Origin of the sequence: Kutzneria buriramensis (genome assembly GCF_003387475.1) — a bacterium.
GTDB lineage: Bacteria > Actinomycetota > Actinomycetes > Mycobacteriales > Pseudonocardiaceae > Kutzneria > Kutzneria buriramensis.
This window is the reverse complement of the sequence record NZ_QUNO01000002.1, coordinates 57672-112310: the sequence shown is the minus strand read 5'-3', so window position 1 is coordinate 112310 and position 54639 is coordinate 57672. Positions and strand designations below refer to the sequence as shown.

The following is a 54639-nucleotide window of genomic DNA, read 5'->3' as shown; positions in this document are numbered from 1 at the left end:
GGTGGTCGAACGCCAGCGTCGTGACGCCCCGCTCGTGCAGCAGCCGCGCGTACGTGCCGACCACCTGCTCCTTGACGCCCGTGAACGGGCCCGTCAGCACCACCGCCGGCGCATCCGTTGCCACGGAGAGGTTTCCGACCAGCTTCAGGCCGTCGGCGTCGAAGGTCACGCGTTCCATGCCGCGGACTCTAGGTCGCCGAATCCGGTTCGGCCAGAACGCACTCCGGGGTAACCTTCGGCCATGTTCGTGCCCGAGGTGCTGTCCGAGAGCTGCAGCACCCGCCAGGCGTTGGAACGGCTCGCCTCCAAGTGGCGGGTCCTGCTGGTCTACGCGCTGATGGCCGGGCCCCAGCGGCATTCCGAGCTGCGGCGGCGGGTCGAGGGCATCAGCGCCAAGGTCCTCACCGAGACCCTGCGCGACATGGAGTCCGACGGCCTGGTCGAGCGGCGGGTGCTCAAGTCCACGCCGCCGCAGCACGTCGAGTACGCCCTGACCGAGCTCGGCAAGACCCTCGAGGCGCCCCTGGCCGCGATCTGCGCCTGGGCCGCCCGTTCTCACTGACGGGATGCGATCCTTGGACCTGCGCCACATCGCCGAGCAGTGCGTCACGCTCGTCGCCGACCAGTTCGACCGCCGGCTGGACTGGACCCTCGACAGCCTCGAGGTCCTCGACGAGGTGTGCGCTTCGCTTTCGGCGGAGCAGCTGGCCGAGGACCGGCTGGAGCTGTGGTGGAAGCTCGTCGGCGCCTACACCGGCGAGGTCCTCATCGGAGCCTACGGCGGCGAGTGGGGCTCCCACCCCGACACCACCGCGCCCGTCGTGCTGGTACAGGGCTGCACCGCCCAGCCGTTCACCATCGCCCACCGCGTCCTGACCGGCGAGCCGTTCAAGAGCCTCGCCTCGTTCGGACGGGTCTTCCCGGCGATCATCGCCCAGTCGGGGCGGCCATGACCCTCGACACGCTGAGCCTGTCCGTCGCGCCCTGGCCCGAAGGCCCGTGGTTTCAACTGCTGCTCCACGTGAACGACGTGGACCTGATCGCCGCCGCCAAGGTGCGCGGAATGAAGCCGCACGAGATGCTGCTGCCGGTCAACCGGCTGGCCGCGACCCCCGAGCCGCACACCGTGCACATCGCGCGCTGCCCCGCCTGCGGTGACGCCGACTGCTGCGACACCGACGTCACCATCACCCGTGACGGCGATGTCGTGCACTGGGACTGGGCCCGCGCCAAGCTCATGGACCGCCGGGTTTCCTTCCCCTCCGCCGACTACGACGCCGAGATCGCCCGCGTCGCCGCCGACGACTCGTGGGAGACGCCCGCGCTGCGGGCCGCCCGGCAGGTCCGGATCGACAGCCACCCCTACCTCGAGCCGCTCGGGCTGGAGTTCGAAAACATCGTCGAGCGGACGAAGGCAGGCATATTCGATTTCACCCTGACCAATGGGGTTTACCAGGTGGTGATGGAAGTCCCCTGGCAGGACCGGAGCCCGTCGGAGCTGGCCGCCGCCGTCCGCGAGATGCTGGCTCTGCCGTCCCAACAGTGGGACGCCACCTGGTCTCCCACCCGCTGGGAGCTACGGGACACTCCGCCGTTGTTCGCCGGTTCCGGCTGGCGGCGCAATCCGATCTTCGACTAGGCGTCCTCGCGGGCGCTGATCACGGCCACTGCGGCGACGACCACCAGCGCCAGCGATGCCCAGGTGATCGACGCGGTGCCCAGGTCGTCGATCAACAGGGCGCCGACGAGGCCGCCGAGCGCGATGGAGCCGGAGATCGCCGTGATGGTGATCGACTGGGCGACGTGGGCCGCCTCGCCGGCGGCCTTGATGACGCCGGCGATGAACAGGCTCGGGGAGCTGCCGAAGGCGAAACCCCAGGCGGCGACGGCGATGTAGACCAGCACCGGCAGGCCGGCGAGCAGGGCGAGGAGCAGCACGCTGAGGCCGAACAGCACGGTGCTGCCGACGGTGAGGCGGCGCAGGTGGCGGTCGATGTGCGTGCCGACGACGAGGACACTGAGGATCGACGTCACGCCGAAGGCGAACAGCACCCAGCCGGTCTGGCTGGACATGTTGGCGTACTTGAGGAAATCGGTGACGTACGTGTAGAGGATGTTGTGCGCCACCGTGTACGCGATGAGCGCGAGGAGAATCGTGCGCAGGCCGGGGATGGCGAGGACCTTGGGAATGGTGAACCGCTCGTGCGGTTCGTGGCCGGGCACGTCGGGCAGGGTTGCCGCTGCCCAGACGATGTTGACGACGGCCAGAACCATGGAGACGGAGAAGGCCACCTGCCAGCCGCCGAATCGGCTGAGCCAGACGCCCACGGGGACGCCGATCGCGAGCGAGATGGGGGTGCCGGCCAGGGCGAGGGTGATCGCGCGGCCCTGCATGTGTCGGGGAGAGATCGCCGCGGCGTAACCGCCGATGGTGGGCCAGATCATCGCGGTGCCCATGCCCGCGACCAGGCGGATGGCCATCGTCAGCCAGTAGTCGGCGGACAGCGCGGTGAGCGCGTTCGTGACAGCGACGACGGCGAGCGCCAGCAACACGACGGTCTTGCGGTTCCACCGCGCTGTCAGGCGGGAAAGCGGAATCGCGGCTACGGCGGTGGCCAGGGCATAGATCGTGACGATCTGGCCGGTGAGGGCGACGTCGGTGGCCAGGGTGTGGCTGATTTCCGGGAGGAGGCCGGCGGGCAGGCACTCGGTGAGAATGCCGATGAAGCCGGAGAGGAAAAGGGCGAAGACGGCGGCGCGCGGTAGGCGGGTGGTTGCAGCTGTGACAGTCATCGGGGCGCTCCAGGAGCGGTTCTCGTCGGTTTCTCAACGACAAGATGCGCCGGGAGTGGGGGGTTACCCAGACCTCCGCTTTGCGTACGTTCGGTGTAGGTACCACCGGCAGGGACAGGATCCCGGGAATAGCTCAGTCGTCGACGAGTTCACCCTCGAGCAGGCTCATCACGATGAGGTCGTACCACTTGCCGTCCCGGCGGAAACGCTCGCGCTCGCGGCCCTCCTCGACGAAGCCGAGCTTCTTGTACACGTGTCGGGCGGCCTCGTTCTCGGGGACGACCCACAGCGAGATGCCGTGCAGGCGCATCTGGTCGAAGCCGTAGCGGCAGATGACCCGAATAGCGTCCGTGCCGTAGCCGCCGTTGCGGTACTCGGCCTCGCCGATGTACACGTCGAGCTCGGCGCGGCCGTTCTCGGGCTCGGCGTCGGTGAGGGCGATCGCCCCGATGGGAGTGCGATCGGTGAGGGTCTCGATGCACAGGATGAGCTTGTCGTACGTGTTGCGCGGCCGGTCCTCGCCGAGCCGCTTGGTCAGCTGGGCCAGCGACTCGGGATACTCGTTGATCATCCACTGGATCGCGCCGGGATCGGAGTTCCAGCGGTGCAGCGCCTCGGCGTCGGACGGCTCCAGCGCCCGCAGGCGGACAAGCTTCCCGGTCAGCATGAACCGACCGTAACAGCGTCGCGCAACCGGATTAGCCGTGGTAAGCGGCGAGGAAGCGCTGGGCGTGCGGCTCGGCGAACTGGGGGTTGAACGGCCCGCGGATGCTCTCCAGGCAGTCCTCGATGTCGGAACGCGGATCGAGCAGCCCGGCCCGGCCGACGTCGATCAGGTGCACCGAGCCGTCCGCGATGATGACGTTGGGCAGGCAGTAGTCGCCGTGCCCGACAACGGGTCCGGCGCCGAACGGGCAGCCGGCGGGGTCGAGGGAATGCAGGCGCCGCAGGGTCTCCCCCATGATCGTGGCGACTCGGTCCAAAGAGGACGGCGGCCACGGGTCGGAGGCCGGACGCCCGGGCACGGCGGCGGTGTGCAGCCAACCCCGGCCGGCGTCGATCACCGCGGGCACGGCGACGTCACGGGATCGCAGCCACAGCAGGCGTTCCCGCTCGTCGTCGACGAGATCGGCGGCGGCGCCGTCCACGGCGGACTTGAGATAGCCGGAGCCGTCAAGGAAACGCAGCACCCGCGCGCCGGAATGCCCGTGCGTGACGACCTCGTGCGGCTTCACCGCGCGGCGCGGACGACCAGGGTGGCCAGCTGCCGACCGGCCTCCTCGTCGAGCGGCGCGTGGTCGAGCAGCAGCCGGTACCACAGCACGCCGAACACGATGTCCAGCAGCATCTCCGGATCGACGTCGGCGGCGATCTCGCCACGGTCGGCGGCCCGCGCGAGCACGGTCCGCAGCGCGTCGCGCCGCCCGAACAGGAAGCGATCCCGGAACTGGACGGCGAACACCGGATCGAGCAGCGCCTCGGCCATCAGGCCGACCAGCACGGGACGCTGGCCGCGCTGCCGGAACGTGTCCACGAGAAAACCGGCGAGATCGGCGGCCAGCGAACCCTCGTCCGGCACGGCGATCAGGCTGGCGGCCTCGTCGAGCATGGCGTCCAGCACCACATCGGCCTTGGACGGCCACCACCGGTAGATCGTCTGCTTGCCGGCCCCGGCCCGCGCGGCGATGCCCTCCACCGACAGCTGCGCGTAGCCCCGCTCGGTCAGCTCGTCGATCGCGGCGGCCAGGATCGCCCGCCGGGTCGCCTCGCTGCGCGGCCTGCCCGGCCGCCGGTCCCCAGTCACGCCGACCAGTTTACAAGACGCCGCGTCTCGCTTTAGTATCGAGACGGTTCGTATCGAATTGAGGGGGTGCGCGACATGCGCGTTGTGGTGTTGGGCGGGACCAACGGCATCGGGCTCGCGGTGGCCGAGCGGCTGACCGCGGACGGGGCCGAGGTGACCGTCACCGGCCGCGACCCGGAGCGGCTGGCGGCGGTGAAGGACCGGGTGGCGGCCGCCGAGCAGGTGGACGGCACGTCGGAGGCCGAGGTCGCGGCGTTCTTCGAGCGGGTCGGCGAGTTCGAGCACCTGGTGCTCAGCTTCAGCCCGGGCGCGGTCGGCCTCGGCCCGATCCGGTCCGTGTCGTCGGAGGACCTGCGGGCGGCGTTCGAAGGCAAGCTCTTCGCGTACCTGTACGCCATCAAGTCCGCATTGGTCGCGGAGTCGGTGACGATGCTGTCGGCGGCCAGCGCCCGCGCCGCGGCCCCGGGCCTGAGCACGCTCGCGGCGGTCAACGGCGCGATCGAGCGGATCGTGTCGCCGCTGGCCACGGAGCTCGCCCCGGTGCGGGTGAACGCAGTGGCCCCGGGTGCGATCGACACCGACTGGTGGTCTTTCCTCCCCGCCGACCAGCGGCAACAGCAGTTCGCGGCGATGGCCGACGGCATGCCGATCCCGCGCGCCGGCCGCGCCGAGGAGGTCGCGGACGCGGTCGCGTACCTGATCGGCGCGTCCTACGTGACGGGCACCGTGCTACCGGTCGACGGCGGCCTGACCGTCGCCTGACAGCCGGAAACCGGCGAGCTCCTCCAGGAGCGCCGGGGCCAGCAGCTCGCCGTCAACGGGGCCGAACCGCTCCAGCGCCGCCCGGTGCAACGAGGCGACGGCCGAGGTCAGCGGCTGGGGCGTCCCCGCCAGGTCGGCGCTGCGCACGACCGATTCCAACTCCTCGACACACCGGTCCAGGCCGAAGTCCCGCAGGTAGTCCCCGGCCAGCAGCGCCGGCAGATGGCGCTCGACGAACGCGCTGTCGCCGGCGCTGCCGAGCAGGACGTCCCGCATCCGGTCCGGGGCCAGGCCGTGCCGCTTGGCCAGCAGCAACGCCTCCGTCGCCAGCACGGCGTGCCCGAACCACTGGAGGTTGATCAACAGCTTGGCCAGGTAACCGGCGCCGTGATCGCCGACGTGATGGATGGTCGACGCGAACGACCGCAGCAGGGGCGTGGCATCGGCCAACGCCTCGGCGGACCCGCCTACGTACAGGGTGATCTCGCCACTCTCCATCGCCGGCACGCCGCCACCCATCGGCGCATCGAGGTAATTCGCGCCACGCCGAGCCGTTTCCGGCGAACCGCTCGTGAGGTCTATCCACAGGCGACAGTCCATAGGGGAATACGCTGCCAGCTCGGCGTTGCCGGGCAACACCGTGAACACGACGTCGCAGCCGGCGACGGACGACGCCCAGCGGGCACCGGCGGCCTCTGCGGCCGAACGCCGTGCGGCGACGATGTCCGTCGCCATCACGTCATGGCCGGCCGCGACCAGCCGGCCGATCAGCGGCGTGCCCATTCGCCCGACCCCGACCACGCCGACTGTCATCGACGATCTCCTTTGGCTGGAACGTGTTCCGATAGTCCTGCGGGCTGACGCCGACGATGCGCCGGAACGACGGCCGCAGCGACACGCCGGCGGTGAAGCCGACCCGCCGGGCGATGACGTCGACCGGCAGATCGGTCTGCTCCAACATCCGCTGCGCGTGCAGGATCCGCTGGTGCAGGAGCCATTGCAGCGGCGAGATGCCGACGACGGCCCGGAACTGGCGATCGAACGTCCGCCGGCTCAGGTGCGCGTGGGCGGCCAGCGTGTCCACCTCCAGCGGCTCGTCCAGGTGCTCCAGCGCGAACACCATCGCCGCGCCGAGCCGGTCGCCGTCGGGCAGCTCCAGGATCGGGTGGTCGATGTACTGCGCCTGGCCGCCGCTGCGCTGGGGCGCGACGATCATCCGGCGGGCGATGGCGGTCGCCGCCGACGCGCCCCAGAGCCGCCGTACGACATGCAGACACGCGTCGATGCCGGCCGCGGTGCCGGCGCTGGTGATCACGTCGCCGTCGTCCTCGTACAGCACACCGGGATCCACCGTCACAAGCGGGTAGTTCGCCGCCAGCGCCGGCGCGTGGAACCAGTGCGTGGCGGCCCTCCGCCCGTCCAGCAGCCCGGCGGCGGCGAGCACGAAGGCCCCCATGCACTGCCCGACGACCAGCGCGCCGTCCTCGTGCGCGGCCCGGAGCGCTCGCAGCGCCGGCTCCGGCGGCCGCTCGGCCGTGTTCCGCCACGACGGCGCGACCACGATCCCGGCCCGGTCCAACGCGTCCAGCCCGTGCGGCGGCACGACCTGGACGCCGCCGGTGGTGGTCAGCGGCCCGGGCTCGCCGGCGACCGGCAGCAGCGTGAACGCCGGCGCGCCGGTGGACGTGCGGTCGACGCCGAACACGCTGATCGGCACCGACGTCTCGAACATCGGGGCCCGGTCGAACATCAGCACCGCGACGGTGGCCTTGTCCCGGCTCATTCCGTCAGTATCACCACCTCGCCGGGCGCGGGCATCACCAGCCGGTCGGCCAGCCCGTGCTTGGCGAACGCCGCCGGGACGTCGTCCCGCGTCTCGGTGAAGTGCCCCCAGCCGTCGACGTGGATCGGCACCACGATCGACGCGTCGAGAATCTCCGCCGCGCGGGCCATCTGGTCGGCCCCGAGCGTCAGATACGCGTCCATCAGCGTGCTGCGGCCGCGGCCGCCGAACAGCACCGCGATGTCGATCGGGCCGAGGTTGTCGGCGATCTCCTGGACGATGCCCAGCGACGCGTTGTCCCCGCTGACGTAGACCCGCGGCCCGTCCGGGGCGGACAGCACGAACCCGCGCACCTCGCCGGTCAGGTGCTCGCTGCCCATCGGCCCGTGCCGCGCCGGCACGCCGGTGATTCGCACGTCGCCCACGGTGACGCTCTGCCACAGCGGCAGTTCACGCGCGGTGCCGCCGAGCCGCTCGGCCGAGCCCGCGGTGCCGAGTACCAGCGGCGCCCGGCCGACGAACTCCCGGCCGAGGTCGTCCAGGTTGTCCGGGTGTTGGTCGTGCGACAGCAGGACGGCGTCGACCCGCCCGACGTCCTCTGGCATGACCGCCGGCCCGATGTGCTTGACCAGGACCCGGTTGCCGATCGGGTGGTCGCCGGGCGGGTCGAAGGTCGGGTCGGTGAGCAGCCGGACGCCGCCCAGGTCGAGCAGCGCGGTCGGGCCGCCGACGAATTGCACCGTTGTTCTCATGGCCCGATCGTGGGCGATCGGATCCAGCCGCCGTGAGTGGCCTGTCGGCTGACCACCGATCGATTCCAGCCACTAGTTGTGAGTTCAACTATCTGGTCGTACACTCGGCGACGTGCGCGAAATCGGCCTTCGTGACACCAACGGCATCCTGAACCAGCCGTGGGTGCGGCCGAGGCGGTCCAGCGCGGGCCTGGGCTGGGACCAGATCTTCGTCTCCACGCAGCAGGAGCGCGCGTACCGGGCCTCGTTCGACGCGGCGCCGACCAGCCTGGTGATCCTGCACCTGGACGGGCCGGTGAAGGTGTGCCGGGGCAGCGATCGGCCGCATACGGTGCCGGTGGGAGGCCTGTTCGTGCACCCGGCCGGGCGTGCTCTGACGGTTGAACTGGGCGGTTCACTCAACACCGTGCACGCTTACCTCGCCGACAGCGCGTTCGGCGAGGAAGGTGTCCGGTTGGCCGAGGAAGTCGGCGCGGTGGATCCGCTGGTGGAGCAGCTGATGCTCGCGCTGGACGGGGCCGTGCGCGAGTGGGAGCCGTCGGCTCGCACGTACGTCGACCACCTGACCGCCCTGCTCGCCAGCCACCTGGCACGCCGGCGGCAGCCGCCATCGGCCGCGGGGTTGACCTCCCGGCAGCTGGCCGCGGTGCGGGACCTGATCGAGAACCGGCTGTCGGAACCGTTGCCACTGACCGATCTCGCCGGCGCGGCGGCGCTGAGCGTGAGCCAGTTCGTACGCCAGTTCAAGGCGAGCACCGGCGAGACGCCCCACCGCTATCTGGTCGGCCTGCGACTGCGCCATGCCCAACGGCTGTTGCGCACCAGCACAGTGCCGATCGCGGACATCGCCGTCCGATGTGGATTCAGTCATCAGGAGCACCTCACCCGGGTGATGCGGTCGCGGTTGGGCACGACTCCGGGCGCCGTCCGGCTGAATGCCTCGAACGTGCAGCGACGCGCGCATTCCGTGCAGGAGAAGGCGTTGTGAGGCGGCCGATACTCGGCGCATGACCCACGACACAGACGTCCTGGTCGTCGGCAGCGGCCCCGCCGGCGGCTCGGCCGCGCTGCTGCTGGCCACCTACGGCGTGCGGACGACCCTCGTGACCAAGTACGGCTGGGTGGCGAACACGCCGCGCGCCCACATCACCAACCAGCGCACCATGGAGGTGCTGCGGGACCTCGGCGTGCAGGCCGAGGCCGAGGCGCAGGGCACGCCGCAGCACCTGATGGGCGACACGGTGCTGTGCACGTCGCTGGCCGGCGAGGAGATCGGCCGCATCCGGACGTGGGGCACCGGCGACGCGTCCGCGACCGAATACGCCGCCGCCAGCCCGTGCGGCATGATCGACCTACCGCAGAACTACCTGGAGCCGATCCTGATCGGGCGGGCGGCCGAGCGCGGCGCGAAGATCCGCTTCGACACCGAATTCCTGTCCCTGGAACAGGATGCGGACGGCGTGACGGCCACCGTGCTGGACCGGCAGCGCGGCGAGACGTACCGGATCCGGGCCCGCTACCTGATCGGCGCCGACGGCGGCCGCAGCCTCGTCGCGGAGCAGGTCGGACTGCCGGTCGCCGGCCGCACCGGCAAGGCGGGCAGCATGAACATCGTCGTCGACGCCGACCTGAGCCGGTACGTGGCGCACCGGCCGAGCATCCTGTACTGGGTGATGCGCCCGGGTGCGCAGCTCGGCGGCATCGGCATGGGGCTCGTGCGGTGCGTCCGGCCGTGGCACCAGTGGCTGATCACCTGGGGATACGACATCGAGCAGGCGCCGCCGGAGATCGACGACGCCACCGCCGCCGCGATCGTGCGGGACCTGGTGGGCGACCCGGAGCTCGCGGTGGACGTCAGGTCGACGTCACTGTGGACGGTCAACCACAGCTACGCCACCGAGTACTCGGCCGGGCGGGTCTTCTGCGCCGGCGACGCCGTGCACCGGCACCCGCCGTCGAACGGGCTGGGCTCCAACACGTCTGTTCAGGACTCGTACAACCTGGCCTGGAAGCTGGCGATGGTGCTGCGCGGCGAGGCCGATCCGGCGCTGCTGGACAGCTACAGCGCCGAGCGCGTGCCCGTCGGCCGGCAGATCGTGGACCGGGCCAACCTGAGCCGCGACCAGTTCCTGCCGATCTTCGAGACGCTGGGCATCGCCGGCGGCGGCGACGAGGAGGCGATCACGCTGGGCATGAAGGCGCTGGACGCGCCGGACGCGGACGGGGCGGCGCGGCGGGCGCGGATGACCGAGGCGATCGAGCTGAAGAACTACGAGTTCAACGCGCACGGCGTGGAGATGAACCAGCGCTACGTGTCCGCGGCGGTGATCCCGGACGGCTCGCCGGCGGAGGTGTTCCTCGCCGACAAGGAGCTCTACCATCGGCCGACGACCCGGCCCGGGGCGCGGCTGCCGCACGTGTGGCTGGTCGGCGCGGACGGCCACCGACTGTCCACACTGGACCTGGTCGGCAAGGGTCGGTTCACGCTGCTGACGGGGATCTCCGGCGAACCGTGGGTGCGGGCCGCCGCCGCGCTGCCGGTCGAGGTGGTCAGGATCGGGGTGGCCGGGCTGCGCGACGCGTACGGGGATTGGCTGCGGGCAAGGGAGATCGAGGAGGAAGGTGCCCTGCTGGTGCGTCCGGACGGCTACGTCGCCTGGCGCGCCGCGCGGCTGCCGGACGACCCGGCGGCCGCGCTGACGCGGGCGTACGAGTCGATCGTCAGGCCTGTTCCGGTCCCACGCTGAGCGCCACCTCGAACTCCAGCACGCCGGAGCTGGTGGAGACGGGCGGGCGGCCGCCGCCGTGGTCGCCGCGCGGCTGCGTCTGCCACGCCTGGAACGCCTCGTCGGACTCCCAGCGGCTGTAGACGAAGTAGCGGCTCTCGCCGGCCACCGGGCGCAGCAGCTCGAAGCCGAGGAAACCGGGCACCCCGGCCATCCGGGCGGCACCGGCGGCGAACCGCTTCTCGAGCTCCTCGCCGGCGGCCTCGGGCACCTCGAGCGCGTTGATCTTCACGACTGCCATGGAGCCAGCCTACGCCCCGGCCCGGCTGTGGCGTGGCGCACGATCCCCCTGGCGTTATTGGGGAACTGGCCCGTTTGCTTGGCCAACTCGGCACGAACGTCCGCTGAACCGACCAGGTCGGATGGCTAGCATCGAAGGCGCCTGCCCGCCGCCGTGGGAAGAGGATGTTCGTGCACGTCGTCACCGGAGCGACCGGCCTCGTCGGGTCCGCGCTCGTGCTGGAGCTGCTGCGCCGCTCCGACGCGCCCGTGACCTGCCTGGTCCGGCCGGGCCGGACCGACGCCTCGACCCGCCTCGTGGCCGCGCTCGGCGCCGCCGCGCGGGCCTACGGCCACGGCGACGCGCTCGACTTCGACATACGGAATCGGTGCCTCGCGGTCGCCGCGGACGTCGATCTGCCCCGTTGCGGCGTCGATCCGGCCGACTTTCCCACCGGCGCCGCCGAGTTCTGGCACTGCGCGGCCGATCTGCGCTACGAGGAGCGGCACCGGGAAGGTTTGCAGCGCACCAATGTGCTCGGCACGCGGCACGCCGTCGACCTGGCGACCGCGCTGGGTTGCCGGTCGTTCAACCACTTCAGCACCGCCTACGTCGCCGGCCGTCGCAATGGGACGATCCGTGAGCAGGCGGGGACGGATCCCCTGCACAACAACCGCTACGAGGAAAGCAAGATCGCCGCCGAGTGGCTGGTGCTGGCCGCCGAGGGGTTGCGGACGCGGATCCTGCGGCCCGGCATCGTCATCGGGCACAGCGTCACGCATGCCGTGGTCGGCGGGCACTCCGGCATGTACGGCGTGCAGCGGCAGTTGGTGCAGTTGGAGCGGATGGTGTCCATGCTCGGCGACCCCGCGCTGCGCACCCGGCCGCTGCGGCTGCGGGCCGACCGGGCGACGCCCGTCGACCTGGCGCCCGTCGACCTCGTCGCCGCCGACGCGGTGTCGCTGAGCCGGTCCGGGCACGTCGGCGTGTTCCACCTGACCCATCCGACCGGCATCCGCGTCGGCGACGGCCTGGACCTCATGTTCGACGTCGTCGGCCTGCCGCGACCGCACTACACCTACTCCGACGCCGGCTTCGCCCCTGCCGACCGGGAGTTCGACCGCAAGATCGACTTCTTCCGGTCGTACCTGACCGGCGCCAAGGCGTTCGACCGCACCCGCCTGCTGGCCGCCGTCCCCTCCCCCGCCCTCGGCGCCTGGTCGCTGCACCCGGACGCCCTCCGCGACTTCCAGGTCTGGTACCAGACCCACGCCACCTCGCCCCGCACCGTCCCCTCCCTCAGCGGCTGAGCCTCCGGTCGAACGGGCAGTTGATCGTGGTCCGGACGGCAGGACCCGGCCGGATCCCTTTGTACGACGATAACCTGACGAACATGGACGAGTTTGTGGACACCGCCGCCGTCTTGCGCCCGGTGGCCGGATGCTACGACGATCCGGTCGATCCGTGGGGCGCGCCCGTCGAGTTCGACGCGGCCTGATGCGGTTGCGGATCTCCGCCTGCGGCGGGGTGTTCGCCGTCGATGGCCAGGTCGTCTGGGACGACTACCTGGACCAGCGGCAGTACGTGCTGGGCACCGACAGCGACGAGGTGCTGCGCTGGTTCATCCGCTGGCGGGACCGCGACTCGGTGCCGGAGCGGCTGCGGCACCGGGTGGACGTGTTGCTGGCCAACGACGTCCTGATCGCCGAGGGCTCGCAGCGCGACGCCCAGGAGCAGGCGGTGCTGCACGCGTGGGGCCGGTGGGGGCCGGTCGCGCGGGCGTACCACTACTCGACGCGGACCACCCGCGTCACGCGCTTCCTCAGCTCGGACGAGCAGGCCCGCGACTTCGCCGACCGGCTGGCGCTGCACGAGCCGCCGGAACCGGCCAGCACATTCCGTGACACCAAACGGGTCGCGCTGCCGACGGCGGAGGAAGCCCAGTGGCAGCACCGGGATCTGCTGGACGTGCTCTACCTGCGCCGCAGCCACCGGGCCTTCGGCGCCGGCCCGGTGCCACTGACCTCGCTCGGCGCGCTGCTCCAGGTCAGCGCCGGCACGGTCCGGGTGGAGGAGCGCAGCGGCACAGTGTTCAAGACCGCGCCGTCGGGCGGCGGCCGGCATCCCACCGAGCTGTACCCGGTCGTGCGGGACGTGGCGGGCCTGCCGCCCGGGATCTACCACTACGACAGCCGCACGCACGAGCTCGCCCTGCTCGGGGGGCTCGTCGGCGACGCCGAGCTGGTCGCGGCCTGCGGCGACCAGCAGTGGGTCACCGGCGCGGGGCTGGTCGTGTTCTACACCAGCGTGTTCGGGCGGAACATGTGGAAGCACGACTCGCCGCGGACCTATAGGGTGCTGCAACTCGACGCCGGCCACATGAACCAGAACCTGTCGCTGCTGGCCACCGCGCTGGGGCTGCGGACCACGTTCACCGCCGCGATCCGGGACGAGCTGGTGGAGGAGCTGATCGGCTGCGACCCGGCGACGGAGCTGGCCATCGGCTGCGCGGTGATCGGCACCTGAGCTCATGCAGGGAAGGACGCCTTACCCGCGGTCAACGAGGGTAAGGCGTCCTTCCCTGCACAAGTCAGAGTTCGGCGAGGGCGGCGAATTCGCGGATCAGCGGGCTGCGGCGGCCGGCGCCCCAGGCGAGGCAGACCTGGCACGGCGGAATGTCCCGGACCGGCACGTGCGCGATGTCCGGCCGGGTGTAGAAGGTGGCGGTCGACAGCGGCAGGATGCTGATCCCCCGCCCGGTGGCCACGTTCTCCAGCTTCTCCTCGACGGCGTGGAACGGCCCGACCGGGGACCGGGTGCCGTCGCGCAGCTCGGTGGCGATGTCCCGCCACTCCGGCACGGCGTCGGGATGCTGGAGCAGGTGCTCGTCGGCGAGGTCGGCGATGGCGATGCTTTCCTTGCCGGCCAGGCGGTGTTCGACCGGCAGCACGGCGACGCGAGGCTCGCTCAGCAATGGCCGCACGGTCAGTCCCGACTGGTCCACCGGCAGCCGGATGTACGAGACGTCGACGCGGCCGTCGTGCACGACCTCGATCTGGTCGTCCCAGCTCGTGCGCACGACGTTGACCGCCAGGTCGGGATGCCGCTCGGACAGCGCCCGCACGGCGGCCGTCACGATCAGGCCCGGCATGAAGCCGACGGTGAACGAGTGCTGCCCGCGGGCGGCGCGACCGACCCGTAGCCGCAGGGCGTCGGCCCCGGCCAGCAGCGGCCGGGCATCGGCCAAAAGCTGCTCGCCGGCCGCGGTCAACTCGGTGCGGCGGCGGTCGCGCACGAAGAGCTGGACCTTGAGCTCCTGTTCCAGCGCGCGGATCTGCCGGGACAGCACGGGTTGGGCGATGTGCAGCCGCTCCGCCGCCCGGCCGAAGTGCAACTCCTCGGCGACGGCGACGAATTTCCGGACGCGTTCCAGGTTGAGCGCCGGCCTGCCCAGGTCCGTCACGGCATTCACCTTACAAGTCGGGCGCCCGACACGGGCCGTGTCGGGCGCCCGACGGCTACTGCTGGTAGTCCTCTTCCACCCAGTGGTGCGTCGACGCGTCGATGACCACCGTGTAGTGCGTGTACACCTTGGGCTTCTGCCCCGGCGGTGTGTCGATCTCGGCGGGATTCGGCGCCGCGTTCACGGTGACGACCCACACCTGCGTCGACGGCGCGAGCGCCGCGTTGACGTGCGCGCCGTTGTAGGTGGCCTTCTCGTAGCTCGACAGCGGCTCAAGGTTCGACGACGTGATCGCCGACGTGGCCTTGGCCTTCGGATCGGCCTTGCCCAGGGCCGCCGCCACCGCTTGATCCCGCGTCATCTGCGCGGGCTGAGCCGCCTGCGGCTTGACCCCCCTGTGCTGCGGGAGATTGGGGTCCGGGCAGCTCGCCCGATGCGCGTCGAGGCAGGCGGCCAGCTGCTTGTCCGCCATCGGGCCGGCCGGCGGCATCGGCGTGGTCGGCCCGCCGGCGATCATCGCGCCCGCGGTGCCGCCGACGCCCAGCGCGGCCACGGCGAGGCCGGCCACGATTCCGATCCGCTTGGATCGCTTGTTCACGAGTTTCCCCCTTTGCTCGCGGACCGGCTCATCAGTGCCCCACCCACCATACCCAGTCGCTGTCCACCCAGTAACCGGTAAATCCCGAATCGACGACCTGACTCGGGATCGAGGCCCCGCCCCGGGAGACGTACCATTTCCCGGCGCCGTCCCGGAAATCGGCGGTCATCTGGAACCAGTCCGCGTGGGCGGCGCCGAGGTCGTTGGCCGCCACCTCGCCGCCGATCTGCTGTTCGTATCCGGTCCAGCTCCCCGTCACCGCGCTGACACCGACCTGGTTGCCGTCGTAGTAGACATCCCATTGATTGGGGGCGGCCCCACGCTGAATCTCGTACGCGTTGTCGTACCCGTCGGGAGTGTCGTTGTCGATGAAATGCCTGGAGAAAGTGCCGCCGGGCGCCTGGTCGGCCCAGAACACCTCGTAGGCCTGGCAGCCGCAGGGGTCGCCCGGGTCGATCCCGTTGCGCAGCCCCTCCTCCACCCACGAGGCGCCGCCCTCGGCGGTGACCAGCCACATCTCGGAGTTGATGTGGCCGCCGTTCTCGTATTCGGATCCGCCGAGATACATGTTGTTGCTGTGCCAGTGGCCGTAGATGCCGGTGAAGTCCGTGCGGTCGAGCGTGCCGATCGAATAGCAGTGCGGCGAGTTGCACGAGGTCGCCGGGGCGGCGTGGGCCACCGGCGCGGCGAGCAGTCCGGCCATCGCCAGCACGGCGGCGGCGGCAATGCGGACCCGTACCGGCCTCAACGCCAGAAAATATCGGCCTGACAATATTTTCACGCGATTCCCCCTCCGGTTGACGCGAACCGGCCGGGGAGCGCGGGATTCAAGTACGTGAAACATGGGCAAGCCCCCCCGACCAAGCCCGTTCGATTTCGAGCCTAGCCACCGGCGAATGCGGACGCAAGGCCGCAGCGGTCATACTCCGATTGGTCGAGCACACGTTGAGGCATTCGCAAATGGCGCTCGAAAGGGCCGATCAGCCCAGCTCAGCAAGGGCATCGGTGTGCTTCGGCAGCCACCCCAGCTCGCGGCGCGCCTTCGCGGCGGTCAGCCGCTGGTCGAGGGCGAACGCCTCGGCGATCGGCCCCATCCGCTCGGCCGCCTCGGCCTCGGTGACCTCCCGCACCGGCACGTCGAGGGACTTCGCCAGCACCCGGCTGACGTCGCCGGTCGTCGGGTTCTGGTCGTCCACGCCGACGTAGACGCTGCGCGGCTTGGCATCCAGCGCCCGCACGTACAGCTCGGCGAGGTCCTCGACGTGCACCAGCGCCCAGTGCGTGCTGCCGTCGCCGATCTGCAAGAGCTCGCCGTCCTTGCGGGCCGGCTCCACGTAGAACGCCTCGATCAGGCCGCCGTGGTTGCCGTACACCAGTCCCGGCATGACGATCACCGGCCGGCCGCCGTGGTCGAGCACCTGGCGCTCGTTGTCCAGCCGCCACGAGGTCAGCGCCGGCGGCGCCATCGGATGGGTCTCGTCGGCGACGCCGTCGGTGTCCCCGAACACCCAGGTGCCGCCGGTGTGGATGTACGGCCCGCGGTCGGCCAGACCGTCCTGCATCGCCCGCGCCGCCGCGAGGTCGACCTCGGCGGTGTTCACGCCGGCCATGCCGAGGTGGATCACCGCGTCGGCCAGGGTTGCCTGTTCCCGCAGCACATCCGTGTTCGTCAGCTCGCCCCGGACGGCGATCGCGCCGGCGGCCTCGACCAACGCCGCCGACTCGTCGGTGCGGGCCAGCGCGGCGACCTGGTGGCCGTGCCGCGTCAGCGCCTGGATGGTCGGCCGGCCCACATAGCCGGAGCCGCCGGTGAGAAAGACCTTCATCTCGGATCCCTTCGTTGCCTGACCCGAGCTTCGCCCTGGTCAGGCCCCGAAGTCCAAGACCCTTTCCCACTCCTGTGATGCCCTACGGGTATCAGGCGCCGTACTTGCTGACGCAGATCGCCGGCCCGGTCGAGGTGAACCCGTCGCGGAAGGCCTCCACCCGCGTGAAGCCCGACGGCACCGCCGCGCCGTTCACGTCCGCGGCGATCAGGCTGCTGCCGTTGAGCATCTCGGCCACGGCCTCGTCGAGGTCACCGGGCGAGAGCTGCAGAGCGCCCTGGTGGGCGGGCGTGATCGTGCCGGCCCACATGCCGGTCAGGCACGCCGTGAGCTGGCCGGTCGACGCACGGTCGACGGCGTGGCCGGTCGCGTGTTCGACGGCGAGTGCGAACCGCGACGCGATCTCGGCGAAAGCGGCGAAGTCACCGATGCCTCCCTTGGTGCCCTGCTGCGGCGGCGTGCCGATCCGCGCCAGGTTGGTGGTGTCGAGGGTGATCTGGTTGGTGCTGGGGCAATAGGCGGCCGGCGACGTCGGTTTGGCGTCCGGGCATGCCCGCTGGCCGGCGACGATGGTCGGCGGCTGCGCGCCGGTCTGGTCGAACGCCGACCGCAGCGTGGTCTGCAGGTCCCGCAACGCGCTCTGGTCGGTGACGCGGAGATTTCCCTTGCCCAGCCCGCGATCCACGTCGTCCGGGCTGAACTGCTGCTCGGTGATCCGCCCCTGCACCTCGTGCGCGTCGATCTGCGCGCAGCGCTTGGCGCCGTCGGCGAAGCCGAGCTGGAACGCGGTCACCCGGTCGAAGGCGTCACCGTGCGCGCTGCTGGCCTGCGCGCTGCTGCCCGCCGAGTCCCGCACGAAGAACAGCGTGGCCATGATCTGGTTCAGGCCGGGGCCGGTGGAAACCTGGAAGTGCGGCGAGGATCCCTCGGCCACGGACCGGATGAACGTGCCGGCGAAGCAGTCCGCCTGCTGTTCCTTGACGATCGTCGGCGTGGCCTGGGTGACGCTGCCGAGCCGGAACTGCACGGCGTGGCCGAGTTCGTGGGCCAGCACGGCGACGATCGCCATGGGACCGAAGGAATCGTCGAGCTGCGGCAGAAGTTGGCCGCGGTCCCAGGCGATGTCGTCGTCGGCGGCACAGTAGAACGCGTTCACCAGGCCGGCGGTGCTCGAGTTGCAGACCTTGCGCGCGGGCCCGTTCGAGTCGTACGAGACGAGCTGCTTGACCGGCGCGAAGTCCTTGCCGAAGTCGGCGGGAAGTTCCTTCTGCCAGAACGACTGCACGTCCGCGACGGCGTTCTCGGCGATCTTGTCGACGGCGCTGCCGTCGGTGCCGACGACCGGCAGGCCGGCGTCGGTGGCGCCGGGCCGCGGGCCGCTGTCGCCGGTCGTGACGGCCAGGCCCGCGACCTGGCCTGGATCGGAGCGCTCGACCGCGCCCGTGCCGGCGACGACCTGGGCGCACCCGGAGGTCAGCGCCGCGATGGCGGCCAGCGCCGCGAGCTTGGGGATCCAGCCGGACATGTCGGTCCCTTGTGGATAGTCGCCGGTCCGGCCGTTCCGGAAGCCGTGCGCGGGAAACACGGACGACCGGCGGCGCCGGTTCACGGCGAGCACCAGAAGTTGCCCGTTTTGCCAATCGGGCAGGTCAGATGGCGTAGTGCCACCCGGTCAGCGCGTAGGCCCCGATCCAGCCGCTGACCAGCGCACATGCTCCGAGCACGGTCAGCACGGTGGTGTTGCGGCGCTTGGCCAGACCGACGGCGACCGGGATCAGCAGCGTGAAGGCCGGCACGAGAAGCCGCATCTTCGAATAGGTCACGCCGCTGGAGCCGGCGGTCATCACCACCAGCCCGATCCCGTACGCGATGAGCGGCCACGGCTGCTTGCGCAGCACCCCGAGCACGCACAGCACGAGCGCACCGAGGATGACCAGCACGTTCGTCGTCTCCATCACGGAGGCGTCGCCGGTCAGCACGTACCTGAAGAAGTCCAGCGTGTTCGCGCCGAAGTCGAAGGCCGTGCCCCAGCCGGCCTTCTGCACCTCGAACCAGCCGGTGAGGCTGCCGGTGCGGTCGGCGACCCAGGCGAGGAACGCGACCAGCCCGAGTGGACAGACGGCCGCCGCCAGCCACGCCTTCGCCGACTGGCCGTAGATGATCACCGCGACCACCACGATGATGATCAGCACGCCGGCGCTGGGCCGCACCAGACCCGCCGCCGCGCAACACGAAGCCGCCAGCCACCAGCGGCGCTCCATCACGCCGACCAGCGCCCACGCGGCGAGCGCGCTGAACAGGGCCTCCGAGTACACCATGGACAACGTGACCGCCATCGGCGTCGCCGCGAACAGCGCGACGGTGATCAACCCCACCCTCCGGTCCTTGGGCAGCCGCACGATCCCGTACGCCGCGAACAGCCCGGCGATCAGGCTCGCGGCCACACCGACCAGCGGTAACGCGGTGTTCGTGAGCCGGCCCAGCATGGCGATCACCAGCGGGTAGCCGGGAAAGAACGCCAGCGTGGTGTTCGGCGTGAAGTGTCCGGCCGCGTCCACCATGCCGAAGTCGCTGGTGGCGTAACCGTCACGGGCGATCGAGAGGTACCAGTCACCGTCCCAGGCCTTGAGCACGTCCACCAGCGACTTGTCGTGCACGGCGGCCAGCACGCCCAGGATCGCCAGGCCCACCACGCGCACTGCGAGGTAGACGCCCGCGGGCGCGAGGACATGCCTGGTCAGCCGCTCGACCGGCGGGGTCGTCGGGGCGGCGTCGAGAAGTTCGGTGGTCAATTGTCGTCCGATGGGCAGGCGGACGCCGCCGGTCGGCGCCCCGTTCGGGGATAGGTATGCCGCGAGCCGCCCGGCGGGTTGCACGCGGTTTTTCGGTGGCATACTCGGTTCCGGTGTCCAGGAACGACGACTTCAGCGAGTACTTCGCGGCGCGGGCGAACGCCCTGCGCGCGACGGCGTACCTGCTGTGCGGCGACTGGCACCGGGCCGAGGACATCACCCAGGTCGCGATGACCAAGCTCTATCTGGCCTGGCCCCGGCTGCGGGAGGTCGGCCTCGACGCGTACGCGCGCAAGGTGGTGGTGCGGACGTTCCTCGCGGAGAACCGGCGGTTGTGGCGCAAGCGCGAGCACCTCACCCACGAGCCGCCGGAGCTGCCGGCCGAGTTCGGCGACGCCGAGCAGCGGCTGCTGGTGCAGGCGGCGCTGGCGTCGGTGCCGCCGCGGCAGCGCGCCGTGCTGGTGCTGCGCTACTGGAACGATCTGTCGGTGGAGGAGACCGCCGAGGCCCTGGGTTGCTCCGTCGGCACCGTGAAGAGCCAGGCCGCGCGGGGCGTGGCGGCGCTGCGGCGGCGCCTCGGGCCGCATTTCGACGTGCTCGAACCGGACGGGAGGTGAGCCGTGGATCCCGACGACGAGCGGGTGCGGGCGCTGCTGGCCAAGGCCGGTGAGCAGCCCGGGCCGCCGCTCGGCCTCACCTCCGACGCCATCGTGCGCCGCGGCCGCCGGATCCGGCTGATCCGCTGGGGCAGCGCGGTGGCCGGCGTGGCGGTGGTCATCGCCGGCGTGACCGTGTCGCTGCTGCTGGTGACGGCCAAGCCGGTGCCGCCGGCGTCGCCGCCGCACCTTCCTTCGGCCACGCCCGTCACGACCACCACCGTCGACGTCACCACCACGACCTGGACAACAGCGGAGACGACGTCTAGCCCCTGACCCGCTCCCCTGCGCACCAGACGGCCTTGATCTTGCGGGTGACGGTGATGTCCGTGGTGGGATCGCCGTCGACCAGCAGGAGGTCGGCGCGCCGGCCCGGCTCGACGACGCCGCGATCCGCCAGCCCGAACGCCTCGGCCGGCCGCACCGTCGCCGCCCGCAGCGCCTCCACCGGCGTCAGGCCGGCGCGGACCAGCAGCTCCAACTCGTGGTGCAGGCTCTCGCCGTGCCGGACCTCGGCCGGCACGCCGGGGACGTTGTGCGCGTCGGTGCCGGCGAGGACCTCGATGCCGGCGTCGTGCAGGGCGGCGACGGTGGCCAGCAGGTGGTCCTGAAGCCCGATCATCGACTCGAAGATGGACACCGTCGGCACGTCGATCTGGCCGGCCGCCCGCATCGCGGCGATCACCTCCGGCTGGATGACGCCGTCCCTCGGGATGTGCGTGACGAAATCCGTGCCGGTGCCGACCGCCAACTCGTACGCGCCCAGCGTCGCGGCGTGCAGGACGGTCTTGAGGCCGTGCTCGTGGGCGGCATCGACCAGCGCCTGGATGTTCTCGCGGCTCGGGCCGCCGTCGCCGTCCGCCTCGGCGACGCCCTTGATGTAGTCGACGCCCTCGGCGACCCGCTGCCCGACCAGCCTCCGCGCCTCGTCCGGGGTCTGCACGATCGCCTCGGCCGGCAGCTGCAACACCTTGGCGTGCATGCCGTCGGGGCCGATCGCCGGCAGGCCGGCGGTGCGGAAGTCGGCGGTGCCGGTGCTGCCGCGCATGGACTTGATCAGCTCGGGCGGCCAGAAGCCCATGTCCAGACCGGTCGTGACGCCCCATTTGGCCAGCTCGTCGAGGGTTTCCGGGCCGGCGAGGTGCAGGTGGGCGTCGATCAGGCCCGGCAGCAGCGTCGCGCCGCCGCCGTCGAGCTCCGTCGCGCCCGTCGCGTCGTCGCCGATTGTCGGGCCGTCGATGACGACGGTGCGGGGCTCGGTGAGCCCTTGGCCGTCGAACACCCGGACGTTGCTGAGGGCCGTGCGCATGCCACCTCCGATGTCGTTGCTAGGGCGGCGGGACCTGCGCGGTCACCACCTGGTGCCCGGCGTCGTCCACGACGGAGATGGACGTCAGGTCCGCCGGGGCGACCATCACCGCCCCGTAGATCGGGAAGGCCGGCTGCGCGCTCTGCACCCATCCGCCGAACTCGTAGGAGTGTCCCGTCCGGTCGTACGCGAACAGCCGGCAGCGCTTGCCGTTCGACACCGTCGCCGACACGACCTCGATGCCCAGCCAGCCGTTCGCCGGCGTGATGACGAGGTGCAGCTCCGCGCCGGTCGCCCGGTTCACGCCGGTGACCTCCCGGGTGCCCGGCGCCGGCGGGCCGTCGTCGGTGTCGTTGTCCGCCTGCAACAGTCCCGTCGGCTGCGGCGCCGGCTGCGGGGTGGAGGTGACGCGTCCGATCACCACGCCGATGACCACCAGGACCGCGATCCCGGCAGCCGCGACGACGGTTCGCACCCACATGATGAGCCCCACCCTAACCTTGGGGCCATGTTCGCGAAACTGGCTGAGGACCTCGCCGAGTTGCCGGCGCTGCTGGCGGAGACGCAGGCGTACGCGGCGCGGATCCTCGCCGGTCTGGACCACCGTCCGGCGGCGGTCGTCGACGGTGCTGCCGGGCACGCGCCCCTGCCCGAGTCCGGCGACGGACTGCGCGCGGCCATGGCGGCCTTCGCCGACCGCTGGGAGCCCGGCTTCTCCGGCAGCGCGGGACCCCGCTACCTGGGCTTTGTCACCGGTGGCACCACTCCGGCGGCGCTGGCCGGCGACTGGCTCACCGCCGCCCTCGACCAGAACGCTCACGGCGCGGTCGGGTCGTCCGCGGCCGCGCTGGAACGTGAGGCTGTCTCATGGCTGGGGGCGCTGTTCGGACTGGACATGCCCGGCGCGTTCGTCACCGGCGCGACCATGTCGAACCTGGTCGGGCTGGCCATCGGCCGCGAATGGCTCGGCTCGCTGCGCGGCGTCTCCGTATCGGCCGAGGGGCTGTCCGAGCCGGTTCGGGTGCTGTCCGGCACCGCCCATTCCAGCACCGGCAAGTCGCTTTCGGTGCTGGGAATCGGCCGCGACCGGCTCGTTTCCGTGCCGACCCTGCCCGACCGCGAGGCGGTCGACGTCGAGGCGCTGGAACGGGAACTCGCCGCCGGGCCGGCGATCGTCGTGGCCAACGCCGGGACCGTGAACACGGTCGATTTCGACGACATCAGGGCCATCGCCGCGCTGAAATCCCGCCACCAGTTCTGGCTGCACGTCGACGCCGCGTTCGGCGGATTCGCCGCCGCGACGCCGACGTTCGCGAGCCTGCTCGACGGCTGGTCGGAAGCCGATTCGGTGTGCGTGGACCTGCACAAGTGGCTGAACGTGCCGTACGACTCGGCCGTGCAGTTCACCCGCCGCCAGGACCTCCAGGTCCGCGTGTTCGAGAACGTCTCCCCCTATCTCGGCGCTCCCGGCGCCGTGCCCGATTTCATGCATCTGACGCCGGAGACCTCGCGCCGCCTGCGCGCGCTGCCGGCCTGGTTCGCGCTCGCCGCGTACGGTCGCGACGGCTATCGCGAAATCGTCGAGCGCAATATCGCCTGCGCACAGGAAATGGGCGCCCGGCTGGAAAGCAGCCCGCGCTGGAAACTGCTGGCACCAGTGCGGTTGAACGTCGTGTGTTTCACCCTGGCCGACGATCCGTCGCGGGTGGGCGCGGTTCTCGACGAACTGGCCCGCACCGGCGAGGCCTTCCTGACGCCGACGGTCTACCGCGGCGTGCCGGCGATCCGGGCCGCCTTCAGCAACTGGCGCACGACCTCGGCCGACGTCGACCGCATCTGCGCCGCGCTGGACCGGTGAGTCATGTGGGGCTGGTGGGCCGGGTCGCCGTCAACGCGAGCTGGCGTTTGAGCATGCGGCCGCCGTCCGCGGTGAGCCGCAGGTAGTAGTCCGAGGAGCAGGCGGTGCCGTCCTCGTCGAGCGCCCACAGGCCGGAGCCGGCCGGCACCCAGGAGCCGTCGGGGGCGGTCTTGGCGATCTGGTTGCCCTCGCCGAACTCGTCGAACATCGAGATGTAGATGCCCTGCGCGCCGACCCGGACCATGTTGTAGAACTGCCGCCACATGAAGTCGCCGTGCGCCCGCTGCCGCGCGGAGACGTCGCCGGGCAGCACGCACGGCTGGTAGTCGATGCCGTGGCTGTTGCAGTCGGCCTGGTCGCCGACGTTGATGGTGGTGTAGACGTCGTCGGAGCCGGCGGCATTGCCGATGGCGCCGACCATCCACGGCGAGATCATGTTGAAGGCGTGGTAGGTGTCGGCGAAGCCGGTCCGCGTGCCGGCGCCGCCGACGCGCCATTCCCTTGGCACGCCGCCGATCACGTAGCAGCCCTGCCCCTTGAACCAGTTGATCACGTCCATGCAGGTGCCGGCGTCCCACGGGTGGTTGCCGTCGCTGAAGCCGAAACCCCAGATACAGACGACCGGTTTGCCGTTCTGCTTGGCGTAGGCCGACGAGGCGGTGTGCGCCTTCATCTTGTTGGTCCAGTCGGCCTTGATCTCCGACTGCATGCTCGTCCAACCGGTGACGTCGTACATGATGTAGAACTTCACGCCGTGGCTCTCCGCCGCGGACCGCACCTTGGCCGCCATGGCGTCCCGCGTGGGCCCCTCGGGGCTGTTGGGGTTGAACCGTTGCAGGGCGGCGGTGTCGCAGCCGTACTGGTGCATCCACGCGAAGTGGGTGTCCACGGTCTGCTGGTCGTACGAGGAGAACAGGTTGGCGGGCTGACCGTTGTTCAGGTTGTTGTAGGCGGTGCGGTAGCCGTGGCTGAACTCCCGCATGTCCGGCCACGCCTTGATGACGTTGTTGGACGGCGACGGCGGCTGGCCCGCGTTCTGGCTCCAGTGCCACCAACTGTTGATCGGCGCGCCGTCGCCGACGCACGCGAACCAGCCCTGGTAGCCCACGGTTATCTTGCCCACGACATCGCCGGCCGGGCTGGCCAGCGGGCTCGCGGACGCGGTGCGTGAGACCGCCGGGGTCGCGGCGGCGGCGGCCGCCGCGGCGAGAAAGCTCCGTCGGGACAATCCCATGTCCGAACTCCTTGTCAGCGTTGACAAGAAGGCCTTGTGGCGGCAAGGACCTCGCCAGTGCCGCAGAGGCTAGGCCGTTCGAGACGAGGGCGTCAAGCAGTTCATTGTGGACGGTCGAGGACCAGTTCGCGGGCGTGCGCGTACCGCTCACGCACCGACGGCACCGGATCCGCCTGGTAGCAGCGGGAAGTGAGCGCACTCCACTGTGGAGGGTCGGTTTCCCCGCGCAACGCCCATGCAGCCTGCCTGGCGGCGCCGTCGGCGACGAATTCGCTCGGCTCGGGAACCACTACGGGGCAACCGAAAACCGTGGGCGCGATCCGACGGACCGCCTCGGATCTGGCGCCGCCGCCGACGATCAGCACCCGCGAGGCCGGGATCCCCAGCTCCACCAGGGCGTCCACGGCGTCGGCGAGGCTGCACAGCAGCCCCTCGACCGCGGCGCGGGCCAGATGCGCCGGGGTGGCGGTGTCGAGCCGGAGCCCGTGCAGCGTGCCCGAGGCGTCCGGACGGTTGGGAGTGCGCTCGCCGTCCAGGTACGGCACGAGCACCAGGCCGTCGGCGCCGGCCGGGGCGGCCAGCGCAAGCTCGGAGAGCTCGTCGACGCCGACCCGCAGCATCCGCGCCGTGGCGTCCAGGACGCGGGCGGCGTTGAGCGTGCACACCAGCGGCAGGAACCTGCCTTGTGCGTCGGCGAATCCGTTCACGACCTCGCTGCCGGCCGGCTTGACGCTCGACGCGAACGCCGTGCCGGAGGTGCCGATCGAGACCACCACGTCGCCGGGTTCCGCCTGCACGCCCAGCGCCGCGGCGGCGTTGTCACCGGCCCCGGCGGCGACCAGCGCGCCGGACCGGGTGCGTCCGGCGGCCTCGGCCGGGCCAAGCACGCGCGGCAGCTTGGCCCCCTGACCGAGGGCCGTGGCGAGCAGATCCTCCCGGTACTCGCCGGTCGACGGCGACCAGTAGCCGGTTCCGCTGGCGTCGCTGCGGTCCGTGCAGAGCTCGCCGTCGGTCAGCCGCCGCGTCAACCAGTCGTGCGGCAGGCAGACGGCCGCGGTGCGGGCCGCGTTGGCCGGCTCGTGCTCGGCGAGCCAGCGCAACTTGGTGATCGTGAACGACGCGACCGGCACGCTGCCGACCGCGTCCACCCACGCCCCGGGGCCGCCGAGCTCCGACACCAGGTCGGCCGCGGCGGCCGCCGACCTGGTGTCGTTCCACAGCAATGCCGGCCGGACGACATCGCCATCATCGTCGAGGCACACCATGCCGTGTTGCTGGGCGCCGACGGCCAGCGCGGCGACGTCGTCGAGACCGCCGGCGTCCGCGACGGCCCGGTCCAGCGCCTGCTGCCACGCCGCGGGGTCGACCTCGGTGCCGACCGGATGTACCGCGCGGCCCTCGCGGACCAGCGCGCCGCTGTCGGCGTCCCGCACGACGACCTTGCAGGACTGGGTGGACGAGTCGATCCCGGCGACGAGCGCCATGTCAGCGCGCCCCCAGCGCGTGCTCGACGGCGAGCTGCTCGAGTTCGACGAAGCCGTAGCCGCGGGTGCCGACGGCGTCCGGGTCGAAGTCGGCGTCGGCGGCCAGCAGCTCGCGGTAGGTCTCGCCGGGGGCCAGCGTCGGCTCGGCCAGCTCGGTGACCTTGGCGTTGCGCAGCGCCTCCTGCACGTCCGGATCGGCCCGGAAGGCGGCCGCGCGTTCCTTGAGCAGCAGGTAGGTCCGCATGTTCGCGGCCGCGCTGGCCCACACGCCGTCGACGTCCTCGGTCCGCAGCGGCTTGTAGTCGAAGTGCCGGGGGCCGTCGTAGCCGGCCTGCTCCAGCAGGTCCACGAGGAAGAACGCGGAGAGCAGGTCGCCGTGGCCGAAGATCAGGTCCTGATCGTAGCGCGGACCCTTCTGACCGTTGAGGTCGATGTGGAACAGCTTGTCCTGCCACAGGGCCTGCGAGATGCCGTGCACGAAGTTCAGGCCGGCCATCTGCTCGTGGCCCACCTCGGGATTGAGGCCGACCAGGTGCTCGTGCTCCAGTGTGGAGATGAAGCCAAGCGCGTGACCGATCGTCGGCAGCAGGATGTCGCCGCGGGGCTCGTTCGGCTTCGGCTCGATGGCGAACTTCAGGTTGTAGCCCTGATCGATCACGTACTGGGTGAGGGTGTTCATCGCCTCGCGGTAGCGGTCCAGCGCGGCGCGCACGTCCTTGGCGGCGTCGGTCTCGGAGCCCTCGCGGCCGCCCCACAGGACGTAGGTGGTGGCGCCCAACTCGGCCGCGAGGTCGACATTGCGCAGCACCTTGCGCAGCGCGAACCTCCGCACCCCACGGTCGTTGCTCGTGAAGCCGCCGTCCTTGAACACGGGGTGCTTGAACAGGTTCGTGGTCGCCATCGGCACCACCAGGCCCGTCTCGTCCAGGGCCTTGCGGAAACGGGCGATCCGCTCCTCGCGCACCGTGTCGTCCGAGCCGAACGGGATCAGGTCGTCGTCGTGGAAGGAGACGCCCCACGCGCCGAGCTCGGCCAGCCGGTGCACGCTCTCGACCGGGTCCAACTCAGGCCGGGTGGGCTCGCCGAACGGGTCGTTGGCCGGCCAGCCCACCGTCCACAGCCCGAAGCTGAACCTGTCCGCCGGAGTGGGATGCACGGTCACGACGACGCCTCCTTAGTTAGTTCAGTGGCCATACTAAGGGCTGCTCGGCCGGCTGTCGACCTCGACGGACCTGATCACGACGGCACGCGGGCACGCGCGCGTGCCCGCGTGTGGGGAACGGGTACCGTGGCAGCCATGCGGGTCACGATCGCCGAGGTCGCCCGGCGGGCACGGGTGAGCAAGACGACCGTGTCGCGGGTGCTGAACAACAAGTCGGATGTCGACGCGGCGACCGCGATCCGGGTCCGCGAGGTGATCGCCGCGACCGGCTACATCCCCAGCGCCGGCGCGGTCGGGCTGGCCAAGGGGCGCACCAACACCGTCGGCATGCTGGTGCCGGGCCTGACCTGGCCGTGGATGGGCGACGTGCTCCAGGGCGTCGCCGACGTGCTGGAGGCCAAGGGCTACGGGCTGCTGCTGAACACCGTCAACCGCGGCGCCGACTCCATGACCCAGTTCGCCCGGCACGTGTCGGCCAAGGCGTTCGACGGGCTGCTGCTCGTCGAACCGCCGGACACCCTCAGCTACATCCAGTCCCTGCACGAGTCCGGCCTGCCGGTCGTGATGATCGACGACCGCGGGCACCACCCCGGCTTCCCGTCGGTGGCGACCAGCAACCGCGCCGGCGCGGCGTCGGCCGCCCAGCACCTACGGTCGACCGGCCGGGAGCGGATCGTGATGATCACCGGTCCGGCCGAGTTCGGCTGCACCGTCGAGCGGGTGCAGGGTTTCCGCGACGTCATGGCGGAGAAGGTGCTCGTGGAGGGCGACTTCACGCCGGAGGGCGGGCTGGCCGCGATCCAGGAGGTGCTCCGCAGCGGCGTCGAGTTCGACGGGGTCTTCGCCCAGAACGACATGATGGCGGTCGGGGCGCTGGACGGCCTGCGCGAGGCCGGCGTCGCCGTGCCGGAGGACGTGGCGGTGATCGGTTTCGACGACATCGCCCTGGCGGCGCACTCCGTGCCGGCGCTGACCACCGTGCGCCAACCGTCCCGTGAGATGGGCGAGGCCGCCGCCTCCCTCCTGCTGGCCAACCTCCTGGAGGGCATCCCCCTCCCCGCCGACCCCCACGTCGTCCCCACCTCCCTCGTAGTCCGCGACTCCGCCTGAACCGCCGCGAGTCGCGCCCAGCACCAGACCGAATGCAGGTCTGAGGCGGACCCCGCGAGTCCCGCCCAGCGTCACACCGAAATCCACTCTCGTGCAGAGCCGAGACCCGAGGCTCGTTTCTGCCTGAAACCCACATTCGCTGTGTTTGTGAGCGCGACTCGCGGGGGTTGGAGCGGGGCTCGGCGGCAGGGGGTGTCGAGCCCCGCTCCGGGGATCAGCTGCCGGTGGTCACCGAGATGGCGCCGGTCAGCGGGAGGTTGCGGGAGGAGTCGCCGACGAAGACGCCGTACGAGCCGGTGTTGGTGGTCCACGCGGTGCCGGACCAGTGGGCGAGATCCCGGGGTGTCAGGGTGAAGGTGACGGTCTGGGACTGCCCCGGCGTCAAGGTGATCTTCTGGTATCCCTTCAGCTGGTGCGGCGGCTCGCCGTTGGCGGCGGGCTGTCCGACGTAGAGCTGCGGCACCTCGGCGCCGGTGCGGGAGCCGGTGTTGGTGACGGTGGCCCGCACGGTCGCGGAACCGTTGGCCTGCGCGGTGATCGACAGGTTCGAGAAGCCGAAGGTGGTGTACGACAGGCCGAACCCGAACGGGAACAGCGGCGTCACGTTGTGCGAGTCGTACCAGCGGTAGCCGACGTTCATGCCCTCCGAGTACTCGATGCGGTCGTTGGCGCCGGGGAACTGCTGCACCGTCGACGCCGGCACGTCGCCGAGGCTCTTGGGGAACGTCACCGGCAGCTTGCCGGACGGGTTGACGTCGCCGAACAGCAGCGAGGCGATGGCGTCGCCGTTCTCCTGCCCCGGGTACCAGCCCTCGACGACCCCGGCGACGCTGTTGATCCACGGCATGGTCACCGCGGAACCGGTGTTCAGCACGACGATGGTCCGCGGGTTGGCCGCCGCGACCGCGCTGATCAGGTCGTTCTGCGAGAACTGGAGGTCGATCGACGACAGGTCGTCGGTCTCGCTCTCCCCGTACGAGGCGAAAACCACCGCCACGTCGGACTTCTGGGCCAGCGCGACCGCCGACGGGATGTCCGGCGTCTGCACGTGCTCACCCGCGCCGGCGACCCACTGCACGCTCACGCCGGTCCCCGCCCGCTTGGTGATGCCGTTGATCGGGTTCACCGCGGCCGGCGACGGGTTGACCTTGGCGCTGCCGCCGCCGATGTTCTGCGGGTCGATGGCGTCCCCGCCGAGCAGCGCGATGGACTTCAGCGACGACGCGTTCAACGGCAGCGTCCCGTTGTTCTTCAGCAGCACCGATCCTTGCGCGGCGACGTCCTGCGCCACCTGGGTGTGCGCGGCGCTGGTGACAACCGCGCCGGTGCTGCCGGTCGCCCCGTGGTCGAACAGCCCGAACCTGAACATCTGGGTCAGCACCCGCCGGGTCATGTCGTCCACGGTGGACTGACTCACCTTGCCCTGGTTGACGGCGTCGAGCAGCGCCTGCCCGAAGAACGCGCCGCCGGGCATCTCCATGTCCAGCCCGCCGTTGGCCAGCTGCGGGGCGCCGCCGGTGGCCGAACCCCAGTCGGAGCCGACGAATCCGTCCCAGCCGGTGGCCTGCTTGAGCGCCGTGTTCATCACGCCCGAGTCCTGGCACGCGGGCGTGCCGTTGATCTCGTTGTACGCGCACATCACCGACGCCGCCTGCCCCTGCGTCACCGCGGTCTGGAACGCCGGCAGGTAGATCTCGTGCAGCGTCCGGTCGTCGATGATCACGTTGTCGGACGGCGTGCCCCGGGACGCCCCGCCCTCGACGTTGTACGCGGCGGCGTGCTTGACCTGCGCCATCACGCCCTGCCCCTGGATGCCCTGCACGGTGCCGACGGCCGTCTGCCCGGCCTGGTACGGATCCTCGCTGTAGGTCTCGAAGTCCCGGCCCCAGCGCGGATCCCGCACGATGTTGATCGTCGGCCCGAGCACGATGTTCGCGCCCTTGCCGGCGAACTCCTGCCCCATCACCGTGCCGTAGTTCTTGGCGGCGTTGACGTCCCAGGTCGCCGCGAGCGCGGTCGGGTCGGGCAGTTCGGTCACGCCGTCGAGGCTGTCACCGACGCCGGCCGGCCCGTCCTGGAGTCCCATCGCCGGCACGCACAGCGCCGGGATCGGGTCGGTGTTGCCGATGTACGGGCCGGTGGCGCCGTTGCCGTGCAGCACGACGACCTTCTGCGCGTTGGTCATGGCGGCCATCAGCTGGTTCACCCGGTCCGCGATGGGCGCGGTGGACTTCACCCACGGGCAGTTGCCCGGCGGCGGCGTGGTGGTGGTCGTCGGCGGGGCGCCGACGGTGTGGATGATGAACTCCCACAGGGAATATCCCCACTGGGTGGCCCGCTGCGTGCCGTACATCCGCACGTACCGGCCGGATCCGGACACGGTCAGCGTCTGGTTGCCGGCGATGCCGGCCATCGGCTGGGTGAGGTTGCTCCAACTATTGCCGTCAGTGGAGATCTGCACCTGGAACTGCGCCGCATAGGCGGCTTCCCAGTCGAGTTCGACGCCGCACACCTGGCGCACGCTGCCCAGGTCGACCTGGAGCCACTGCGGGTCGGACGCCTGACTGGACCACCGGGTGCCGGAATTGCCGTCCACGGCGGCGGAGGCCGGGAACGCACCGGCGTCCTGTGTGGACAGTGCCGTCGCCGGCTGGTTCAGCGCCGAGTTCACGGTGGTGTTGCACGTGCTGCCGCCGGCGTCGTCGCCGTAGACCTGGAACTCCCACAGCGAGTAGCCCCACTGCGTGGCGCGCTGGGTGCCCATCATCCGCACGTAGCGGCCGCTGCCGGACACCGACAGCGTCTGGGTGCCCACGATGCCGGCCGTCACCGGCGTGAGGTTGGTCCAGGTGTTGTTGTCGCCGGAGATCTGGATCTGGAACGCCTGCGCGTACGCGGTTTCCCAGTTCAGCACGATCTGGGTGACCGAGTGCGTGCCGCCGAGGTCGACTGCCAGCCACTGCGGGTCGGTGGCCGCGCTGGACCAGCGGGTGCCGGGGTCGCCGTCGACGGCGGCCGAGGCCGGGAAGGTGGCGTTCTGCGTGGACGAGGCGGTGGCGGGGCGTCCCTGGGAGAGCAGGGCGGGCGCGGCGTGGCCGACGCCGGGCACGGTCAGCAGGGCGATGACGATCACGGCCGCGAGCGGGGCGAACAGCCACGCGGGCCAGCGGGCGAGTCTCATGGGAGCGGCGAACCCTTCGCGCGGGGGGCAGGGACCGGCGGCTCGCGGTTGGCCGGCCGGGAGGTGGGCCCGGCCGTGGGAACGCTCTCACCATCAGGCTACGGCGGTTGTCAACGGTGTCGCCCTTGACGGCGAGGTGACGGCGCTGTTAACTCGTGACACACCTCCGGAACCGGTTCCGGAGCCCTGCCCCTCCACCCGGGTCGGCCGCCCGATCCCGCTCCCTGGCTCGCGGGGACCGGCGGCCCGACCGGCACGAACCTGCGCACGCACGGTCGACCCGGCCCCGGGCAGTGGGGCCCGCGCCGAGCACCGGCCGTGACAACTCCACAGACCGGCCGGGTCGCCGTGGCGGCGGCGACCCGGCCCCCTGAACGATCAGCAGGCGCCGCGCACCATGTCCGCCAGCAGCAACGGATCCGCCGGCAGTTCCTGCCCGCGCCAGGCGACGTGGTCGTCCGGGCGCACCAGCACGTACGGACAGCGGTACAGCTCCGAGACCCGGTCGTCGGGGCACAGCACCACCTCCAGCGGCACACCGCGCCGCCGGAAAGCCCGCTCGACCTCCACGATCCGCTCGCTCGACTCGAAGCACAGCAACACGAAGCCGTCGCCGAAGACGTCCAGAGTGGACACTCCGGGCCGCAGCCACCCGTGGGCGGCCCGGAACCCGGGATCGCTGCTGGGCCGCCACGGCGCGGTCATCTTCACCTCGTCGCCGACGACCAGCGACGACCGGTAGCCGTGTCCGAAGTGGACCTCCGGCGCGTCGACGTCCCAGTTCGCGACGCTGTCGGCCAGCTGCATGCCCAGTTCGGTGCGGGCCAGCACGCCCTCGCACGTGTCGTCCCGCAGCCGCGGCGACAGGTCGTCGTCGGCCCGGGACCGCATGGCGATGCCCACCGCCTCCAGGCCCTCCAGCGCGACCGGCCGGCGCTCGGCGTCATAGCTGTCGAGCAGCTCCGCGCCGGCCCAGCCGGCCCGCTCGGCGGCGAGCTTCCACGCCAGGTCGGCGGCGTCGGCAATGCCGATGTCGCAACCGAAACCACCCGGCGGCGACAGCGTGTGCGCGGCGTCGCCCACCAGGAACACGCGCCCGGACCGGTAGCGGTCGGCGACCATGTGCGGCAGCTGGGTGGCGTCGTCGCGCACGATCTGGGTCGGCGTGTCGAAGGCGATCGCGTCCCGGACCAGGGCGGCGGCATCGGTCGCGCCGGCCTCGCTGCCCACGGTCAGCTTGTACGTGCCGTCGCCGTCCATGGCCTGCAACGGGTAGCGCCGACCGTCAGCCCGGAGCAGGAAGTACGTCAGCGCCGGTCGGTGGCCGCGTGCGGCCAGTCCCTCGGACAGCTTCGGCGCGCGGAACACGATGGTGCGCAGCAGTTGTGGCTCGAACCGGGACGTCGCCTGGATGCCGCAGGCGCTGCGGACCATCGAGCACGGTCCGTTCGTCGAGACCAGGTAGCTCGCGCGGATGGTGACGCCGCGGCCGTTGCGCATGTCCATGACCCGCGCCGTGACGCCGGCGTCGTCCTGGGCGAAGCCGTCCAGCCGGTGGCGGAACAGCACCGCGCCGCCCGGGTGCGTGCCGACGGCCGTGATCAGGACCGGCAGCAGCCAGTCCGCCGGGCACATCTGCTCCGGCTCCGGCGTGTGGGTGTCGTGGGTGAGCCGCTCGAAGCGGTGGATCTCGTGCCCGCCGACCTGCGTGACCCAGGCGATGTCGGTCGGGCGCGAGCCGGGGAACTCGGCGCTGCGGATCTTGTCGGCCACGCCCCAGCGGCGGAACAGCTCCATCGACCGCGGGCCGATCACGCCGACCTCGGGCGTCCGCACCCGGCCGTCGCCGCTGTCCAGCACCAGGCAGCTGACGCCGCGGCGCTCCAGGTCCAGTGCCAGCGCGAGGCCGACCGGATCGGCCCCGGCGATCAGCACCTCGGTCTCGTCCACTTCGTCCCACCGCCTCCGCGTCCCGGACAACTCGTTCACACCGGCGCCGAGCGTGGCCCGCCGAGACGGAACGGCGGATCGAATACGCTCACGACCAAGCCCCCCATCGCGGCCCGTGCCGCATTCGGGCCAATAATGCGCATGCCCCCGCCTAACCGGTCAAGTCCGCCTGCCCGATCGGCCTTGTGTTCGGTGCCCGAATTGATGCGCATGACGAAAGCGGTCCGATGACCGGAATTGCATACAACCCATGTTATGTAATAATGTAACCCGGCCGCAGTCGGTGAACACTTCCCCAGTAGTGGTGTCGACCAGCGGGTTTGCCAAAGCAGACGGGTTCGGATGTTCCGTCATGCGGTAATACGAAGTTCCAAGAAAGGCTTTACCCAACCACTCGCTGTGGGCGTGGACACATAGTTTGCCGCCCTTACGAGTGAACCGCGCCGACTTGTGGCGCGCGATGGGTAGCGTGACCATCCTTCACGCTCACTCCACGGCGGAGTCGATCAGCAGCTTGGACGTCGTGGAGATGTGCTCGCCGAGCAGTCGCACGGCCACGTCCACATCGCGGGCGATCGAGGCCTCGAGGATGGCACGGTGTTCGGCGGCGACGTCCCGACCCTTCGCCTTTGCCGGCGTGATGGACCACTGCCGGTAGAGCTCGGCCTCGTCGCGCAGCCCGATGGCGACCTCCCGCAGCCGGCGGTTGGCGCACCCGGCCAACAGCGCCTCATGGAACGCGGCGTGCGCGGCGGCCCAGTCGGCAGTGGACCGGGCGGGGTTGTCGGGGTCCAGGTACGGGGCCCGCTCCAGCAGGTGGTGCGCGGCGATGGCGTTGGCCTCCCAGCGCACGTCGCCGTCGCTCACGGACATGCGCAGCACCAGGCATTCGATCTGGACGCGGGCCACGGTCAGCTCGGCGAGGTCGTCCACGGACAGCGGCGTCACCACATATCCCTGGTGCGCCTGGCTGCGCACGAGGCCCGCGGACGCGAGCCGGGTGAGCGCCTCGCGGGCAGCGCCGACGCTGGTGTCGTAGCGGCGGCACAGCTCGGGGAACTTCAACCGCTGCCCCGGCGACAGCACGCCGCCGAGGATGTCCTCACGAAGCCGGGCGTGCACGCCGTCCGTCCGGGTGACGCCGGCGCCACTTGTAGCCATGCGCAGACCCTAACCCAGTGCGAACGTTGACCCAACTTTCGAAAGTTGTTTGAATCGGGTGACGACCCGAGGGAGGCACACCATGAGGCTGGCCGACATCGCGGGGCGCGCGGCCGTCGTGACCGCGCCCGACCGCGCCGTGGACCTGGCGGACGCCAGCGACGGGCGATTCTCGCCCGACATCCAGCTCGCCTACGAGCGATGGGACGAGGTGAAGGCGTTCGCAGCGGCGCTGGACGCCACGAAGGCGGCCCCCGTGTCAGCCTCCGACTTCGGCAATCCGGTTCCCCGCCCGCGTCAGATCTTCGCCATCGGCCTCAACTACGCCGAGCACGCCAAGGAGTCGAAATTCTCGGTGCCCGACGAGCCGACGGTGTTCACCAAGTTCGTCACCTGCCTGACCGGCCCGACAGGCGAGATCGCGCTGCCGCCCGGCGACGTGGACTGGGAGGTCGAGCTGGTCGCGGTGATCGGCAACCGCGCCGACCACGTGTCCGTCGCCGACGGCTGGGACCACGTCGCCGGCCTCACCGTCGGCCAGGACCTGTCCGAGCGCATCCTCCAGCGCTCCGGCCCCGCGCCACAGTTCAGCCTGGCCAAGTCCCACCCCGGCTTCGGCCCGCTCGGCCCGGTCGTCGTGACCCCGGACGAGCTGCCCGACCGCGACGACGTCGAGCTGGGCTGCCTGGTCGACGGCGAGCAGCTCCAGAAGGGCCGCACCAGCGACATGGTGTCTCGGTGCCGGAGCTGGTGTCCCGGCTGTCGGCGATCACCCCGCTGCTGCCCGGCGACATCATCTTCACCGGCACCCCGTCGGGCGTCGGCATGGGCCGCACCCCGCAGCGCTACCTCAAGCCGGGCCAGGAGCTCGTCACGTACATCGACGGCATCGGCACCATGCGGCACACGTTCACCGGAGGTGCGTGATGGCACTGCACGGGCTGGCGTCCTTCACCATCGGCGTGCCGGACGTCGCCGCTACCGTCGACTACTACGAGGAATTCGGCCTCACCGCCGGCGAGGACGGCTGGCTGTCCAGTGTGGACGGCGGCCGCCAGCTGCGGGTGGTCGAGTCGCCGACGCGACGGCTGCTGGAAGTCGTGGTGCGGGCCGACCACGGGGACGACCTGGGCGCGATCTCGTCCCGACTGTCCACGATGGACATCGTCACGCGGACCACGCCGGACAGCGTCACCGCGGTGGAACCGGCGACCGGCGTGCGCGCCGTGGTCCGCATCGCGCCACGCCTCGAACAGGAGCCGACCTCGCTGCCGCCGCAGAACGGCCCCGGCCACACCGTCCGCGCCAACCAGCGCGCGGCCGGCGTGCTGCGGGAGAACCGGGTGCGCCCCCGCCGGCTCGGCCACGTGGTGATCGGCTCCACCGACTACCCCACCACTCAGCGGTTCTTCGGCGAGGGCCTCGGCTTCAAGCTCAGCGACGAGATCAGCGGCGAGGGCGCGTTCCTGCGCTGCTCCACCGACCACCACAACGTGCTGGTGCTGCGGGCGCCCGTCGCGTACATGCACCACAGCTCGTGGCAGGTGGACGACATCGACGAGGTCGGCCGCGGCGCCGCGACGATGCTGGAGGGCCATCCCGAGCGGCACGTCTGGGGCCTCGGCCGGCACCACGCCGGCTCGAACTTCTTCTGGTACCTCAAGGATCCGGCCGGCAACTTCTCGGAGTACTACTCCGACATGGACTGCATCGTCGAGGACGCGGTGTGGCGGCCGGAGGTGCTGGAGGGCGCGAAGGGCCTGTTCAACTGGGGCCCGCCGCCCCCGCCGTCGTTCCTCAAGCCGGAGGACCTCGGCGCGCTGATGACCGGCTCGCACTCGGTCGGCTAGGCGGGCTCGATCCGCGGGTTGCGGATGTGTTCGTACACCACGCTTGTCCGCACGTCCGCGACCTCGGGCCGCCCGGTGAGCCGGTCGATGACAAAGCTGTACAGGCTGTTGTTGTCCGGCACCGCGACGTGGATCAGGAAGTCCTCGCTACCGGAGACTACGAACACCCCGACCGTTTCCGGCAGGCGGGACACCCACTGCCGGAACGCCTCGATGTGCCGCCGCGACGGCGGCCGGATCCGCACCGCGATCAGCGCCTGCACACCACGGCCGATCGACGGCAGGTCCACGTCCACCAGGTAACCCTTGATCACGCCGCGCTGACGCAGGCCGCGGAGCCGCTCCAGCGACGTGGACGGCGACACCCCTACGGCCGCGGCCAACTCCCGGTTGGTCTGCCGCGCATCGTGCTGGAGGGCCAGCAGGATCGCCTCATCAAGTTCGTCCAACATCCCGATTTCCGCCCGTCTGTCGAACTTTGTTCGGCAGTCATGGTAAGTGCTGGTGACTCCGCCTAGCATCTCGTGCAATCACCGCACACCATGAGGAGCCCCTGGGATGCTGCCCGCGTTCGCCCCCGACGAGATCCGCATCGACCGGTCCACCCGGGACGCCCGGCTGAAGTGGGTGATGGTCGTGGACCGCGACCTCAACCCCGGCCTGATCGCCAACGCCGTCGGCTGCCTGGCCGCCGCCGTCGGCAACGCCATCCCCACCCTGCTCGGCCCCGGGGCCGCGGACGCCGTCGGCGACTTCCACCCGGGCCTGCCGTGGACCGGCTGCTCGGTGCTGGCGGCGGACCGCACGAAGCTGACTTCCATACGGGCCAAGGCGATCGGCAAGGTCGGGCTGTACGTCGTCGACATGCCCGAACCCGCTCAAACCAGCCGGGTGTACCAGGATTACCTGGACACGGTGGCGAAGTCGGCGGAGCTGAGCTACTACGCGATCAGCCTGGTGGGGCCGAGGAATCTGGTCGACAAGCTGGTCGGCGGGCTACGCCTGCTGAGCTGATCCCGTCTGGGTCGACTCCCTCTCGGCGGCCCAGCGCCGGCGCACGAGGAAGATCACCAGGAAGCCGGCGGCGATGATGCCCCACCCGACCGGGTTCGACACGGCGAGAAACACCTCGGTCGGCAGCGTCAGCGCCAGCACCACGGCCACCACCGTGTGCAGCGTGAACATCGTGCCCAGGATCAGCGTGAGGATCATGGCCCGGGCCTTGGTCGGCTGGCGCATCGCCGGGTTGCGCCGGCCCATGTAGTGCATGATCACGCCGACGAGTGGCCGTCCGACCAGCGCCGACAGCAGGAAGATGACGCCGATCGGGCCGGTGACGAGCACACCCTGCACCTTCACGATCAGTCCGTCGCCGCCGGTCAGCAGCTGTGCCGCGACCGCGACCACGAAGCCCACCAGCGAGATCACCCCGACGACGTCGACCTTGCGCCGGATGGCGAAGCCGCCGAGGGTGATCAGCAGCGGGATGGCGCCGGCGATGATCAGCGGCGTCACGTCGTCCGCGAAGTACGGCCGCGTCAGCGTGTACACGACCAGCGGCACCACCGCGTTGAACGCGATGCTCGGCACGAACCTCCGCAGCTGGACCGTCTGCGTGGTCATCTCTTCCTCCCCGAATCCGTGTGGACCCAGGGTCGCGCCCACGGGGTGCCCGGGGCGTCGGCGCGGGGATGGAACCAGGGTTGAGAGCCGTCTCAACCCTGGGGTCTAGCACGCGAACTTGGCGCCGTCCCGGGCCACCACGCCGCCGTCGAAGTGTGTCGGCAGCACACGGGCGCACCGATCGGCCGCCCAGTCCAGGATCCGCCGCCGCGACCGGCGGGCCCTCGCGCCGTCCAGGCAGACCGTGCTGTCGGCGTCCGGTTCCAGGATCTGCGCCGGGCTCTGCAACAGGTCGCCGACGAACACCGCCTCGTCACGGAGTTTCAGCACGCTCGATCCCGGCGTGTGACCGGGTGCGGCCTCGATCACGATGCCGCCGGCGAGCACGTGCTCGTCCCGCCACAGCACCGCCTGCCCGGCCTCCACCACCGGCCGCACGCTGTCGGCGATCGCCGGATCGTCGTGGAAGTGCTCGTAGTCCAGGGCCGGGATCAGGTAGTGGGCGTTGGGAAAGGTCGGCACCCACCGCTCGTCCACCAGCCGCGTGTTCCAGCCGACGTGGTCGGCGTGCAGGTGGGTGTTCACCACGAGGTTCACATCGTCCGGGCGGACGCCGGCCGCCGCCAGCGCGACCAGGAAGTCGGTCTGCAACCCGTCGAACGCCGGCGTGTCGGGGCGGTCCTTGTCGTTGCCGATGCCCGTGTCGACCAGGATCGTGCGGCCGCGGTCGCGGATCACCCAGGTCAGCGAGCTGTTGACCAGCCGGCCGCCGGACGCGTCCCACAGGTGCGGGCGGTCGTCCCAGAACCGCTGCGGCAGGTCGGCGAACATCGCGGTGGGCGGCCGGGTCGGCCACGCCCGCTCCAGCACCCGGACGATCTCTGACATGCGCCGATCATCGCCCACCGGGCCCCGGCACCGGATCTGTCAGATGACTGTCCCTCAGCGCACCGAACCGGTCTCCCACGCCCAGATGGCCACCTCTGTCCGGTTGCGGGCGGCCAGCTTCCGTTGCACGGCCCCGAGGTGAGTCTTCACCGTGGACAGCGAGATCACCAGCTCGGCGGCGATCTCGGCGTTGGTGCGGCCGCGCGCCACCAGCTTGACCACGTCGAACTCGCGGTCGGTCAACGGATCCAGCGGCTGGCGGTCCGCGCGGGGTTCGGCGAAGTGGGCCAGCAGGCGGGCGGTGATCGACGGCGACACCAGCGCCTCGCCGTGCGCGGCGGCGTGCACGGCCTCGATCAGCAGGCCCGGGCCGGCGTCCTTGAGCAGGAAGCCGCACGCGCCGGCGCGCAGCGCGGCGTGCACGTTCTCGTCCAGGTCGAATGTCGTCACGACGACGACCCGCAGCGGGTCGGGGACATCCGGCCCCGCGAGCAGGCGCGTCGCCTGGAGGCCGTCGACCAGCGGCATCCGGATGTCCATCAACGTCACGTCCGGCCGGAGCCGGCGGGCCAGCGACACCGCCTCGCGGCCGTCCGCCGCCTCGCCGACGACCTCGATGTCCGGCTCCCCGTTCAGGATCAGCCGGAAACCGGTCCGCACCATGGCCTGATCGTCGGCCACCAGGACCCGCAGGGTCACACTGTCCTCCCCAGTGGCAGCCGCGCGGCCACCCGCCAACGCTGGCCCGGCACCGCGCCGGCCTGCACCGTACCGCCCAGCGCCGAGACGCGCTCGGTCATGCCGACCAGGCCGTAGCCGCGGTCGTCGGACGGCGTGGACCGCACGCCGTCGTTGACCACCTCGACCAGCAGCCAGTCCCCGTCGGTGCGGACCTCCACGTCGATGTGCTTGGCGTGCGGGGCATGCCGCCGCGCGTTGGTCACCGATTCCATGATCACTCGGTGCACGGTGGTGGCGGCCTCCGGCGTGACGGCGTAGCTGTCCAGTCCATCTTGGACGGTCAGTTTCGCCTGTGACGGCGTCGCTTGTCGCACCGCCTCGAGCAGGCCGCTCGGGATGGTGGCGACCTCGCCGTCGGTGCGGAGCATGCCGACCAGCCGGCGCATCGCCGCCAGCGCCTCCGCCCCGGCGTTCTCGATCTCGCCGAACACCTCGTCGCGTTCCGGCGCGACCCGCCGGCCGGCCTGGGCCAGCACGACCACGCCGGTGACGTGGTGCGCCACCAGGTCGTGCAGCTCCCGGGCGAGCAGCAGCCGCTCGCCGGAGCGCACCTCGGCCAAGGCGTTGCGGCGCCTGGTGTCCGCGTCTCGTTGTACGAGCCCGATCGCGAGGGATCCGCCCCACAGCAACGTGATCGGCACCGCGGGGAGGGCACCCAGGCCGTAACGGAGCAACGCCTGCGCGATCATCGCCACCGCGCCGGCGAGCACGACAACGCCGGCGGGGACCGGCTTCAGGCGTCGGCTGGCCGAGCCGACGAGCAGGGCCATCGCCAGCAGCTGCGTGACGTCCAGCTCGACCGGCAGCTGGGTGGTGAGGAAAATCCCGGTGGCGGCAAGGGAAAGTGCCGCGACGACCACGCCAAGCAGGAGCACGTGATTCGGGAATCGGCGGCGCAGCAGGGCCAACGCGGCGACCGCCGTCGACTGACCGAACGCCAGTTCGTACGCGACCGAGCCGAACAGGCCCGTCGGCATGCCGGCCCGCGCCGCCCAGCCGATGTCCACGGCCAGCGACAGGCCGAGCACCACGCACTCGGCCACCAGCGGGCCCCGGCGGTGACTCATGGGTCAAGATCCTGCCCGCGGCCGCGGCGGGCCGCCTCAGCCGAAAGTCTGATGCCGGGACCGGAATGCCCGCACGTTGGCGGCGTTTCCGCAGGTGGCGACGTCGTGCCAGACCCGGCTGGCGTTGCGGGAGCGGTCGTAGAAGGCGACCGGGCAGCGCGGGTTCCGGCACAGCTTGAGCCGCGGCCAGGTGCCGGTCGCCCGAGCCACCAGGCATTCGGCGGCGGTTGCCGCCCGCAGCCAGGCAGTGCCGTTGGCGGTCGGCGTGGCTTTCGCCTCCTCGCCGTCGATGGTGATCTTTATGGCACCGGTGAACGCCGCCGGCTCGCCGCGGACCAGGCGTTGCAGGGTGTCGCGGAGTTCCCGCAGGTCGGCGAGTCCTTTCGCGGTGAGGTCCGGCGGGGACGGCAGGATCTCCGCCAGCCAACCCCGCGCCGTGTCCAGGTCGGCGAGCAGATCCGCGCTCTTGCTCGTCGGGGCCGTGTTCAGCAGCTCCTGCGTGAGCCGCAGCTCCGGCGGGGCCGCATCGAGGCCGTACCGAGCGGTTGCGGTCATTTCTGGGCGAGCCTGTTCTCGTACACGCGCATCGCGACCGTCGCCAGCTCCAGCAGCGGCGTCGGCACGTCGAGCTGGCGGGCGCGGTCCACCATGTCGCCGAGCAGGTGGTCGGCCTCCGTCGGATAACCGCTGGTCAGATCGCGGTACATCGAGGTCGCCGCCGGCGAACCCGGGGCCGTCGCCATCGCCTTGAGGCCGGCGCGCGCCTGGTCCGACACCGGGTAGCCGGACGCCGCCGCGACCGCCGCGCACTCGTCGACCAGGTCGGCGGCGAAGCGCGCGCCGCCTGCCGCGACGACCTCGCCGACCGTGCCGCGCAGCAGGCAGGTCTCGGCGCCCGCGGAGGCGATGAACACCCACTTCGCCCACATGTCCGCGTCGATGTGATCGGAGAGCACCGCCGGGAAGCCGGCGTTGCCGAGCGTGCTGTGCAGCTCCGCCAGGCGTCGCGGGGACGTGCCGGTGCGCGCGCCGTAGGCCATGTCCTCGAAGTCGCCGACGCGCAGGATGTCGCCGTTCTCGTCCACGGTCGTCTGCACCTTGACCACGCCGCCGAGCACCCGATCCGCCCCGAAGCGCTTGTCCAGCGCGTCCAGGTGCCGCATGCCGTTGAGGAACGGCATGATCAACGTGTCGGGTCCGACGGCCGGCGCGAGGTCCTCGATCGCCCGGTCCAGGCCGGTGGCCTTCACCGACACCAGGATCGCGTCGTACGTCTCGGTGATCTCGCCCGTGACCAGGATCTTCGGGTGGATCGTCGTGTCCTGGCCGCCGCCGTGCACGCGCAGGCCCCGCTCACGGAGGATCTCCGCCCGGCGCGGCCGCACCAGGAACGTCACGTCCCGGCCGGCCGCCGCCAGCCTCGCCCCGAACAGCCCGCCGGTAGCCCCCGCCCCGATCACCAGGATCCGCACGCCACGCCCCTCTCGTAAGACCTGTCTCCAGTTTGTATCTTACGCCTCGCTGACCAGGAGGTATCGCTCGTCGTCGATCGGGCCGCCCCAGAGGGCCGGATCGGTGAGGGGGTGGATCGTCGCTTGCCGGCGGTGTCCGAGGACTGCCGTCTTGCACTCGTCGGCGGTGAGTCCGGCGCCGGTGGACCAGCGGCCCTCGACCAGGAGCAGGAGGCCGGCGGGTCGCAGCAGCTTGATCCATGTGGACAGTGCGTTCGGTGGCAGCGTCCACAACACGTGACGGGCGAAGACCACGTCGTAGGCGGCGGCGTCGAGGGGCGGGTCCGCGGCGTCGCCGAGCCGGAAGTCGGCGGTGGTGGCTTTGGCACGGGCGATCTCCAGCATTTGCGGGGAGAGGTCGACGCCGTGCACCTCGTGGCCGGCTTCGGCGAAGAGGGCGGAGATGCTACCCGTGCCGCACCCCAGATCCGCGATCCTGAGCCGGCGGGCGGGCGATGCCAGTTTCGGCAACAGCAGTGCCGTCCAGGCGGCTCTCACCGAGGGGTCACGGAGACCGTGATCCGGCTCGTCGTCGAAAGTCGCGGCCTGCTCATCCCAGGACATACCGCGATGATCCACGACTTCAGGGGGTGATGGTCGGACATGGGGTTGAATGGGCTCATGATCGTGCGAGCGGCACGCGCCGAGGAACTGGCCGAGGTGGGCGAGCTGCGGGTGGCCGCGTACACCTCGCAGCACCTGTTGGACCGGGTGCCGTGGTACGCGGATCGGCTGCGGCGGCTCGGGGAACACGGTGAGGTGCTGGTCGCGGTGGACGGGGACAAGATCCTCGGGACGGCGCTGCTGGAGCGGTGGCACGAGGACAGCGAGCTGGCGGCGGGGCCGGCGGACGCCGAGATCCGGGCGTTCGCCGTCGCGCCGGACGCCCAGGGGCGAGGGGTCGGGCGGATGCTGGTGCGGGCGGTGGTGGAACGGGCCGCGGAGCTGGGGGCGAGGCGCGTGCTGCTGTCGACGCAGCCGATCATGCTTGCCGCACAACGGCTCTATGAAGAGGCGGGCTTCGTCCGCGCTCCCGAACTGGACTTCGAACCGGCCCAGGGGTTCACGATGCTGGCGTATCAGAAGGAACTCTAGTGCGGCAGGCTGCGGCGCGGGCGGCGGGACACGTTGTCGCGGTATTCCTCGATGGCGTAGGCGATGTCGTGGATTGTCGTGGTGTGTTCGAGGCGGTCCAGGTACTTCACGGTGCGGGCCAGGAGAAGCAGGTCGACGGTGAAGTAGACGGCCATGAGCGGGTTGACGAACAGCTCGCTGCCGGAGGTGCGGGTGGTGACATGGATGTCGCCGAACTCGCCGCGGACGGCGGCGGCGATCTGGCCGTTGACGATACTCGGGCGCAACGGCGTGGCGGCCTGGGCGTGGGCTACGGCGTCGAGATAGGCGAGGGCCTCGGGTGAGTCGGGTGGGATGGACAGGGCGCCGAGATAGCCGCCTTCTCGTTGCAGGGCAGCGAGATTCTCCAGCACGTCGACGTGGCTGACGCCATGGAAGGCGTCGATGCCGAAGCCGAGGCTGACGACGAGCCGGTCGACGTCGGACAGGCCGGCGACGGCGGCGAGGCTGGCCATGTCCTCCTCCGGCGTGCCGAGCCCGGCCTCGTCGCCGCGCATGAAGATGTCGGTGCCGCCGTCGACCAGCACGATGGCGTCGAGGTCGTAACGTTTGACGAGCGCCGTGTAGGCGACGCGGAGGGGCTGGACGCCGGTGCGCGGGAAGGCGTGCACGGCGGACGGGAGCCCTTGCGCGGCAAGCCAACGGGACAGGGTGCGCTCGGGGAAGTAGCCCTCGCCACCACGGCTGTCGGGGGTGACGAGGGCCAGTGCCGGCTCGAGCCAGTCGTCGATGTCCAGGCCGTCCAGGTTGCTGAACGACAGGTTGGCGAGGTGCACCTCCTTTCCCATGGCGCGCAACGCGGTCGCCAGCGGCAGGCCGGCGTACACGTCGAAACCGCCACCGGCGCCGGCGAGCAGGATCCGCCTCGAATCGGCGAGCCGGGCGAAGAGCGGCGGCACGGCAAGGGAACTCACGACCAGCACCTCTCCAGGTGATCCAAGGCGTCGACGGCGTCGGTGAACTCGGTGATCTCGCCGTTCTCAGCGAGAACTCCGCAGCGGTAAGGAACCTTGCCCATCGAAGCCGCGACGGAGTCGAAACGGAACAGCACCTCGGGGCAACGGTTGCAGGCCAGCCAGGCGGCGTCGGTCCGGTCGGGCAGCCGCTCCTCGATCTCCAGGCCGTCCCACGTGTCCTCGACGATGCGCCACAGGGGCTGCGAGGAATCCGGGCAGAAGCGCAAGGCATCCCGCACGCGCTCGCTGTAGGAACACGCGTCGCGCACGCGCGCACGCAGGCCCGCATCGATCGGCAGGTGCGCCCCGGACAGGTAATCGACGGCGGTCTCGAAGGCCAGCTCGACCTCGGCGTGACCGGCGTAGTCCCAGACCATCTCCACCTGCGCGGGCGGCAGCAGCGCGCACAGCTCGGCCAGCACCCGTTCATCCCGCAGCCGCATCAGATCGTCCGAAAGTCTGAGTCGGGACCGGTCGCCGGATCGAGGTGGCGGGCGCGGCGCGGGCCGAAGATCGGTGCCATGACCAAGGAGCTTGGCACCTCGTTGCTGCGTATCGGAACTGCTTTGGTGGTGATGGTGGCCGCGGTCCACATCTACGTCGCTGCCCACGAGGCCACGGACCAGCTCGTGTGGCAGGGCCTCCTGTTCATCGCCGGCTTCGGCCTGCTCGTGCAGGGCATCGTCGGTCTGGTCACGCGGCGTCGGCGCTGATCCGCACGACCAGCGTCCGCGCGACCAGGTCGCCGACGCGCTGGTGCCGCGAGCTGACCACCATGACGATCAGGCCGGTCAGGCCGAAGGCGAAGCCGTCGACGACCTGCAGGAGCCACCGCAAGGCGTAGGTGCCCAGCGACGGGACGCTGCCCCACTCGGTGACGATCCGCAGCCCCAGCAGCCGCATGGCGGGCGTGCGGCCGCCGGTGCGGTAGGGCACCCACACGTCGACGGCCAGGCCGCCGATCAGCAGCGCGACGAGGAAGACGATCGGCGGCAGGAACCACAGCGACCGGTCGTCGAGCACGGCGAGCACCAGTCCCACCAACAGCAGGAACGCCGGCACTCCGACGATCAGCCGGTCGAGCAGCCACTGCACGCAGCGCCGCCCTACCACCCGGGTCTCGTCAACAGACGGCGTGACCGGCACCGAAACCCTCCGCCCGTCGGATGATCCGCCCGTCCCGCACGCGAATCGCCACCTCGGTGCCGTCCACAACGGACGCGACGCCGGCCGCGGCGGCGAACGCGCCGGCGTCGTCGGCGACGATCTGCACGCGCGGCCAGGCCGAATGCGGGAACGCCTGATGCAGGCAGGCGCGGAACTCGGCGATCACCAGCCGGGCCAGCGCGGACAGCTCGGCCGGCTCGGCGGTGACGAACGCGATCGTCACCTCGTCGCTCGGCGAGGCGGCGCGAAGCATCTCCTCGGCGGCGGACAGCCGGTGCAGGCCGAGGATCGCCACCACGCCCCTGCCGGTCCGGACCGGCTCGCGGTCCAGGAGGTCGATCGCGTCGGGCGGGTTCCAGGGCTCGTCGACGGCCCGGAGCGGGGCGACGATCGGCGGCACCGGCGGGAAGGTGTCGCGAAGATCCAGGTCGGCGAAGGCCTCGCAGGCCGTCACGACGTTGAACGGCTCCATGAAGCCGGGCGCGGCGGCGGCGAGCTGGCTCGCGCCGTGCAGGAGCGTCAGCGCGGACTCGGCAACCCGGACCTTCCGGCCCGCGACCGGGTCCAGCCGCTCCAGGGCCAGCCCGAACAGGCTGGCGATGAAGCGGGTGAGCTGCGCGAACGGGCGGCTGGTCTGCTCGGACGCCATCACCTCGGGCATCAGGTCCAGGCCCAGCCGCGCGGCCTCCCGGTCGGTGGCCAGCGGCAGCCGCGCGACCCAGGCCCGCGCGAACGCGCCGAGCGCCTCGCGGGGCGTCAGGCCGACGTCCGGGTTCGGCGCCGGCGTCGCGTTCTCGGCGTCCTCGGCCAGCACGGCGAAGTACAGCGCGCGCTTGCCCGGGAAGTTGGAGTACACCGCGCCCCGGGTCAGCTCGGCCCGCTCGGCGATGACGTCGATCTTGGTCTCGCGGAAGCCGCGCTCGGCGAACTCCGCCCGCGCCGCCGCCAGCACCCGGGCCCGGTTGCGCTCCTGCGCCTCCGCTCTGGTCAGCCGAGCCACTGTCCCTCCCTCGTTGCGCCGACGCCGCCGCGAAGATACCGTCACCACTCAGATGGTAGAAACATATGATCTCATCATCTGAATGGAGCGACCATGCGGCTCGACCCGTCCGACCTCGCTGTGCTGCTCGATCCGGTCTCGACCTACGCGGCCGCCCGCGCCGACTCGCCGGTGGCCCAGATGCCGGTGCCCGGCCTCGGCACGTTATGGATCGTCACCCGGCACGAGCACGCCCGTACCGTGCTGACCGACGCCCGCTTCCGGCTCAGCCGCGCCAGCTACCTGCGGCCGTCGGGCCTGCCCGATACCCCCAACCTCGGCGAGATCGACGGCCCGGAGCACTCCCGCCTGCGCCGGCTCGTCGCCCCCGCGTTCACCGCCCGCCGCGCCGCCGAGTTCCGTCCGCGGGTCGAACGGATCGTGCGAGCCCGGCTGCAGAGCCTGCCGGCCGAAACGGATCTGCTGCGGGACTTCGCCCAGCCGCTGCCCGTAGAGGTCGTCTGCGAACTGGTCGGCATCCCCGAGGCCGACCGCCCGCTGTGGCGGCGCGTCGGCGTCGCCGTGTCCGCCGGTCAGGGGCAGGCCTTCCAGGAGGCCATCCCCGACATCGTCGCCGGCGCGCGGGACGCGGTCGCCCGCCACCGCACCGAACCCGGCGACGACGTGCTGACCGAGCTCGTGCAGACCGAGGCCTCCGACGACGAGCTCGTCATGCTCGTCTGGCACCTCCTGCTCGCCGGCCAGACCCCCGGCAACCTGATCGCCAACGCCGTCGAGGCCCTGCTGCTCCACCCCGACCAGCTCAAGCTGCTGCGCGACGATCCGGCGCTGATGCCCCGGGCGGTCGAGGAACTGCTGCGCTGGTGCACCCCGCAACTGCTGACGGTGCCGCGCTTCACCACCGAGGACGTGGAGATCGGCGGCGTCACCATCCCCGAGGGGGAACGGGTCGCCGTCTCCATGCTGTCCGCGAACCGCGACCCCGCCGCCTTCCCCGACCCCGACCGCCTCGACCTCACCCGCGCCCCGGGTTCCTTGAGCCACCTCGCTTTCGCGCACGGCGCCCACTTCTGCCTCGGGGCCGCGTTCGCCCGCGTGGAGTTGGACGTCGCCCTCACCGAGCTGCTGCGACGCTTCCCCGACCTGCGACTGGCCGGCGAGCCGCAGCGCGCCCCCGACCCCGGCACCTGGCGGCTGGCCACCCTGCCGGTGCGGACCGACGAAGTCACGCCCGACGCGGAATAGCCGGCCGGCCCGAGAACTTGCAGGTGAACGAGAACTCTGCGACCGAGGGGGAACCTTGACCACACCACAGGGCGCTGTCGCGCCTGGTTACGAGGCTGTGCGCGACGAGTTCGCGGCGATCGCCGCCGCGGAGGGCGCGGACTACTCGGCCCAACTGGTCGCCCACGTCCATGGCGAACGCGTCGTGGACCTGTGGACCGGCCCGGACGTCACCGCCGACTCGCTGTTCGCCCTCTACTCCGCCACCAAGGGCGCCGCGCATCTGGTGGTGGCGCTCCTCGTCCAGGACGGCGTGCTCGATCTGGACCGCAAGGTCGCGGACTACTGGCCCGAGTTCGCGGCCGAGGGAAAGGGTGAGCTCACGCTGCGGGACCTGATCGCCCATCGCGCCGGCCTGGTCGGCGCGGACGACGGGTTCCGCGTGGAGGAGCTCGCCGACGACCGGATCATCGCGCAGCGCCTGGCCGGCCAGCGACCCTACTGGCGGCCCGGCACGGCCTTCGGCTACCACGCGCTGGTCATCGGGGCGCTCACCGGCGAGGTCGTGCGGCGGGTGACCGGCCGAAGCATCCAGGAGATCCACGAGGAGCGGGTGCGCGGGCCGCTGGGCATCGACTTCTACCTCGGGTTGCCCGCGGAGCTGGAACCGCGGTGGCTGGCCACGCAGCCGATGCGGCCAACCCCGGAGCAGGCGGCGCAGCTGGCCGCCAACGCCACCGGGCCGAACAGCCTCACCGGAATCGCCTTCAACCGCAACCATCCCGAGGCCACCGACCTCCAGGAACTGCCCAACCACCGGGTGGTGCGGGAGCTGAGCCCGACGTCGGTCGGCGGCGTCGGCTCGGCCCGCGGCCTGGCCGCGTTCTACGCCGCGACCATCGACGGCCGGCTGCTCAAGCCGGACACCGTCGGCGCCGTCGGCCAGATCCACTCCGCCGGCATCGACCTCGTCACGCGGCAGGAAGCGGCGTTCGGGCTCGGCTTCAGCGCCGTGAACCGCGCCTATCCGGTGCTCGGCCAGGGCTCGTTCGGCCACGGCGGGGCGACCGGCACCGAGGCGTTCGCCGATCCCCGCAACGGCATCGCGTACGGCTACGTCCGGCGACGCTTCGGCTTCCCGGGCGGCCCGGGCCCGGAGAACCAGGGACTGGTCCGCGCGCTGCACGCGGCGGCGACCTCGGCCTGACCTGTGGCATTGTCGTGATCATGTTGCCGCCGCGAGCACAGGACCTCGTCGACCGCTACACGGACCGCATGGACCGCCGGGCGCCCGGCCTGCTGCAAGGCCTCTACCTGGTCGGGTCCCTTGCGCTGGACGACTTCCACGACGAGGTCTCGGACGTGGACTTCGTCGCGGTGGCCGACGATCCCGACCCGGAGCTGCTGTGCGAGGTGCACGACGGCCTGGACAGGCTCGACGGCCTGTACGTGACGTTCGAGGATCTCCGCACCAGCCCGGCGAAACTGCCCGACGGCCACAACATGCTCGCGGGCCGGCTGCAACTGAACAAGGAGGGGCGCTCGCCCGTGGAGTGGACGACGCTGGCGAACCACGGCGTCACCCTCCGCGGGCCGCGGCCGGCGGAGATCGGCGTGCACACCGATCCCGAGGAGCTGCGGGAATGGGTACGCGGCAACGCGAACAGCTACTGGCGGCAGTTCCTGGACGGCCCGTACGGCGTGGTCTACGACGCCGACGTCGCGTGGGTCGTGCTGGGTATCAGCCGCCTGCACTACTCGATGGTCACGGGCGACATCACGTCCAAGTCCGGGGCCGGGCGGCACGCGCTGACCGCTTTCCCCGAGCACCGGGCGATCATCGAGGAGGCGTTGCGGCACCGGACGACCCCGCTCGACGAGTCCGCGACCCCGGATCGGCAGCGGGAACGAGCCGTGAAGGCCTACCTGGGGGCGGCGATCGAAAGTTGCCGTTGACGGATCGCGCCGGCGGGTCTTGACTCCGGCCATGGTCGGACAAATCGTACTCGTGCTGGCGACGATCGCGACCGGTCTCGGTGCGGGTCTCTTCTACGCCTTCAGCTGCGCGGTGATGCCGGCGCTGCACCACAGCGACGACGCCACACGCGTGCAGACGATGCAGCGCGTCAACCAGTACATCCAGAACGGCTGGTTCGCGCTGAGCTTCGTCGGCGCCCCGCTGCTCACGGCGGTCGCGGTGATCCTCGACGCCGTCGCGGGCAACTGGCCGCGGGTCGTCGGCGAGGCGCTGGGCCTCGTGCTGTTCTGCTCCGCGCTGGTGATCACGGCCGTGATCAACATCCCGCTGAACAACGCGCTGGACGCGTCCGATCCGGCCGACCCGGCGCGGGCGTGGCGGGCGTTCGAGGAGCGCTGGGTGCGCTGGAACAACGTGCGCACCCTCACCACGACCGGCGCGCTGGCGGCGCTGGTCGTCACCTTCGCATTCCTTTCCTAGAAACACCTGGCCCGAACGGCGCAGGACGCCGTCCAGCACCAAAGGGCGCATTGTTCGTGACCTTTCCGCCGGAAGGCGTCGGTCCACTAATTAGAGTCTTGAACTAAGACCTGGATTTATGCTTCCTTGGCAGCACGTCGCTCCGTAGACCGCCAGCTCGGACGGCCCCTACCCGTCGCCCTGAACGGAAAGGGTCCTGTCAAGGTGAAAACCAGGATCTGGCGCGGCATCGTCGCCGCGCTGTCCACGCTGCTGCTGTTGTCCACGGCCGCCACCACCACGACCGCGGCGCCCGCGGCGCCGCAGTTCAAGGTGCTGGCCTTTTTCAGCGGCACGTACGATGACGCGCACATCGCGTTCGAGAAGGAGGCGGCGATCTGGTTCCCGCAGATCGCCGCGCAGTACAACTTCTCGTACACGCAGACCAACAACTGGGGCATGCTGAACACCCTGACCACGGCGACCGCCAATGTGGTCATGTTCCTCGACGACGTGCCGACCGACGCCGGCCAGCGCGCCGGCTTCCAGAACTACATGCAGCACGGCGGCGGATACTTCGGTTTCCACGTCTCCGCCTACAACGACTCCGGCACGAACTGGCCGTGGTTCAACCAGACCTTCATGGGCACCGGAACCTTCAACAACAACACCTGGTTCCCGACCACAGCCATTCTGCACACGGATTCGCAGCACGCCGCCACCCGACGCCTGCCGACCACCTGGACCGCCGGCATCAGCGAGTGGTACAGCTGGCAGAACGACCTGCGGCAGAACCCGAACATCCAGGTGCTGGCCTCGGTCGACGCCTCCAGCTTCCCGGTCGGCACCGATCCCAACCAGTCGTGGTACAGCGGCTACTACCCCATTCTGTGGACGAACAAGAACTACAAGATGCTGTACGCCAACTTCGGCCACGACGCGATGAACTACACGACGAAGACTCCCCTGTCGTCCACCTTCGCCGACCCGATCCAGGACAAGTTCATCATCGACGGCCTGCTGTGGCTCGGCGGCGGCACCCCGACGGACGCCCCCACCGACCAGATCAACCCGGGCGCCTATTTCAGCGTCGTCAACAAGGGCAACAACAAGTGCGTCGACGCCCGCGGCGCCGGCACCACCAACGGCACGGTGATCCAGCAGTACGCCTGCAACAACAGCAACGCCCAGCAGTTCCAGTTCCAGTGGACCAACGGCCCGTTCCTGCGGGTGAACAACCGCGCCAACACCGCGGAGTCGTGGGACGTGTCCGACCGGTCCACCGCCGACGGCGCCGGCATCCAGCTCTGGAGCTACGGCGGCGGCACCAACCAGCAGTGGCAGGCGGTGCTCGAGCCCGGCGGCTACTGGCACCTCGTCAGCATGGCCACCCAGAAGTGCCTGACCGCCAACGGTTCCGGCGACGGCGCGCAGCTGACCCAGGTCACCTGCACCGGCGTCGCGTCCCAGTCCTTCCGACTCCAGCAGCAACCCTGACGGGTCGACCCTGACGCAGGGAAGGACGCCTTCCCCGCGTCGAACGAGGGTAAGGCGTCCTTCCCTGCATGTCGGCGGGGTCAGCCGGCGGCCAGATCCACCCCTGCGGTCGCGAGCAGGCGGGGCGCGTTCGACAGCACGATGCCGGCCGCGCCCCGCACCTCCGCCCGATCTCCCAGCTCGCCGGCCACCACCGACACGTGCCGCGCGCCCAGCGACAGCGCGTGCTTGCGGATGTTCCACCGGACCGGTGCCAGCACGAGCTCCCCGGCGGACGCCAGATCCCCGCCCACCACAACGAGTTCCGGATCCACCAGCGTCACCACGGACGCCAGCACCCGGCCGACGGCCTCGCCGGCGTCCTCGACCGCCCGGCACGCCCCCGGGTTGCCCTCGGCGACCAGCCGCGGCAGGTCCAGCGGCGTCACCGGCTCGCCCCAGCTGCGGGCCAGCAGCTCCGCCACCGCCACCGGGCTCGCGACCGTCTCCAGGCAGCCCCGGTTGCCGCAGCGGCAGATCCGCCCGCCGGGCTCGGCCATCAGGTGCCCGACCTCGCCGGCCAGGCCCCGCGCGCCGAGCATCAGCTGCCCGTCGACGACGATGCCGGCGCCGATGCCGGCGGACAGCCGCACGTACACCATGTCGCCGGTGTCTCGGGCGACTCCGTACAGGCGCTCGGCCAGCGCGCCGGCGTTGGCGTCGTTGGTGACCACGCCCGACAGGCCGGTGCGCCGCTCCAGCTCCCACGCCGGCCGCAGCCCGGCCCACGCCGACATGATCATCGAGCGGCCGAGCTCCCCGCCCTTGTCCACCGGCGAGGCGATGCCGGCGCCGATGCCCAGCACCCGTTCGACGGCGATGTCGTTGTCCCGCAACGCCTGGGCCACCAGGTCGGCGACCAGGTCCAAGGTCTGCGCCGGCTCCCGGTCCACCTCCTTGACCACGAAGCGGTCCCACAGCGGCTCGCCGAGCAGGTCGCACAGCACCACCCGGACGTGCTGGTGGCCGATGTCCGCGCCGATCGCGTACGCCGCGGTCGGCACCAGCGACAGGCCCTGCGCGGGCCGGCCGGTGCGGCGGGTCTCGCCCGGCGGCTCGTGCTCCTCGCGCACCAGCCCGGCCGCCATCAGGTCCGCGACCAGCGTGGACACGGTCGCCTTGGACAGTCCGGTCTGCCGGACCAGCTCCACCCGGCTGCTGTGTCCGGTGCGGTGCAGGGCCTGGAGCACCCGCAACCGGCCCTCTTCCCTGAGGTTGAGCGGAGCCTGCGCCATGCGGTCACGGTAACACCTTGACTTAGGCCTACTGTCGGACAATCCTGAGCCTATCGTTCCGTCGGGGCGCCATTTTTGGGCTAAAGCCAGCCAATCATGGCCTCGCCGCCAGCCCCGCGCCCGAGCTTCTCCAACGACGGAGGCAGCCAAAGTCATGCGGACAACGGCGACTGTGGCCTCGGCGTGCGCGGTGCTCTGCGCACTCGGGCTGACCAGCGGCAGCGCGGCTGCCACCGACCCCTTACCGGTCTACAAGGACACCCACTACTCGTTCGCCGAGCGCGCGGCCGACCTGGTGTCCCGGATGACGCTGGAGGAGAAGGTCCGCCAGCTCTCCACCAACAGCGCGCCGGCCATCCCCCGGCTCGGGGTGCAGCAGTACACCTACTGGAGCGAGGGCCAGCACGGCATCAACCGGCTCGGCGCCGCCACCAACCCCAACACCCCGCCGGACCAGGTGCACGCCACCAGCTTCCCGACCAACTTCGCGTCCAGCATGGCCTGGGACCCGAGCCTGGAGTACCAGGAGACGACCGCGATCTCCGACGAGATCCGCGGCTTCCTGGACAAGTCGCTGTGGGGCGTCAGCCCCAACAACATCGGACCGGACGTCAACGACTACGGCTCCCTCACCTACTGGGCCCCGACCGTCAACATGGACCGCGATCCCCGCTGGGGCCGCACCGACGAGGCGTTCGGCGAGGACCCGTACCTGGTCGGGCAGATCGCCGGCGCATTCGTCAACGGTTACCAGGGCAACAAGCAGAACGGCCAGTCCGGCAACGGATATCTCAAGGTCGCCGCGACGGCCAAGCACTACGCGCTGAACGACGTGGAGCTCAACCGCACCGGCATCAGCTCGGACGCCAGCGACGCCGACATCCGCGACTACTACACGGCGCAGTTCCGCAGCCTGATCGAGAACGCGCACGTGTCCGGCCTGATGACCTCGTACAACGCGATCAACGGCACGCCGTCGGTGGCCGACACCTACACCACGAATGCGTTGGCGCAGCGCACTTACGGCTTCGGCGGCTACATCACGTCCGACTGCGGCGCGGTCGGCACCACCTACAAGCAGCCCAACGACGGCCACAACTGGGCGCCGCCCGGCTGGACCACCGACGGCAAGGGTTCGGGCGCCACCTGGACGAACACCGCGTCCGGCCAGAAGGTGTCCGGGCCGGCCGGCGGCGAGGCGTACGCGCTGCGCGCCGGCACCGCGCTGAACTGCCCGGGCGAGGAGAACACCCTGCCCAACATCCAGGAGGCGATCGACGCCGGCGTGCTCAGCGAGGGCGCGCTGGACGCGGCGCTGGTGCCGGTGTTCACGGTCCGGATGCAGACCGGCGAGTTCGACCCGGTCGGCTCCGTGCCGTACACGAAGATCACCAAGGACACCATCCAGAGCCCGGCGCACCAGGCGCTGGCGCAGCAGGTGGCGGACAACTCGTTGGTGCTGCTGAAGAACGACCACAGCGTGCTGCCGGTGAACCCGTCGAAGGTGCGCAAGGTGGTCGTCCTCGGCGACATGGCCAACAAGGTCACCCTGGGCAACTACTCCGGCCAGCCGACCGTGCAGGTCG

58 protein-coding genes and 1 pseudogene (2 of these 59 running past the window's edge) are annotated in these 54639 nt (G+C 71.0%); 23 read left to right on the top strand and 36 right to left on the bottom strand.

Going from position 1 to position 54639, the window contains the following annotated elements; genetic code table 11:
* Nucleotides 1-178, bottom strand: the 5' portion of a protein-coding gene (locus tag BCF44_RS05445) for an alpha/beta hydrolase (protein ID WP_116173008.1). The gene continues 659 nt to the left of window position 1, outside the view; 178 of the gene's 837 nt are visible here — the first part of the coding sequence; it begins with the start codon at nt 176-178; its stop codon lies beyond the left edge, outside the window.
* Between the two features lie 63 nt (nt 179-241).
* Between BCF44_RS05445 and BCF44_RS05440 the strand changes: the two genes are divergently transcribed.
* The 3 genes from BCF44_RS05440 to BCF44_RS05430 are packed head-to-tail and all read left to right on the top strand — an operon-like array spanning nt 242 to nt 1639.
* Complete coding sequence (locus BCF44_RS05440; protein ID WP_116173007.1) at nt 242-562, top strand: winged helix-turn-helix transcriptional regulator; 321 nt, start codon at nt 242-244, stop codon at nt 560-562.
* 4 nt (nt 563-566) lie between these two features.
* On the top strand, nt 567-953 hold the full coding sequence (locus BCF44_RS05435; protein WP_116173006.1) for a hypothetical protein: 387 nt from the start codon (nt 567-569) through the stop codon (nt 951-953).
* A complete protein-coding gene (locus tag BCF44_RS05430; protein ID WP_116173005.1) occupies nt 950-1639 on the top strand; it encodes a hypothetical protein in 690 nt (229 codons plus the stop codon). Before BCF44_RS05435 ends, BCF44_RS05430 begins: the two co-directional genes overlap by 4 nt.
* On the opposite strand, the gene BCF44_RS05425 is transcribed toward BCF44_RS05430, so the two are convergent.
* The 4 genes from BCF44_RS05425 to BCF44_RS05410 form a co-directional block, all read right to left on the bottom strand.
* Nucleotides 1636-2793 (bottom strand): MFS transporter, encoded by a 1158-nt coding sequence (locus BCF44_RS05425; protein ID WP_116173004.1) that lies wholly within the window; start codon nt 2791-2793, stop codon nt 1636-1638. The genes BCF44_RS05430 and BCF44_RS05425 overlap by 4 nt on opposite strands.
* A gap of 133 nt (nt 2794-2926) precedes the next feature.
* Nucleotides 2927-3460, bottom strand: coding sequence for a GNAT family N-acetyltransferase (locus tag BCF44_RS05420; RefSeq protein ID WP_116173003.1), 534 nt, complete (start codon nt 3458-3460; stop codon nt 2927-2929).
* Nucleotides 3461-3491: 31 nt separating this feature from the next.
* The gene (locus BCF44_RS05415; RefSeq protein WP_170217350.1) at nt 3492-4028 is read right to left on the bottom strand and encodes a phosphotransferase; all 537 of its coding nucleotides are present in this window, start codon (nt 4026-4028) and stop codon (nt 3492-3494) included.
* Nucleotides 4025-4597 (bottom strand): TetR/AcrR family transcriptional regulator, encoded by a 573-nt coding sequence (locus BCF44_RS05410; RefSeq protein WP_211352899.1) that lies wholly within the window; start codon nt 4595-4597, stop codon nt 4025-4027. Before BCF44_RS05410 ends, BCF44_RS05415 begins: the two co-directional genes overlap by 4 nt.
* A 75-nt stretch (nt 4598-4672) precedes the next feature.
* Here BCF44_RS05410 and BCF44_RS05405 point away from each other — a divergent pair, with 75 nt between their 5' ends.
* Nucleotides 4673-5359: an SDR family oxidoreductase gene (locus tag BCF44_RS05405; protein ID WP_116173550.1), complete on the top strand. Its 687-nt coding sequence runs from the start codon at nt 4673-4675 to the stop codon at nt 5357-5359.
* Here the strand turns inward: BCF44_RS05405 and BCF44_RS05400 are convergent.
* From BCF44_RS05400 to BCF44_RS05390, 3 genes are read right to left on the bottom strand one after another with little or no spacing between them, the layout of a single operon-like run.
* Nucleotides 5327-6172 (bottom strand): NAD(P)-dependent oxidoreductase, encoded by an 846-nt coding sequence (locus BCF44_RS05400; RefSeq protein WP_116173001.1) that lies wholly within the window; start codon nt 6170-6172, stop codon nt 5327-5329. The genes BCF44_RS05405 and BCF44_RS05400 overlap by 33 nt on opposite strands.
* Nucleotides 6099-7142, bottom strand: a complete 1044-nt coding sequence (locus tag BCF44_RS05395; RefSeq protein ID WP_116173000.1) for a GlxA family transcriptional regulator — start codon at nt 7140-7142, stop codon at nt 6099-6101. Before BCF44_RS05395 ends, BCF44_RS05400 begins: the two co-directional genes overlap by 74 nt.
* Nucleotides 7139-7894: an MBL fold metallo-hydrolase gene (locus BCF44_RS05390; protein WP_116172999.1), complete on the bottom strand. Its 756-nt coding sequence runs from the start codon at nt 7892-7894 to the stop codon at nt 7139-7141. The genes BCF44_RS05395 and BCF44_RS05390 overlap by 4 nt, the downstream gene beginning before the upstream one ends.
* Nucleotides 7895-8006: 112 nt before the next feature.
* On the opposite strand from BCF44_RS05390, the gene BCF44_RS05385 reads away from it, so the two are divergent.
* Together BCF44_RS05385 and BCF44_RS05380 are read left to right on the top strand one after the other, a co-directional pair.
* Nucleotides 8007-8882, top strand: coding sequence for a helix-turn-helix domain-containing protein (locus BCF44_RS05385; RefSeq protein WP_116172998.1), 876 nt, complete (start codon nt 8007-8009; stop codon nt 8880-8882).
* A 19-nt stretch (nt 8883-8901) separates the two neighbouring features.
* Nucleotides 8902-10641 carry an FAD-dependent oxidoreductase gene (locus BCF44_RS05380; RefSeq protein WP_116172997.1) on the top strand — a complete coding sequence of 580 codons (1740 nt, stop codon included), beginning with the start codon at nt 8902-8904 and terminating at the stop codon, nt 10639-10641.
* Here BCF44_RS05380 and BCF44_RS05375 read toward each other — a convergent pair.
* On the bottom strand, nt 10616-10921 hold the full coding sequence (locus tag BCF44_RS05375; RefSeq protein WP_116172996.1) for an antibiotic biosynthesis monooxygenase family protein: 306 nt from the start codon (nt 10919-10921) through the stop codon (nt 10616-10618). The two genes, BCF44_RS05380 and BCF44_RS05375, sit on opposite strands and share 26 nt — an antisense overlap.
* 164 nt (nt 10922-11085) lie before the next feature.
* Here BCF44_RS05375 and BCF44_RS05370 point away from each other — a divergent pair, with 164 nt between their 5' ends.
* Entirely contained in the window at nt 11086-12210 is a 1125-nt protein-coding gene (locus BCF44_RS05370) for an SDR family oxidoreductase (protein WP_116172995.1), read from the top strand.
* Between the two features lie 187 nt (nt 12211-12397).
* Nucleotides 12398-13426 (top strand): SagB/ThcOx family dehydrogenase, encoded by a 1029-nt coding sequence (locus BCF44_RS05365; RefSeq protein ID WP_170217349.1) that lies wholly within the window; start codon nt 12398-12400, stop codon nt 13424-13426.
* 64 nt (nt 13427-13490) lie between these two features.
* On the opposite strand, the gene BCF44_RS05360 is transcribed toward BCF44_RS05365, so the two are convergent.
* The 6 genes from BCF44_RS05360 to BCF44_RS05335 form a co-directional block, all read right to left on the bottom strand.
* Nucleotides 13491-14363 (bottom strand): LysR family transcriptional regulator, encoded by an 873-nt coding sequence (locus BCF44_RS05360; protein WP_246014855.1) that lies wholly within the window; start codon nt 14361-14363, stop codon nt 13491-13493.
* 55 nt (nt 14364-14418) lie between these two features.
* A complete protein-coding gene (locus BCF44_RS05355) occupies nt 14419-14961 on the bottom strand; it encodes a hypothetical protein (RefSeq protein WP_116172993.1) in 543 nt (180 codons plus the stop codon).
* A gap of 31 nt (nt 14962-14992) precedes the next feature.
* Nucleotides 14993-15709, bottom strand: a complete 717-nt coding sequence (locus BCF44_RS05350) for a hypothetical protein (protein ID WP_147328393.1) — start codon at nt 15707-15709, stop codon at nt 14993-14995.
* A 232-nt stretch (nt 15710-15941) separates the two neighbouring features.
* Nucleotides 15942-16787, bottom strand: coding sequence for an NAD-dependent epimerase/dehydratase family protein (locus tag BCF44_RS05345; protein WP_116172991.1), 846 nt, complete (start codon nt 16785-16787; stop codon nt 15942-15944).
* A gap of 91 nt (nt 16788-16878) precedes the next feature.
* On the bottom strand, nt 16879-18312 hold the full coding sequence (locus tag BCF44_RS05340) for a neutral zinc metallopeptidase (RefSeq protein WP_116173548.1): 1434 nt from the start codon (nt 18310-18312) through the stop codon (nt 16879-16881).
* A gap of 124 nt (nt 18313-18436) precedes the next feature.
* Nucleotides 18437-19579 carry a glycosyltransferase family protein gene (locus BCF44_RS05335; protein WP_246014854.1) on the bottom strand — a complete coding sequence of 381 codons (1143 nt, stop codon included), beginning with the start codon at nt 19577-19579 and terminating at the stop codon, nt 18437-18439.
* Between the two features lie 113 nt (nt 19580-19692).
* Between BCF44_RS05335 and BCF44_RS05330 the strand changes: the two genes are divergently transcribed.
* Both BCF44_RS05330 and BCF44_RS05325 read left to right on the top strand, forming a co-directional pair.
* On the top strand, nt 19693-20196 hold the full coding sequence (locus tag BCF44_RS05330) for a SigE family RNA polymerase sigma factor (RefSeq protein ID WP_246014853.1): 504 nt from the start codon (nt 19693-19695) through the stop codon (nt 20194-20196).
* A gap of 3 nt (nt 20197-20199) precedes the next feature.
* Entirely contained in the window at nt 20200-20511 is a 312-nt protein-coding gene (locus BCF44_RS05325) for a hypothetical protein (RefSeq protein WP_116172989.1), read from the top strand.
* On the opposite strand, the gene BCF44_RS05320 is transcribed toward BCF44_RS05325, so the two are convergent.
* Together BCF44_RS05320 and BCF44_RS05315 are read right to left on the bottom strand one after the other, a co-directional pair.
* Complete coding sequence (locus tag BCF44_RS05320; protein WP_116172988.1) at nt 20501-21544, bottom strand: amidohydrolase family protein; 1044 nt, start codon at nt 21542-21544, stop codon at nt 20501-20503. The two genes, BCF44_RS05325 and BCF44_RS05320, sit on opposite strands and share 11 nt — an antisense overlap.
* Before the next feature lie 19 nt (nt 21545-21563).
* Nucleotides 21564-22025, bottom strand: coding sequence for a hypothetical protein (locus BCF44_RS05315; RefSeq protein WP_147328392.1), 462 nt, complete (start codon nt 22023-22025; stop codon nt 21564-21566).
* 27 nt (nt 22026-22052) lie between these two features.
* Here BCF44_RS05315 and BCF44_RS05310 point away from each other — a divergent pair, with 27 nt between their 5' ends.
* Nucleotides 22053-23402 carry a pyridoxal phosphate-dependent decarboxylase family protein gene (locus BCF44_RS05310; RefSeq protein ID WP_116172986.1) on the top strand — a complete coding sequence of 450 codons (1350 nt, stop codon included), beginning with the start codon at nt 22053-22055 and terminating at the stop codon, nt 23400-23402.
* Between the two features lies 1 nt (nt 23403).
* Here BCF44_RS05310 and BCF44_RS05305 read toward each other — a convergent pair whose 3' ends face one another.
* The 3 genes from BCF44_RS05305 to xylA all read right to left on the bottom strand — a co-directional run bounded on the left by BCF44_RS05305 (nt 23404) and on the right by xylA (nt 27282).
* The gene (locus tag BCF44_RS05305) at nt 23404-24636 is read right to left on the bottom strand and encodes a glycoside hydrolase family 99 protein (RefSeq protein WP_116172985.1); all 1233 of its coding nucleotides are present in this window, start codon (nt 24634-24636) and stop codon (nt 23404-23406) included.
* Between the two features lie 101 nt (nt 24637-24737).
* On the bottom strand, nt 24738-26120 hold the full coding sequence (xylB, locus tag BCF44_RS05300) for a xylulokinase (RefSeq protein ID WP_116172984.1): 1383 nt from the start codon (nt 26118-26120) through the stop codon (nt 24738-24740).
* A gap of 1 nt (nt 26121) precedes the next feature.
* A complete protein-coding gene (gene xylA, locus BCF44_RS05295) occupies nt 26122-27282 on the bottom strand; it encodes a xylose isomerase (protein ID WP_116172983.1) in 1161 nt (386 codons plus the stop codon).
* A gap of 135 nt (nt 27283-27417) precedes the next feature.
* Between xylA and BCF44_RS05290 the strand changes: the two genes are divergently transcribed.
* Nucleotides 27418-28392: a LacI family DNA-binding transcriptional regulator gene (locus BCF44_RS05290; protein ID WP_116172982.1), complete on the top strand. Its 975-nt coding sequence runs from the start codon at nt 27418-27420 to the stop codon at nt 28390-28392.
* A 214-nt stretch (nt 28393-28606) separates the two neighbouring features.
* Here the strand turns inward: BCF44_RS05290 and BCF44_RS05285 are convergent, their stop codons facing one another.
* The 3 genes from BCF44_RS05285 to BCF44_RS05275 form a co-directional block, all read right to left on the bottom strand.
* Nucleotides 28607-31573, bottom strand: coding sequence for a glycoside hydrolase family 3 C-terminal domain-containing protein (locus tag BCF44_RS05285; RefSeq protein ID WP_116172981.1), 2967 nt, complete (start codon nt 31571-31573; stop codon nt 28607-28609).
* A 378-nt stretch (nt 31574-31951) separates the two neighbouring features.
* Complete coding sequence (locus BCF44_RS05280; RefSeq protein WP_116172980.1) at nt 31952-33523, bottom strand: FAD-dependent monooxygenase; 1572 nt, start codon at nt 33521-33523, stop codon at nt 31952-31954.
* Between the two features lie 486 nt (nt 33524-34009).
* Nucleotides 34010-34684 carry a GntR family transcriptional regulator gene (locus BCF44_RS05275; protein ID WP_116172979.1) on the bottom strand — a complete coding sequence of 225 codons (675 nt, stop codon included), beginning with the start codon at nt 34682-34684 and terminating at the stop codon, nt 34010-34012.
* 82 nt (nt 34685-34766) lie between these two features.
* Here BCF44_RS05275 and BCF44_RS05270 point away from each other — a divergent pair.
* A pseudogene (locus BCF44_RS05270) lies at nt 34767-35611 on the top strand (fumarylacetoacetate hydrolase family protein).
* Nucleotides 35611-36534 (top strand): VOC family protein, encoded by a 924-nt coding sequence (locus BCF44_RS05265; protein WP_116172978.1) that lies wholly within the window; start codon nt 35611-35613, stop codon nt 36532-36534. The pseudogene BCF44_RS05270 and the gene BCF44_RS05265 overlap by 1 nt, the downstream one beginning before the upstream one ends.
* Here the strand turns inward: BCF44_RS05265 and BCF44_RS05260 are convergent.
* Nucleotides 36531-36986: an Lrp/AsnC family transcriptional regulator gene (locus BCF44_RS05260; protein WP_211352898.1), complete on the bottom strand. Its 456-nt coding sequence runs from the start codon at nt 36984-36986 to the stop codon at nt 36531-36533. The genes BCF44_RS05265 and BCF44_RS05260 overlap by 4 nt on opposite strands.
* Nucleotides 36987-37092: 106 nt before the next feature.
* Between BCF44_RS05260 and BCF44_RS05255 the strand changes: the two genes are divergently transcribed.
* Complete coding sequence (locus tag BCF44_RS05255; protein WP_116172977.1) at nt 37093-37548, top strand: DUF2000 domain-containing protein; 456 nt, start codon at nt 37093-37095, stop codon at nt 37546-37548.
* On the opposite strand, the gene BCF44_RS05250 is transcribed toward BCF44_RS05255, so the two are convergent.
* From BCF44_RS05250 to BCF44_RS05220, 7 genes are all read right to left on the bottom strand, one after another.
* Nucleotides 37531-38157, bottom strand: coding sequence for a VC0807 family protein (locus BCF44_RS05250; protein WP_116172976.1), 627 nt, complete (start codon nt 38155-38157; stop codon nt 37531-37533). The genes BCF44_RS05255 and BCF44_RS05250 overlap by 18 nt on opposite strands.
* Before the next feature lie 105 nt (nt 38158-38262).
* On the bottom strand, nt 38263-39045 hold the full coding sequence (locus BCF44_RS05245; protein ID WP_116172975.1) for an MBL fold metallo-hydrolase: 783 nt from the start codon (nt 39043-39045) through the stop codon (nt 38263-38265).
* A 54-nt stretch (nt 39046-39099) separates the two neighbouring features.
* A complete protein-coding gene (locus BCF44_RS05240) occupies nt 39100-39744 on the bottom strand; it encodes a response regulator (RefSeq protein ID WP_116172974.1) in 645 nt (214 codons plus the stop codon).
* Nucleotides 39741-40853, bottom strand: coding sequence for a sensor histidine kinase (locus tag BCF44_RS05235; protein WP_116172973.1), 1113 nt, complete (start codon nt 40851-40853; stop codon nt 39741-39743). The genes BCF44_RS05240 and BCF44_RS05235 overlap by 4 nt, the downstream gene beginning before the upstream one ends.
* A gap of 36 nt (nt 40854-40889) precedes the next feature.
* Nucleotides 40890-41408, bottom strand: a complete 519-nt coding sequence (locus BCF44_RS05230) for a CGNR zinc finger domain-containing protein (RefSeq protein ID WP_116172972.1) — start codon at nt 41406-41408, stop codon at nt 40890-40892.
* Entirely contained in the window at nt 41405-42325 is a 921-nt protein-coding gene (locus BCF44_RS05225; RefSeq protein ID WP_116172971.1) for a ketopantoate reductase family protein, read from the bottom strand. Before BCF44_RS05225 ends, BCF44_RS05230 begins: the two co-directional genes overlap by 4 nt.
* Nucleotides 42326-42364: 39 nt before the next feature.
* Entirely contained in the window at nt 42365-42928 is a 564-nt protein-coding gene (locus BCF44_RS05220) for a class I SAM-dependent DNA methyltransferase (protein ID WP_116172970.1), read from the bottom strand.
* Nucleotides 42929-42985: 57 nt separating this feature from the next.
* Here BCF44_RS05220 and BCF44_RS05215 point away from each other — a divergent pair, with 57 nt between their 5' ends.
* Nucleotides 42986-43459 carry a GNAT family N-acetyltransferase gene (locus BCF44_RS05215; RefSeq protein ID WP_116172969.1) on the top strand — a complete coding sequence of 158 codons (474 nt, stop codon included), beginning with the start codon at nt 42986-42988 and terminating at the stop codon, nt 43457-43459.
* Here the strand turns inward: BCF44_RS05215 and BCF44_RS05210 are convergent.
* Together BCF44_RS05210 and BCF44_RS05205 are read right to left on the bottom strand one after the other, a co-directional pair.
* Nucleotides 43456-44412 carry a DUF1152 domain-containing protein gene (locus BCF44_RS05210; RefSeq protein WP_116173545.1) on the bottom strand — a complete coding sequence of 319 codons (957 nt, stop codon included), beginning with the start codon at nt 44410-44412 and terminating at the stop codon, nt 43456-43458. The two genes, BCF44_RS05215 and BCF44_RS05210, sit on opposite strands and share 4 nt — an antisense overlap.
* Nucleotides 44409-44897, bottom strand: a complete 489-nt coding sequence (locus BCF44_RS05205) for a hypothetical protein (RefSeq protein ID WP_116172968.1) — start codon at nt 44895-44897, stop codon at nt 44409-44411. The genes BCF44_RS05210 and BCF44_RS05205 overlap by 4 nt, the downstream gene beginning before the upstream one ends.
* A gap of 78 nt (nt 44898-44975) precedes the next feature.
* Here BCF44_RS05205 and BCF44_RS05200 point away from each other — a divergent pair, with 78 nt between their 5' ends.
* A complete protein-coding gene (locus BCF44_RS05200) occupies nt 44976-45167 on the top strand; it encodes a hypothetical protein (protein WP_116172967.1) in 192 nt (63 codons plus the stop codon).
* Here the strand turns inward: BCF44_RS05200 and BCF44_RS05195 are convergent.
* Together BCF44_RS05195 and BCF44_RS05190 are read right to left on the bottom strand one after the other, a co-directional pair.
* Nucleotides 45148-45600 carry an RDD family protein gene (locus BCF44_RS05195; RefSeq protein ID WP_170217348.1) on the bottom strand — a complete coding sequence of 151 codons (453 nt, stop codon included), beginning with the start codon at nt 45598-45600 and terminating at the stop codon, nt 45148-45150. The genes BCF44_RS05200 and BCF44_RS05195 overlap by 20 nt on opposite strands.
* Complete coding sequence (locus BCF44_RS05190; protein ID WP_116172965.1) at nt 45578-46621, bottom strand: TetR/AcrR family transcriptional regulator; 1044 nt, start codon at nt 46619-46621, stop codon at nt 45578-45580. The genes BCF44_RS05195 and BCF44_RS05190 overlap by 23 nt, the downstream gene beginning before the upstream one ends.
* A gap of 93 nt (nt 46622-46714) precedes the next feature.
* Between BCF44_RS05190 and BCF44_RS05185 the strand changes: the two genes are divergently transcribed.
* From BCF44_RS05185 to BCF44_RS05165, 5 genes are all read left to right on the top strand, one after another.
* The gene (locus BCF44_RS05185) at nt 46715-47866 is read left to right on the top strand and encodes a cytochrome P450 family protein (RefSeq protein ID WP_116172964.1); all 1152 of its coding nucleotides are present in this window, start codon (nt 46715-46717) and stop codon (nt 47864-47866) included.
* 55 nt (nt 47867-47921) lie between these two features.
* Entirely contained in the window at nt 47922-49052 is a 1131-nt protein-coding gene (locus BCF44_RS05180) for a serine hydrolase domain-containing protein (RefSeq protein WP_116172963.1), read from the top strand.
* A gap of 20 nt (nt 49053-49072) precedes the next feature.
* Nucleotides 49073-49801, top strand: coding sequence for an aminoglycoside adenylyltransferase domain-containing protein (locus tag BCF44_RS05175; protein WP_147328391.1), 729 nt, complete (start codon nt 49073-49075; stop codon nt 49799-49801).
* Between the two features lie 31 nt (nt 49802-49832).
* A complete protein-coding gene (locus tag BCF44_RS05170; protein WP_116172961.1) occupies nt 49833-50303 on the top strand; it encodes an anthrone oxygenase family protein in 471 nt (156 codons plus the stop codon).
* A gap of 204 nt (nt 50304-50507) precedes the next feature.
* Nucleotides 50508-51779, top strand: a complete 1272-nt coding sequence (locus BCF44_RS05165) for a ThuA domain-containing protein (RefSeq protein WP_246014851.1) — start codon at nt 50508-50510, stop codon at nt 51777-51779.
* Nucleotides 51780-51859: 80 nt separating this feature from the next.
* On the opposite strand, the gene BCF44_RS05160 is transcribed toward BCF44_RS05165, so the two are convergent.
* Complete coding sequence (locus BCF44_RS05160; protein WP_170217347.1) at nt 51860-53053, bottom strand: ROK family transcriptional regulator; 1194 nt, start codon at nt 53051-53053, stop codon at nt 51860-51862.
* Nucleotides 53054-53207: 154 nt separating this feature from the next.
* Between BCF44_RS05160 and BCF44_RS05155 the strand changes: the two genes are divergently transcribed.
* A protein-coding gene (locus tag BCF44_RS05155; protein WP_116172959.1) for a glycoside hydrolase family 3 C-terminal domain-containing protein crosses the window boundary here: on the top strand, nt 53208-54639 show its beginning. The gene runs 2117 nt beyond the window's last position; 1432 of the gene's 3549 nt are visible here — the first part of the coding sequence; the start codon lies at nt 53208-53210; the stop codon falls past the right edge of the window.

Excerpts from the sequence above, each read along its gene's own strand:
- BCF44_RS05200 (WP_116172967.1), top strand. The coding sequence starts at position 44,976 with ATGACCAAGGAGCTTGGCACCTCGTTGCTGCGTATCGGAACTGCTTTG.
- BCF44_RS05400 (WP_116173001.1), bottom strand. The coding sequence starts at position 6,172 with ATGACAGTCGGCGTGGTCGGGGTCGGGCGAATGGGCACGCCGCTGATC.
- BCF44_RS05160 (WP_170217347.1), bottom strand. The coding sequence starts at position 53,053 with ATGGCGCAGGCTCCGCTCAACCTCAGGGAAGAGGGCCGGTTGCGGGTG.
- BCF44_RS05175 (WP_147328391.1), top strand. The coding sequence starts at position 49,073 with ATGTTGCCGCCGCGAGCACAGGACCTCGTCGACCGCTACACGGACCGC.
- BCF44_RS05405 (WP_116173550.1), top strand. The coding sequence starts at position 4,673 with ATGCGCGTTGTGGTGTTGGGCGGGACCAACGGCATCGGGCTCGCGGTG.
- BCF44_RS05235 (WP_116172973.1), bottom strand. The coding sequence starts at position 40,853 with ATGAGTCACCGCCGGGGCCCGCTGGTGGCCGAGTGCGTGGTGCTCGGC.
- BCF44_RS05230 (WP_116172972.1), bottom strand. The coding sequence starts at position 41,408 with ATGACCGCAACCGCTCGGTACGGCCTCGATGCGGCCCCGCCGGAGCTG.
- BCF44_RS05205 (WP_116172968.1), bottom strand. The coding sequence starts at position 44,897 with ATGCGGCTGCGGGATGAACGGGTGCTGGCCGAGCTGTGCGCGCTGCTG.
- BCF44_RS05265 (WP_116172978.1), top strand. The coding sequence starts at position 35,611 with ATGGCACTGCACGGGCTGGCGTCCTTCACCATCGGCGTGCCGGACGTC.
- BCF44_RS05440 (WP_116173007.1), top strand. The coding sequence starts at position 242 with ATGTTCGTGCCCGAGGTGCTGTCCGAGAGCTGCAGCACCCGCCAGGCG.
- BCF44_RS05245 (WP_116172975.1), bottom strand. The coding sequence starts at position 39,045 with ATGTCAGAGATCGTCCGGGTGCTGGAGCGGGCGTGGCCGACCCGGCCG.
- BCF44_RS05420 (WP_116173003.1), bottom strand. The coding sequence starts at position 3,460 with ATGCTGACCGGGAAGCTTGTCCGCCTGCGGGCGCTGGAGCCGTCCGAC.
- BCF44_RS05170 (WP_116172961.1), top strand. The coding sequence starts at position 49,833 with ATGGTCGGACAAATCGTACTCGTGCTGGCGACGATCGCGACCGGTCTC.
- BCF44_RS05290 (WP_116172982.1), top strand. The coding sequence starts at position 27,418 with ATGCGGGTCACGATCGCCGAGGTCGCCCGGCGGGCACGGGTGAGCAAG.
- BCF44_RS05215 (WP_116172969.1), top strand. The coding sequence starts at position 42,986 with ATGATCGTGCGAGCGGCACGCGCCGAGGAACTGGCCGAGGTGGGCGAG.
- BCF44_RS05365 (WP_170217349.1), top strand. The coding sequence starts at position 12,398 with ATGCGGTTGCGGATCTCCGCCTGCGGCGGGGTGTTCGCCGTCGATGGC.
- BCF44_RS05395 (WP_116173000.1), bottom strand. The coding sequence starts at position 7,142 with ATGAGCCGGGACAAGGCCACCGTCGCGGTGCTGATGTTCGACCGGGCC.
- BCF44_RS05310 (WP_116172986.1), top strand. The coding sequence starts at position 22,053 with ATGTTCGCGAAACTGGCTGAGGACCTCGCCGAGTTGCCGGCGCTGCTG.
- BCF44_RS05435 (WP_116173006.1), top strand. The coding sequence starts at position 567 with ATGCGATCCTTGGACCTGCGCCACATCGCCGAGCAGTGCGTCACGCTC.
- BCF44_RS05220 (WP_116172970.1), bottom strand. The coding sequence starts at position 42,928 with ATGTCCTGGGATGAGCAGGCCGCGACTTTCGACGACGAGCCGGATCAC.
- BCF44_RS05275 (WP_116172979.1), bottom strand. The coding sequence starts at position 34,684 with ATGGCTACAAGTGGCGCCGGCGTCACCCGGACGGACGGCGTGCACGCC.
- xylB (WP_116172984.1), bottom strand. The coding sequence starts at position 26,120 with ATGGCGCTCGTCGCCGGGATCGACTCGTCCACCCAGTCCTGCAAGGTC.
- BCF44_RS05345 (WP_116172991.1), bottom strand. The coding sequence starts at position 16,787 with ATGAAGGTCTTTCTCACCGGCGGCTCCGGCTATGTGGGCCGGCCGACC.
- BCF44_RS05185 (WP_116172964.1), top strand. The coding sequence starts at position 46,715 with ATGCGGCTCGACCCGTCCGACCTCGCTGTGCTGCTCGATCCGGTCTCG.
- BCF44_RS05255 (WP_116172977.1), top strand. The coding sequence starts at position 37,093 with ATGCTGCCCGCGTTCGCCCCCGACGAGATCCGCATCGACCGGTCCACC.
- BCF44_RS05340 (WP_116173548.1), bottom strand. The coding sequence starts at position 18,312 with ATGTCCGGCTGGATCCCCAAGCTCGCGGCGCTGGCCGCCATCGCGGCG.
- BCF44_RS05380 (WP_116172997.1), top strand. The coding sequence starts at position 8,902 with ATGACCCACGACACAGACGTCCTGGTCGTCGGCAGCGGCCCCGCCGGC.
- BCF44_RS05305 (WP_116172985.1), bottom strand. The coding sequence starts at position 24,636 with ATGGGATTGTCCCGACGGAGCTTTCTCGCCGCGGCGGCCGCCGCCGCC.
- BCF44_RS05285 (WP_116172981.1), bottom strand. The coding sequence starts at position 31,573 with ATGAGACTCGCCCGCTGGCCCGCGTGGCTGTTCGCCCCGCTCGCGGCC.
- BCF44_RS05260 (WP_211352898.1), bottom strand. The coding sequence starts at position 36,986 with ATGTTGGACGAACTTGATGAGGCGATCCTGCTGGCCCTCCAGCACGAT.
- BCF44_RS05315 (WP_147328392.1), bottom strand. The coding sequence starts at position 22,025 with ATGTGGGTGCGAACCGTCGTCGCGGCTGCCGGGATCGCGGTCCTGGTG.
- BCF44_RS05370 (WP_116172995.1), top strand. The coding sequence starts at position 11,086 with ATGTTCGTGCACGTCGTCACCGGAGCGACCGGCCTCGTCGGGTCCGCG.
- BCF44_RS05430 (WP_116173005.1), top strand. The coding sequence starts at position 950 with ATGACCCTCGACACGCTGAGCCTGTCCGTCGCGCCCTGGCCCGAAGGC.
- BCF44_RS05425 (WP_116173004.1), bottom strand. The coding sequence starts at position 2,793 with ATGACTGTCACAGCTGCAACCACCCGCCTACCGCGCGCCGCCGTCTTC.
- BCF44_RS05390 (WP_116172999.1), bottom strand. The coding sequence starts at position 7,894 with ATGAGAACAACGGTGCAATTCGTCGGCGGCCCGACCGCGCTGCTCGAC.
- BCF44_RS05250 (WP_116172976.1), bottom strand. The coding sequence starts at position 38,157 with ATGACCACGCAGACGGTCCAGCTGCGGAGGTTCGTGCCGAGCATCGCG.
- BCF44_RS05320 (WP_116172988.1), bottom strand. The coding sequence starts at position 21,544 with ATGCGCACGGCCCTCAGCAACGTCCGGGTGTTCGACGGCCAAGGGCTC.
- BCF44_RS05375 (WP_116172996.1), bottom strand. The coding sequence starts at position 10,921 with ATGGCAGTCGTGAAGATCAACGCGCTCGAGGTGCCCGAGGCCGCCGGC.